The sequence below is a fragment of the Stieleria bergensis genome (assembly GCA_007745635.1).
Classification (GTDB): domain Bacteria; phylum Planctomycetota; class Planctomycetia; order Pirellulales; family Pirellulaceae; genus Stieleria; species Stieleria bergensis.
Genome location: CP036272.1, coordinates 3,460,187 through 3,517,857, shown reverse-complemented (window position 1 = coordinate 3,517,857; position 57,671 = coordinate 3,460,187). Strand labels below are relative to the sequence as shown.

Below are 57,671 nucleotides of genomic sequence, written 5' to 3'. Positions count from 1 at the left end.
CCAGATGTTGATAGCTCGTGCGGACGATGCTGCGGGGCAACAACGTCCCAATGTGATTGTGATTCTGGTGGATGATCAAGGCTATTATGATCTGGGGTGTTACGGCGCCAGCGAGGTGAAGACTCCAAACATTGATGCGTTGGCCGAACAGGGCACTCGCTTTACGGATTATTACGCTGCCGCACCGATCTGTAGCCCATCGCGGGCCGGGCTGTTGACGGGGTGCTATCCAAGGCGTGTTGGCAATCACATTTGGGTGCATCGGGCCGACTCGCAGTACGGTCTGCATCCCGACGAAGTCACGGTGGCAGAGCTATTCCAGTCGGCAGGGTATGCGACGGCATGCATTGGGAAGTGGCATTTGGGGTTCGAGAAACCGCTGCTGCCGAAGTACCAGGGCTTTGACCATTACTTTGGGTTGCTGCATAATTTGGATCCAGTCGAAGTGGTTTACTTCGAGGAACAGGGCGGTGTCCCATTAATGCGGAACGAGGAAGTGGTTAAGCGGCCCGCTGACCCGGCCGAGTTGACCAAGGCGTACACAGACGAAGCGATCAAGTTTATCGATCAGCATCAAGAGTCTCCTTTTTTTCTGTATTTGCCGCACACAATGCTTCACCATCCACTGGGCGTCGGGGAAGACTTCGTCGGGTCGTCCGAGTGGGGCGAATACGGTGACGCAATACAAGAGATGGACCACCACGTTGGTCGATTGATGGACGCAGTTCGGGAGCGCCAGCTTGATGAGCGGACTGTGGTGCTCTACCTGTCTGATAATGGTCGTGGTCCGGGCAGGAATTCCGAACAGCCAATCCGCGGTCGCAAGTTGTCTACATTTGAAGGTGGCATTCGAGTGCCAGCGATCGCCTGGGGGCCGGGCGTTGGGCTGCAAACGCAGGCGACGTCGAAGGCCGTGGTCCGCGCGATGGACTGGTACCCGACCCTGGCCAGCCTGGCGGGCATTCGCGTTCCGGAGGAGGTCGTGATCGATGGTCGGGATCTCAGTCCCCTGTTACAAGGAAAGACATCCGGCGTGCCTGGGCCCGCGCAGAAACTCTCCCTCAACGCGGATGTTCCTCTCAGAAGACGCTGGCAACCGGACGGCGAATGGTCCCAGCGAATCCGTCGAAACGAGTACAGCGAGGCGTTCTTCTACCATGGCAGCCAAGGTGCTCTGGCTGCGGTGCGTTGGCGTCAATGGAAACTGTACTTGAATCCTTCGTTGACGTTGTACGATTTGGTCAGCGATCCGGGGGAAAGTCAGCCGGTGCGGGACGGCGAGATTCTGCAGAAATTGCGCGGTATGTCGATCTTGTTCCAGGAAGAGATGCGTCGAGACGCGCGTCCAGCAGGCCAGGCGGACGCCAGCGCTGATTCCCCAACGCGGATTTCCGAAGACCAGCTCCGTCAGCTCAATGCGGACAAGGATGTGACCTACGCAACGTACGGCGATCGGACGTTGCAGATGGATGTTTATCGGCCCAAAAATGCTTGGGGACAACTGCCAGCGATCGTCTGTATCCATGGCGGAGGCTGGCAGAAGGGCAGTCGCGTCCACCATGAGAAAGTGGCCCAGGGATTGGCTTCGCGAGGCTACGTCGCCGCAACAATTTCTTATCGTCTAAGCGACGAAGCCGCGTTTCCGGCAGCGATCCAGGACTGTAAGGCGGCGGTACGTTTTCTGCGTGCCAATGCCAGTCGCTATGGCATCGACTCTGAGAAGATCGGAGCGATCGGGTTGTCTGCCGGTGGTCACTTGACGGCGCTGTTGGCGTCGTCGGGCGGTGTGGCGGAGTTGGAAGGCGACGGCGGTCATCAGGGCCACAGCAGCAGGATCCAGGCCGCTGTTCCGATGGGAGCTCAAACCGATTTTCTGTCCGCTCGCACGCGGGAGATCAGTGCACATCCGCAGCGTGGTTTGATCTGGAGAAAATTCATGGGTGGTTCCTTGGATGAGCGAAGCGCCGCCTATGGACTGGCTTCGCCTCTGCAACATCTGGACAAAGACGATCCACCGTGTTGGTTCATCGCCGGCCAGCAGGACGATGCGAGCACGCACGCGGTTGCGTTTCGACAGCGGCTTGACGAGTTGGGGATTCCAAGTGGGTTGACGGTCATTCAGGACGCTCCGCATGGTTTTGTATCACGGCAAGGCTGGTTTGATCAGATGGTTCGCCAAGCGGATCAGTTCTTCAAGAAGTCATTTGAGGCACAGGATTGAGCCTCCAACTGATCTGATCGCTACCAGAGTTCTTGATGTCGGTGATCCGCTCGACGGACTGCGGACATTCTTGCAGCCCGATGCATGGTGCTCTGGTACTGTTTCACATCGTCTCGCGCCGTGATTCTCACGCGCCCGTGAGGTGTACCGGCGTTGCGACAACGACTGGTCGATGCAGAAGTTCAGTTGCTGACGGGGGCAGGAACGTTGTTTAGACGTTTGATACATTTTTTCCGCGAGATCATTGATCATCCCAGCCCGAAACATCGGGCGTTCCCGGCAATGTTGCGGTCCTGTTTCTGGGGGCTGCGGCGTGTGCTGACCGAGCAACCACGCGACCTTCGCTATCACGGGATGAAGCTGCGCTGTTATCCGTGGAGCTCGGTTGCGCGGCGGATTGCGACTTTTGGAACGCTTCCCGATTACCGGGAGATGAGTTTTCTGAAAGACTACCTGCGCCGCGACGATTGCGCCATCGATGTGGGCGCCAATATCGGCGCATACAGTCTGCTGGCGAGGAGCTTGGTTGGTGATGCAGGAAGAATCGACGCGTTCGAAGTCGATCAACGGGCTCGTCTGTCCTTGGTGGAAAGCACCCTGATGAACCGCCTGACGAATCTGCATGTGCACCCGCGTGCCGTGGGAGCCACATCGCGAGTTCTCGAGGGAGATTCGTCCAGGCAGGATGAACTGATTCATGTGCGAATGGATCGATTGCACTGGGGAAAACTGAACGGCATGAACGTGGTTCGGTTGGACGAAGCATTGGACGAACGCGACTACGCTTTGCTGCGTGTGTCGCTGAACGGTTACGAACCGCTGGCACTTCGTGGTGCCACGCGTTGGTTAAGAAAAGGTAATCCGCCGGTCTTGATGATCGACATGCAGACCAGCAGCAAACGTTACGGAGTCAGTCTGGGGCAGTTCCTTGATGAATTGAAGGCATTGGACTACCAGACGGCGGTGTATGCGCCGGAGCATCGGGCGCTGTGCTTTACGGCCAAGCCCTGGTTAAGCAGCGGATGCACGCTGATTGCGATTCACCAACAGGCAATCCCGATGGTTCGCAATCGTCTGCTGGGCGTCGACGAGGGGATCGACGTCAGTCCAAGTGCAGAGAGCAAGCCGATCCACAGCGGCGTTGCGCCGCTGTGATGCTGTTGGTTGCCGTTTGCTGGCCGGTCGCGTCGTTTGCACCGTGCGTGCCGACGCTTGTTCAGTCTCGCTGGAAGTCTTCCTTGACTGGGATGACTTCCATGAAACCGATCATCATCTCTTCGAAGCTTTGATCTCCCCATTCGACTTCGACCGTAGGATCGGGATTGCTAAGGTTTGCATCGCTATTGTCAAACACGGCGGTGCACTTAATTTTAGTCCCGGCCGGAAGGTGGACGGGTTCACTGGGTTCGTATTTCAGCTGCCAATTGAAGTCATATCGCGGCACGTCAAGCAATGGCTGCCACGGCTCATCGGGGCGCTTCATTTCATAGCGAAATGACTTGCCACGCAAGTGCATGTGTGGAGTCATGCTGATCAGGTATTCGTCCTGCGCTGACTTATATCCCGCTTCGACCACTTTACTGGGATCTCCCGCAGGAATCTTAAGTCGCCTGTCCACCGCTACAGCACCACGCAACAATCGGGTGACTTTTTCTTTGGGCATGAAACGCACGCCAACGTAGCTCAGGTCTGTTTGTGCTGAACCGTTGGGGGTGTAGTGCATTTCGAAGAGCAGTTTGCTGCCGGCCTTGACTTCGATCGCGACTCCTTCAGGCAGTCTCGTTGGTGCGCTGCCCGGTGCATAGCCTGCGACGATGGCGTTGATGTCCGTGCGCCGTGCACCTGGTGGAACCACATAGACTAGAATGTGATGGACGACCTCGCGGCAATCGGGTCTTGCTTCGGCGGCGGTGATGTATTTGTCTTCGGTCCAACCGGGGTCGACAACAAATCGTTGGTAATCGAGGACACCCTGCGCCGCAACTTCAAAGGGTTGCTCCTCTTCATTCATGAACAGGATTTGATCCGGTTGTTCGATTCGCCAGCCTTCGACAAATTGGGGCGGTTCAGGGAGGTCTGCAGGGTCGCCTTCTGGCATGCCGTTATCGACCCAAGTCTTCAGTAATTCGATTTCTTGCTTGGTCAGACTGGGATCGTTGGCAAAGTGGCCCACTTCAGGATCGGCGTTCCAGGGTGGCATGCGTTTGTCTGCGATGACCTCCAGGATGGTGTCCTCCCAGCCCAGCACATCGTCGTAGCTGGTCAAGGTAAACGGAGCGATTTCGCCTTTGCGATGACAGCTTACGCAGCGGGCATTCAAGATCGCTGCAATGTGCTTGTTGTACGTGATCTCACCCACGGCTTCCTGTTCGGAGACTTTGCCGATGTAGCAACCAACTGGCTCGGTCGCCGGGGTGCTGATCGGTTTGCCAGCAAGTAGTTCGTCGATCGCCTGCCCCAGGTAGGAAATCGTGCCACGCTCACGCGAGTAGCCAACTCCGTACTGGTTGTCGATGCGTCCGTGGTAGACGACTTGGCGTTCTTTGTTGATGAGAAAGACTTCCGGGGTGCGTTCAGCGCCCATCGCGTCGGCAACACGATTCCCGGGATCCTTCAGCATTGGGAATGCAATGTCATGCCGGTGGACATAGGCCTGCAATTCGCGGACGCCGTCCTGGGTATTCGAATTGATGCCAATGACCTGCACGCCTTTGTCTGCATACTTTTGTTGCAGTTCAGTGAGCCGGTTGCCGTAAAGTTTGGCAAGTGGACATTCGGTGCCAAGGTAAACGATGGCGACGGCGTTGGAGTCGGCGTAATCACTAAGCGAGACTTCGTTGCCGTAACAGCTCCGTAAACGAAAGTCATCCACGGTGTTGCCCAGCGGACTGCGCGCTTCGTCAGCGGACGAAGCAGCGATCCAACACAGGATGAGTGCGAACGAGTGAACGAGCGCGCAGGCGCGACGCAGTGAATGGATCAACATAAGCCCCTCGAAATAGAAAATGATCAATGAGTGCACTAGATGATATAAAAATGTGCAACCCTTGGCACTATCGTTCTTGTTGGTTCAGACTGCAAATCGCCCAATCGGAGGCTTTTAAGCGAAAACTTAACGCGACTCGTAGTATTCCGCCGGAAAACTCGCCTGTGGAGCGTGCTTGCGATCTCGCCATGGGAACACAGGGCCGCGGTCTTCCAGCAATGGCACTTCGTCGCCCTTGGTTTCTTGCAGCAATGACCACAGATCGTGGTTCATTTGCTTAATTCTTTCTTGGTGCTCAGCGGAATCAATCAAATTGTTCAGTTCCCCGGGGTCAGCTTCCAGATCATAGAGTTCGTCACGATCCCACAGTCCGTGACAGCGAATGTATTTCCATCGACCACCAATCACAGCGTGCAAGGTCGGCGTGTGCGGGTAGTTGCGTTCCCAGTAATATTCGTACAGCAGCTGGGTGCGTACGGGGCTGCGTTGATCCTCGCTGCACAGCGACTTCCACATGCTGATGCCGTCTTCGCTGGGCAGTTTCGCGGCACCGGCAGCTTCCAGCAATGTTGGGGCAATGTCGATGTTGCCAAAGACGCCTTGAAACTCCTGGCCAGCTGGAATGCTGCCCGGGGCTTTGATCAGCAACGGAACCTTGGCGCTGGCTTCATAGGCAACACGTTTGTCAATCAAGCCGTGGTCACCAAACTGGAACCCATTGTCGCCCATGTAGACAAAGATTGTGTTGTCGGCGAGTCCCGCATCGCTCAAGTACTGGTTCAGTTGACCGACGCTATCGTCGACCGAAAGAATTGATTCACAGTAGCGGCGATAGTAGACCGATGGAGAAAAGTCCGGCATGTTGTAACCAAAATCAACACCATGCCGACTGTTGCGTTGATTGCGAACCCACATGGGCAGTTTGCCGTCACTCATCTCTTTAACAGTTGGGATCTTGATCGGCAGCGGTTGACTGTCATAGCGACCGCGATGCCGATCGGCAGGAACGAAGTCGGCGTGAACACCCTTGTGGCTGACGTACAGAAAGAATGGCTTGTCCTCCTGGCGCTGATTGAGCCACTGCAAGGCATAGTCCGTCAACTCGTCGGTGATGTACCCTTTTTGCGGGACGCGCTTGCCGTTGACATTGAAGCCGTCATAGGTTGTTTGCGGGACTTCGCGTGTTGTCCCATGCCCATCGGGCCAATAGGTTCCCTGTCCCTTAAATGCCACCCAGTGATCGAATCCACGTTGTGGATCATCAATGTGGCCTCCCATGTGCCACTTCCCGATGAACGCAGTCTGATAGCCCGCAGCCTGAAGATGTTGCGGAAAGAAAATCAGGTTGGGATCGACGGGATGGTAGTTGTCGACAACGCGGTGGTTGTGAGCATACTGGCCAGTCAGAATCGAAGCCCGGCTGGGTGAGCACAACGAGGTGGTGACATAGGCATTCTTGATCCAGACGCCTTGCTTGCCAATGGCGTCAATATGAGGCGTTTCAATGAACGGGTGATCGGCGATGCTGAGACAATCGTAGCGATGGTCATCGCAAAGCACGAACACGATGTTGGGCTGCTTGGCGGTCAGAACCTTGCCAGCCCCTGGCACCGCAGCGAGCGCCGAAAAAAGCAGGGCGAGGATCGAAGTCAAAAGAGGGAAATCAGCTCGTTTCACGTTCATGCTGTCAGTGGGGAGTGCACAGGGAGTGGGGTTCGAATTCACTATCATAATGCCTCGTGTCGAAAAGACCAGATTATCCGTGCGGGAAGCGCCCACGGCGCGGCTTCCCGTCGTGGTGTTCCTGCCATTGGGATGGTTTCGACGTGGCCATGGCTTCGTTTCTCGTCCGCTGCTTTGAACCTGTCTGTATTCTGGTGACAACGGCCTTTTTCCTTGCACCGGGATTGATTTCGCAGTGTGCGTGCTTGCACGCGCCAATGAACTCAGCACACCGGTGGGCGTCGCTTTCGTGTATTCTGTGGCATTAACGCGCGCTTGCACGCTACGTTGTACACACGCGAACTCGTTGGCTCGTTGACATGAACCTTTTCTTAATTCGTCGTGGGACTGTTTCTGTCCTTGCGTGCTTGTTGTTCTTTGCTGCCTTTGCTCGCTCGGAGGAGCCCCGTCGTGATCAAGTCTTGCAGGCGGCACTGAAGGCGACACAATTTTTGACCCAACAGGTCAGCACCGAAGGCGGGTATCTGTGGGCTTACAGCGAGGATCTTCAGCTTCGTGAAGGTGAGGGTGTTGTTAAGACAAACACGATCTGGGTGCAGCCTCCCGGCACTCCGACGCTAGGTCAGTGTTTCGTGTCCCTGTACCGGGCCACGGGGGAGCAGCGTTTTGCAGAGGCTGCGGTGGAAACGTCAACGGCGCTGATCAGTGGTCAAATGCGCAGCGGCGGCTGGCAAGCAATGGTCGAGTTTGATCCCCAGCGACGCCGTAAGTGGGCCTATCGAGCTGATGAGCCAGCCCGCAAGAAGAAAGATCAATCCTCCTTGGACGACGACAAAACTCAATCGGCGCTACGCTTTCTGATCGACTTGGATCACGCACTGGAGTTTCGCAACGCCAAAGTCCATGAAGCGGCACTGTACGGACTAAAGGGGCTTCTGGAACGGGGACAGTTCTCCGGTGGAGGCTTTCCGCAGGTTTGGACGGATCAACGCTTGCCGGAGGACGAAACGCCGTCCAGAGTCGCCAGTGTTCCCGATCAGTGGCCGCGGACCTACCCAGGGCATCAGCAATACTGGTCCCGCTATACGCTAAATGATCACCTGGCGCCTGATGTCATGCAGTTGCTTCTGCTGGCGGATTGTGTCTATGACGATCCACGCTATTTGACTGCGGCACGTCGTTTGGCGGATTCTCTGTTGGAAAGTCAATTACCAGATCCTCAGCCCGCTTGGGCTCAGCAATACAACCAGCAAATGCAGCCGATCTGGGCAAGGAAGTTCGAGATGCCGGCGATCGCTTCCAGCGAATCGTTTGGCGTCATGCGATCACTGATGATGATTGCCAGGCACACCGGCGAACAGCGATACTTGCGACCGATGCCCAAGGCGTTGGATTACTTTGAACGCAGTCGCTTGCCGAATGGTCAATTGGCCAGGTTTTACGAATTGAAATCCAACCGGCCGATCTATTTCACGAAGGATTACCAATTGACCTACTCGGATGCCGATCTGCCCACCCACTATGGCTTCAAAATCAGCGATCAGTGCCCGCGTCTGCGTCAAAGTCACTTGAAACTGGCCAGGGAGCTAACGAGGGAACGTCAGGGTGCGTCGGTGACCCCGCTGGAGTATCTGCCGTCAAGTTCACCTGTTTCCGAGCAACGCGTCAAGACAGTGATTGACGCGATGGATTCTCGCGGTGCCTGGCTAAGCGACCTGCCCATGCGTTACCATAAGCGTTCGGGACCAACGATTTTCATGAAGGAGACGGCCAAGAACCTGCAACTCTTGGCGAGTTTTCTGGCTGCGAACCCCAGCGATCGTTAGCGGATCGCAATGATGCTGGTTTGTTTGCTCCATTCGGTTAGGATTGACGGTCGATCATCAAGATTCATTCGCTTCGGCGCCGCGTTCGCAACGTGTTTGGTGTAAAGGTTTCAGCAAAGCCCACTGAGCGATTCAATGTCACACTTTCTGTCCAATGTTACTTTCGGAGATTTACCGATGCCCAAAATGATTCGCGCTTCCTTGACGCGATGGTTGCTCACTTCGACCGCCTGTGTACTTGCGACTGGCTGTTTGCTAGGAACGGCATCCAGTGACGCGGACGACTGGAGCGGATGGATGGGAGACAATCGCGACGGCGTTTATCGCGAGACTGGCATTGTGCAGGAAATTCCCTCTGATGGCTTGCCGGTGAAATGGCGAGTGCCTGTTGGCGCCGGCTACGCCGGTCCTGCGGTTGCTGATGGCAAGGTCTATTTGTTCGACTATCAAATGGAAGGCGGCAAGATCGTCAACAGTCCGAATTTGCGAGGTGAGCTAAAGGGCAAAGAACGCTTGCTCGTGCTCGATGCCCAGTCCGGCAAGGAACTGTGGAGCTACTCCTACGAGCGTCCCTATTCGATCAGTTACCCAGCTGGTCCACGGGCAACTCCGACCGTTGACGGTGATCGAGTTTACTTGCTTGGCGCCGAAGGTGACCTGACCTGTTTAAACACATCAAAAGGGGACGTGATCTGGCAGCGGAATCTACCCAAGAGTTTCGGCGCCGAGGTTCCGATCTGGGGTTACTCGGCCCATCCACTGGTCGACGGCGACTTGCTGTACACCATGGTTGGTGGAGCAGGGCAGGGGGTGGTAGCCTTTGACAAACGCACTGGAAAAACGGCATGGAAAGCGCTGGACGTGCCGGCCGGATATTGTCCCCCACAGATCATTGAAGCCGGTGGGACGCGTCAGTTGGTCGTTTTCCACCCGCAAGGCGTCCAGAGTTTGGATCCCGCGACGGGCGACTCACATTGGCTGATTCCGATGAAGCCCTCGTATGAGATGTCGATTGCTCAGCCAATGGTTTCTGGCGGCCGAATGTATGCGAGTTCGATTCATTCCGAAGCGATGATGGCCGATTTGGGGACGGATCAGCCAACCGCCAAGGCGATTTGGCACGGCGAGACCAAGAATGCCGTTCACTGCAGCAATGCACCGCCAATGTTTGTCGATGGTGTGGTCTATGGGACAGATTGTTTGACTGGCAAGCTGATTGCCGTCGATGGCGACAACGGCGATCGCTTGTGGGAAACCTTTGAAGCCACCAAGCCTGATGAAAAACGCATGATCAAACACGGCACCGCGTTTCTGACTCGGATCGGTGACAGCAAGCGGTACCTTTTGTTTAGCGAGACGGGAGAGCTGATCATAGCCGATCTGACTGCCGATGGAATGAAGCAACTGGGGCGGATGCAAGTGGTTGAGCCAACAAATGAAGCCTTCGGCCGTCCCGTTGTCTGGAGCCATCCGGCGTACGCAGAACACACGGCCTTCATTCGCAACGACAAAGAGATCGTCGCCGTCGACCTGCAACAGAAGTAACCAACAGGTTGCGTTTTGCGGCCTGTTCCTGTCAGCCAGGAAAACAACACGAAAGTACATAGACGCTGAAAAAGACAGCGTGAAACGTTTTCTGTTGAACCCTGGTCCCAATTTGACTTAATCGCTTTCAATAAATTCGTGTCTGAGATCACGGGCGGTCTTCTCTAACCATTTCGCTTGGTTGCTGTTGAATCGCTGCCCACTGTGGTCAGTACGACGCTCTCCTCTGACGAAAGTTTCGTCGGCACATCCTTCGGAACGACGTCAGGCCATCGCAGACTAAGTATTCGTCGACGTCATTGCCGTCGCGAATGTCCTGCAAGGTAAACGACAATTCCAGCAGTGCAGACAACGGGCCCGCAACAAAGTCATGCTGATGCACGTTCCAAGCAAAGCAATCGACCGCTGCGATCCGTAGATGGATGCATCGCATCGCATTGCTTTGAAAGCATTGACAGCGGCAGCAAGTCGGGACCGCATGAACGTCTTAGGGCTTGCTGATTTAATCAACACTGCTGGCTCGGATGGTAGAGCCACCTCTGGCTAACTCCAATGCAGCAGGTGGCACTTGCTCTCCCGACGCAACGCCCAATAGCAAGTGTAGAACACCTACGGCGAGCGGGCCTCGAGGCTGAGTTTTCTTCGGCCAACAGAATCTGGGAAACACACCACGGTTGCCAGCGAGATTCCATCGAGCGGATTGTCATCGCGCATCATTTCCGAACGCCGAAGGTGTTCTATTCCATAGCCCAGGGTCGCGCAGCACACCCTGGGGACAGGCTGGCAATCGTCGCAAAACCGGGAATAAACCACGAAGGACGCGAAGAGCACGAAGGAGGGAATCACAATCATCCTCCGGGGACTGTCCCCAGTCTTGAATGCCTGAACGCCGAAGGTGTTCTATTCCATAGCCCAGGGTCGCGCAGCGCACCCTGGGGACAGGCTGGCAATCGTCGCAAAACCGGGAAAAAACCACGAAGGACGCGAAGAGCACGAAAGAGGGGATCACAATCATCCTCCGGGGACTGTTTCCAGTCTTGAATGCCTGAACGCCGAAGGTGTTCTACCCCATAGCCCAGGGTCGCGCAGCGCACCCTGGGGACAGGCCCCACACACATTGTCTCCGAACGCCGTAGGTGTTCTACAACTGGTTCGGGATAGTCGCTTGGAACGCAATCACGTGCAAGGCTTTTCGCCCAAAGTCGCCAAAAGCCTTGCACTCGAAACAGCAAGCAAGGCGCCAAGCCAAGCAAAAACCAAGGTATTCGACTCAATCAGCAAGCCCGTCTTAGTGTTTGTCGTCGTTCGCTCGTTCATCTTTGCTAACTGAAAGTCGTGAGACCGCAGTTCACCTTTGTAAGCAATCTTATCGAATCCCAGCATGATCACGCCCCAGGAAGTTTCCGGGACGGCCCATCTCGCCAAGATCGGATGCACTGTCCAACAGTTCCGTCAGTAGCTCGATTTGTGTTGCGTCTGGCTTGAATGCTGCGACACTAGCGGCCAGATTGAATAACTCGGGTTCGGTCCAGTTCTGGCATGGCCCGTGGATCGTACGCAGTGCCGTGAAGAGCTTGAGGCACGTGGATCGCTGAAACCGATCAGTTCCACCCAGATCCGCGCGTCTGTCCCTGCTCTTTCCCATTCATCAATCAATCTTTCTTAGGAAATAAATCATGGCATTAAGCACCGCCAACACGCCTAGCGTCCTCTAATCCTCGCTCGACCAAGCTTTCTCGCGGCCATTGCAGCGATATCGGTTGCTGAATGATGTCATGGGTGTTCCCGAATTATCACGACGCCAGCGTGTACCTGGAGACGTGGCCTATTGGTCGGCCGAACCGACTATCGATGCGGTCAGCGAAGAGGGCCAGGCAACAGCCTCTGATACGACGTTCGCGCAAGCGAGTGTGGGTTACGTCAAGTATGGTGCCAGGAGAATTACATCTAACGAACTCGTCCAAGACTGGCTTGCTGGCGTCAACGATGCACCCGACAGTTTCGAAACAGTGATGGCCAGTCATGCACGCGGATTGATCTCAAGTGTTAACGGGTTCATCATCAGCGAGCTAGACTCGGCCAGCGGCATTACCGACAATGTTGCCGCACCGGATTACTCCGAGATTCTGGAATCCTCCGTTTCTGCCCAGGCGAGGACGAATCAATCTCGATGATTTGCAGTGCCGCAGCAAAGGGTTCCATGGCTGCTGGTCAAGCAGCTCTGGGTGCCACTGGATTCTTCGCTGGCTTCCCCGTCACTTCTGTTGTCGGCTTCCCTGCAGCAACATCGGCAATGTCTATTGGTTCTCTGGCGACCTGGAATCATCGGCCCGATGCTCGGTCGAGATCCGCCACAAGCTGACGGATCAGTCAACCGCTGGACTCGCGATTGAAGATAAGTGCGAGATTATCAGTTGGGCGCGATGTTGGTTTGCCATCGCCGACGTCACTTGCATTCTGAAATCGAGCTACGCGGCATAGTTTGATGTTGATCAAGATTAAACATACATCCGCTGGATTCGTCTGGCGGACGTTGTCGTTGATGGCACCGAGAACGATACCGTGAAAGACTGGTGCCACGCCTTAAGCAGGTGAAAACATTGCTGCGTTTTCAGTTTCGTTTTCATTCTCCCTTATACTTTCGAATATTCTCTTCAATAGACAGTTGCGTGCGAACGAAGTCAGCCAGGGCCAACCGCACAACGGCGAACCAGCAGTTGATGATGTACAGGAAAATCAACCCAAGCATTTGAGCACCGAACTGTGCGATGGAAAGCGAATCCCCCTGATTCAGGGCTAAGATCATTGCAACAAACAAAGCAATCCCCAGGGCGCAGATGGCAAACGTAAAGAAAAAGAAGATCGAAAGGGTTGCGCTCGAACCAGCCCGCACCAAGAGCGACAGAGCAGGGAACCGCTTGTTGTGATATCTCCATGCGTTGCTTTCTCTGTATAACTCGACTGGGTTGAGGAAGTACCCGATGTCGCTTCTATTTCTAGCGTCGCCAGCCGAGGCTTTTGGCTTGGGATTTGGGTCAGGTAGCCGCTCGGGCCTAAGTTTCTCCAAACGGGCGGTAGTAGTTGCCCTCTCCGCCTCTTTCTTTTCAGCCTTCTCTTTCCGCTTCCGCTCCTTCTCGGCAGCTAACTCCTGTTGTTGCCTGTCAACTTCAGCCTTCTCTGGCAGTCCTGGGACGTGATAGGTCTCGCCGCACTCAGGGCAGGTGTCGATGGCTCCTGAATCATCTAGTTTGTTGCTAAGTGCTATCTTGCATCCTGGACAGTTATAACGGACACGGTATGTTCCGAGCTGTCTGGTCACTTTATAGTCTGTGATCTTCTTCATTCTGATCTTCTGGTTCTTGCCGGCCGAAGCCCGCTTGGTTGTTGTTGATTGTTAAAGTCGATTCCACATCGAGGCTTCCATCTGCTTGCGCACATCAAGCACGCGACCGATGTCACCGACATGGTCCCAGTCGATTGGTGGATCATCGTCGCCAGGGGATGGCATGCCTTGCAGACCCTTCAAGAACTTCAACGGCCTGTGCGTGCTTTTCGATATAAGCATCTTCGGCAGTGTATTTTGTCATCATAATCTCCTAGGGGGGATTGAAATCATTAAGGTCAATTGTTGGCGGCTCCCGTGACACGTTTGGTCAAGACAGTCATGCGGTACACAGGAGGGAGTGGACCCGTTTTTAGAAGCCCAGAGCAAGCGGAGGCCGCGAAAACAGTACCGCGAATTGAAACTGAATCGGATTCCAGGGTTTTCCTCCTACGCACGTCGAACGTGCACGATCACGACAGCCAGTGTTGACGCACGTACAAGCAAGCAGCATCGAAACGCGATTGCTCGATGCTGGCGTAGTGGCGATCTGCCATCGACTCTGGGCCATGTCCCAGAAAGTAATCCACCAGCGAACTGAACTCAGAATTCCGCAGAACAGTTGCTGAAGCCTTGCGAAGCATCTTGTGGGGCATGTAATCAATTCCTGCTGACTTACAGTCTGCCCGCAGTTTCTTTGTGACTGCCGACTCGTAGGACAAGTTAACACCGGCCAGCAGTCGCAACGCATCGTCAGTCTCCGACCAGACCGCGTATTTGACCGTCGGGTCTCGCTTGTGCTTAGCTGTTTCGGTCGTCGATGTTCCAGGTAGCCATCGACAGGCGGTTGCATTTTCGCGATATCACGCTGGGTGAACCCAAAGTTCAGCCCGCAAAGAACATAGTGCGACTGACGCCCGCCAGGGCAACCATCTCCCGAACAACGTCCTCATCGACAACGTTCGGTGTCGTGTAACCGGTCGATGCAATGAACTCGCCGAGTTCGACGAGCTTAGGCAACTTGTGGATGTGATCGAACTTGTGTAGCCATCCAATGAACGTACCGACGTCAGCAACTGCCGCCTTCGCTGTCGTTGTCGCGTATTCTCCGCTGTTCGCAATGTTGTTGAGATACAGTTGCAAGTTCGCCGACGCTACCGACTGATCCAGCGTCATCCCCTCGCACGCTGTCGTGAACTGGGTCAGGGAGCGCTTTAGATTCTTGTGCGTCTGGGCGTTACGCTATTCTGCTTGCTCGTTAGAAACGACGCTACGGCCTCTGCTAGCCTGTCATCATGGGTGTGATTGACTGTCGGCATTGTACTTTTAAAGTTCCGCCATTTCTTTTTGCCCTCTCTGTCGTAGCCATGCGGAATCATGCACAGTGCGTCCCGCAGTTGCATCGCCACTTTTAGAGCCAGTGCAATGCCATCAGGAACTTTCTTTGCACGATTGATCGCGGAGACGGCCCACTGGTCGACTGTCCGTCGCTGTGAGCCGTCAGGGTAGTTTTTTGCAAGTCGTCCAAGAATTCGACCAATGGCAAAGCCAGGCTTGCTTGCTGCCGCTGCTGGTGTCCTTCGTGTTCATGGTCGATTGACTTCATCCATCTTTGGCACGCAGACCAGCATCGCTGGTAGCTGTCGATCTTCCCGGTTTCACTCGGTAGTGTTGGAAAGTATGCTTGCTTCCCTTGTGACGTTTCCGCCATCGTCTAAAGGAGGCAATCCATGACATACGATATCTTGAACCCGACATACGGTCCTTTCCGTTCAGCGTGGGTGGATGGAAAGGTTCAGACTGCAGCGAAAACGTAGGGGTTTAGGTACTGTGGATTCTTCCGGTCAGGCAGGCCGTTGTGTTCGAAGCAGCTTGGATTCAGAAGCTGTCGTGATTAAGGCCGAGACCAACTTCCGATGCTTTGAGGTGTCCCTCCTATGTGGTTCCACCACAGACACGTTGGCCCGTTGTCAAACAGGCCAGCAGAGCATTGTGTTGTCGAGTTGGTTCGGAAATGGCAGATTCCAACAATTCCATCACTGATTCTAACGCCAACCAAACGCTTCAACGCGTGGTGGATGGCCCGCATGCGCCCCATGACCTCGCTCCGCCACACGGCAGCCAGCAGACAGTTGCGACAAGACGCTCCAGCGCTGGCGCGAATCAACAGCTCGCCACCGGCGAACGCGCGGTCGGTGGCGGAAACAGCGAACAGCTGGTGTTTCACGAAGCGGGCACTCACGTTGCTCGCAAAGCTGGCACCGTCACTGAGCAACAGCAGCTCGCTGAAATCGGTAAACAATTGCTGGAAATCCAAGCGGTATGTGATCTGGTCAAGCAGCAAGGTGTTGCCCCACAGGCGATGGAGGCGTACTTCGCCGGTGGGCTGCTGTCTGTGGCAGAGGCTGTCAGGCGGGAGTCCGATCAACGAGACGACTGGCTCGACTCATTGAGCATCGATAGCCAGGTGTTGCTGCGCTATCGCAAGGCGCCAGACGATCCTCACGCACCGGCCAGGCGTAAAATACCGGCCAGTCGTGAAATACCGGCCAATCGCACTTCGCCAGCCAGTCCCGCTTCGCAAGTTTCTGGCATCGGGCAATCCGCCGCCGCGACATCGGACCCCGAGACTGCATCGCTGAGTTGGAGTCAGCGTCTGGAACGCCTCGCTGCCGATGAGACGTCCAGCGGAACTGCACCGCAGAACGAGAAGCCAGTTGCCAATGATGTGCAGCCTTCTGCCAGTCGTTTGCCGGAAGATGTTGTCGATGAAGAGCAGTTGTTGGCGACTGAATCGCGACGCAGTGACATCGCCGCTCTGTTTTGCAACGCGATTGAGGATCGGTTTGCGGATCAGATTGAGCCAAGCCAATCGTCGGATCAAAGCAAACCGCATCGAGGTGTCTTCTTTCGCCTCGCCAGCCAGGCCTGGTTGAAATATGGAATCGTTCTGCCCAAAGTGCGGCCGCAAGATTGGATCGTGATCGGTGCGATCGTGACCCTGATCCTTGCGGGGATCATCGCCGTTGGACCCATCCGTTGGCTGCGCGGAGCTTCGAGTGTTTCGACACCGCAGCCCAGGAGCATCGATCGGCAGCAACCACCATTGGAAAAGACGGCCTCCATCAGATCGGAAGCACCGCCGCCGGCCACTCAAGAATCTCCAGCCCATGTCACAGCGTCGGTAACTAGGAACGAGTCGCAGCCATCGGAGTCAAAGACACAGGTCCGCATCGATCAAGTCACCAAGCTGATCGATGAAATGGAATTGCAACTCAAAGGCGTCTCGCAGCGCATGGCTTCTAAGGACGCCGGTGCCGAAAGCATCCAGCAACCAGCAGGGCAACACTCGCGACTTGCCATCATGGACACGACGCTTCGCCACGAATCGCCAATCGATTTGCACGGATTGTTGGCCGCAGAACAGCCCGAGCAGTCAGCAGTGACATCTACCACGCTGCAGTCTGAGTCCCGGTCGAAGCTGTTGCGCTGTTCATCGGTACCCGTTGGATACAGCAGTCCAATTCAGTTCACTGTATCTGGCCTGATCCACCGGGCCAATGAACCGCTGTCGATCGAGTTCCCCAGCGGCGAACGAAGCGTTTTGAATCGCTTTGCGGAGGGACAGTTCGTGCTGCGTGAGGGCCAGCGGGACTTGCTGAGGCTGAAGACGCGGGCGGATCAGTCACTGGTTCAATTAACGGACGCCGGACGGCAGGCAGAGTTCGTTCAACAATTGGTTCAGACGCGTGTTACCTCATCGGGTGACGCTGTCTATTTGCGTCCACGACAAACGGCAGCACCTCTGACGCTAAGCTTGGCAAGCACGCAAAGCGAAAAGAGCTGGCCCCTTCGCTGGCCCATCGATCGGCGGCGGGGCAGGTTATCATTGCAGCTAGCCGGTGCGGAGCGGTCGCCAGCGGACCCTCTGCAGGTCTCGTGGCTTCATCCGTTCAACAGCGCCCGTTGCGAGGGAACGGCGATCGCCGTGGTGCATGCGTTGCAACCCGACGCTCCGGCCCTGGCGTTGAAGTTTGAAATCGCCACCGAGCAACAGTTGACTTGCCGAGTCAGTTACTTGGCGCGTTTTGCTCCCAATGAACCTTGGTGGAGCTTTTCGCAACCGACGTTTGCGAAGAGCCGGCAGGATTTTGAACAGATCAAGCAGCAAATGGTCAAGCAGTTAGCGGCCGCGACGCAAGCGCGCGGTGAATCCGCACAACTGGTCAGCTATGCAAAACGACAGCAACTCGCACAGCGGGTGGTCCAAGCGAAGGCCAGAGAGCAACAGATTCGCGACCTGGAGAAATTGGCCTCGCGGGTGCACCATCAGCTGCGTGTGGAAATGGAACTGTGCGTGCGATGGGACGATGATGTCCAGCCCATTCTGACGACAAAGCGTTAGGCGATCTTCAACTGCAGACGCAACATTTCCAGTGCAGCTTCGGCCGCTTCATGGCCTTTGTTGCCCACGTTGCCTCCGCTACGTTGGAGAGCTTGTTCCAAGGTGTTGCAGGTTAAGAGTCCAAAGCCAATGGGTTTGACGCACTGCAGGCTTAACTGCATCAGTGAATCACTGACCGCACGGTTGATATGCTGGTCATGAGTCGTCTCACCGCGGATCACGCAACCTAGCGTGATCACGGCGGCCACGTCCTCGCGTGGCAGAAGCTGAGCCGCGACCAGGGACAATTCCCAAGCGCCGGGCACGCGAACCACACGGACGCGATCACCGTCGATCCCTGCTTCAGCCAGCGTCTCTAAGCTTCCTTTGACAAGTGAATCGCAGATCGAGGCGTTGTAGCGACTGGCGACGATCACGACGTCTCCGGCGGGAAAGGGGCCATCCAAACCGCTGATTTCAGGGACGGCGGCGTCTGCTGGGGCTTGATTAGTCGACATCCTTCACACTCATCAAAAATTCGGCGTTGTTCTGAGTCTTTCTCAGTTTCTTAGTCAGTTCATTCATCGCGTCAGCGGGGGAAAGCTCCGCCAAGACGCGACGCAGTGTAGAAATGCGATGGAACTCTTCTTTGTCCAGAAGGATTTCTTCGCGGCGTGTTCCGCTGCTGCTGATGTCGATCGCGGGCCAGATACGACGATCCACCAAACCGCGATCGAGCACGATCTCCAAGTTGCCCGTCCCCTTAAATTCCTCAAAGATCACATCGTCCATTCGGCTGCCAGTATCGACCAAGGCGGTCGCGAGAATGGTCAGCGAGCCTCCTTCTTCGGTCTTGCGAGCGGAGCCAAAAATGGACTTTGGTTTTTGCATTGCGCCAGCATCCAGGCCACCGCTGAGCAGTTTGCCAGTCGATTCTCCCTCGCTGTTATGAGCACGGGCCAAGCGAGTGATGGAGTCCAGGAACACGACGACGTCGACACCTGCTTCGACCATCCGCTTGGCTTTCTCGATGACCATTTGAGCGACTTGAATGTGACGCTGTGCGGGTTCATCAAAGGTACTGCTGATCACTTCGCACTGAGGTCCTTGAACCTCGCGTTCCATGTCCGTGACCTCTTCGGGCCGTTCGTCGATCAACAAGACGAAAACGTAAGCATTGGGATAGTTGTGCAGGACCGCGCGAGCCATGCTCTGCATCAGGACGGTCTTGCCGGCGCGCGGTGGACTGACGATCAAGCCTCGTTGGCCGAAACCAATGGGCGTTAGCATGTCCACGACGCGCGTGGAAAGTTCACCGCCATCGTGCTCCAACAACATCCGATGGTCGGGGTGTAGGGGCGTCAGTTCGTCGAACGGAATCGCGGACGAGCGAGATGATGGATCACGCTGGTTAATGCGTTCGATCCGCAGCAAGGCAAAGTACCGCTCGTTTTCTTTGGGGGGACGAATTTGACCGGCAACGTGACTGCCAGTTTGCAGCCCGAATCGACGGATTTGACTCGGCGAGACGTAAATATCGTCTGGGCATGAAATGTAATGGTGCTTGCTGCTACGTAAGAAGCCAAACCCATCGGGCAGGATCTCAAGGGTGCCTTCGCCATACATGAGTCCCCCGACTTTCATGCCTTGTTTCAGAATGGCAAAGATCAATTCCTGCTTTTCCAAGCGGTCGGCGTCCTTGATGCCTTCGGCAATCGCCATCTGGATCAGTTCTTCGTCACTCTTCTCTTGCAAGAGGTCCAGGGTGATCTGGGGGCCGTCAGTTTCGGTAGGCACACCGACGCTTTTGCCAACTCGTGTTGCCTCGCTGACGATTTCCTCTGGCAGTGACAACGGATCTCGTTCCGCGTCCAGCTCGCGAATGCGCCGGTCGACGCGCTCGTCAGGGTGCCGTGGGCGTCGCCCATTGCCATTCCCTCGCGCTCCGCCATAGCGTTTGGCGCCGCGATGGCTGGACCGTGACTCATCACCTAAGGGACGGTTTGGTTGCATGATATCGAACGTCAATCGACGTTTTGGTAGGAAAAGAGATGGGGTTGGTCCGCAGTGGTGCGAATCTGGAGGGATGAGTGAAAAGGCAGCGCACATTCCACGTTTGTTTCATGCGCTCTGTAAAGGGCTTGGCAATGTCCGAGTTCCGACAATGCCGCCAGAGGGGAGTGAAAAGAATACAATGAGGTAGTGTTTTGGGGATCACGGCTAAACCGGTGACCAAATCGTGTGCGGGCGTCTTCTGTCGCGCGTCAGTACTGATTCTATGTGCTGAGGGGGATTGCCTGTTGCCAGCACTCAGAATCGTTGGGCAAACTGGTCCGACAATCGTGAACGGCGTGTTCGATGGGAGTCCATCCTAAGATTCCGGACATGCAATTCCTACAGCAGGAGCCGTCAGGAATCAATCTCAGCTGCGATTTGGCCCTGTTTCGGAACGACAGTGACGATCATTCGTGTTTGGCACGCGGTCAATCATTGCCGCTACCTGTGACCACTGTCTAGCGAGAATTTCGTGAAATTCAGCTAAGGTGGCGTCATTGCACATAACGACTTGACTGAGCCGTTTTTTGGTCTCTATCGGCGTTTGCATGGCTTCTCGCTTGGCCAGCTGATCGGGGCTCCAGCCTCGCTTGAGCGTCCTCTGCAAGCGGGTCTCGCGGCTCGCATCGACACACCAGATTTGGTCGCAGCAGACGTCCCAATCGGATTCGAATAGCAACGGCACATCAAGCAATGCCACCGGTGTTTTCCGCTCCGCAGCGGTCTCCAGCTGCCGATAGATCTCCTGTTTCGTTGGAGGATGCAGCAACGATTCTAAAAACTGAAGATTTTCTTGATGTTCCTTGGACACTCCAAAGACATGTTTTGCCAGCTGCGTCCGATCCAGCTGGCCGTCTGAGTGGACCACGTCGTCGCCAAGTCGCTGACGCACGCCATCGACCACCGCCGGCAGTGTGAGGAAACTGCGAGCGATCAAGTCAGCGTTGATCCAAAACGCACCTTGGTCGGCAAGGAACTGTGCGGCTGTCGATTTTCCGGCCGCTGGCGTTCCGACCAAACCCAGAATGATCATGTTTCCAAACTATCAGCAGGATTGTAGCGTTCGAGTTGGCTGGCAGCCTAAATGCTGTACAGCCATGCCGAGCAATTGGGACAGGTAGCCAAGTACTTCAATCGGATGCGATCGACGATCTGTGTGGTCAGCATCTGGTTGCAGACTCCGCAGCAACCGTCTTCAATCGGTGCCAATGCTTCTTCGCCGCGAGCGCCGGTTGATCGCAGGTAGTCGTCCATCATCACCGGCGGCAGTTTCGCTTCGGCATTGGTGAGTTGCTGTCGAACGTGTTCTAGATCGGAGGTGACAACGTTCATTCGCTGCTGCACTTTCTCGGTGCGTTCGATCAACTCGCTTTGCTTTTCGGTGAGCTCTTGTTCAGCCTGGCCGACGAGGTTGGTCAGTTCATCGATGCGTTCCCAGGCTTCCATGATCTCGTCACTTTGAACGCTGTTGGCTTGCGTGTCGGCGGCGATTTGGTCCTTGAGAAGGCTGAACTCTTTGTTGCTTGCGGCGGTGTTTAGTTTGGCTTTTAATTCCTCAATCCGCGCTTCACGTGAGCTGAGTTGCAACTGCTTTTCATCGCAGGCCAGTTTGACGTCCTTCACCTTTTGCTGGGCGTCGGCCAATGCCTGCTGGGCTTGCTGCACAATCGCCTCACTGGCGGCAATCTGCCTTGGACCGCGAGCCAATTGCCCCTCCAAGTCCGCCACTTGAGCGTGCAAGGATTGCAGGCGATGCAGTAGGCCTTCATCAACTTGTGACTTGTAATCAACGGACATGGCAACTGGTGGTAGATTAGGATTCGGCTGATCGTCAAGATTGCGGGTCGCAATCGGAACCGATTACCATCATACCGTAGTTTCCTAGGCTGTAGGAAGGTGCTAAAACCAGCGGGTCAAGAATTGAGCGTTTACCTCGTCGCTGGTGTTGTGACGCGATTCCCTGCGAGACGCTCGGTCTAGCCAGATGACTGTTGTTCCGCTTGGGGGCGATGGGTGATCATCCAGCGGGTTAACCAGAACAGGAGCATTGTCGTGGCAACGAGTGATGAATTGATTCAACAACTGGGGGAGCCGTATCCGTCCGGCCTGATCTGGATGTTTGCTTGCACAGCGGACAGAGCCGAAGCGGCTTCCCATTTCGCTTCCCACCTGCCCTCGGGTTTTGAGACGCAAGTTCATGACAAGGCCGCCGTTCAGCAGGGGAGCTATCTTGTCGTTGCCAAACACGCCGATTTAGCCACCCCCCAAGACGTTCGTGTTGCCGATGCGGCGTTCAAACAACTGGCATTGCAGTCGGGTCTAAGCTATTTGGGAGTGGACGTCGTCGAAGCGATCGATCTGCAGGATCTGGATGAAGTGATGGGCTGGATCGAATTCGAATCCGCTCCCGATCGGCTGACTGAATTCGCAGCATTGGAGTTTGAACCCGGTGAGGACGTCCCCTGGGCGTTCCTGATCGGCGCTGAAACGATCCATGACTTGCACGCCACGGCTAAACGGTTGCATTCCGTTGGTTATTCGGATTTGGAACTCTTTGAAGATGTCGATGAAGACGGGCAAGTCGGCCTGTGCATCTATGTGCAAGGAAATGGGAGCGCGGGTGACTTGCGAGCGGAGTGCCAGAAAATCGAACGCGTTGTCACGGCCACCGATGCGTTTCCTGTTGGTGTGCAGTTCTATGATCGCGACGATGTCGGTGATGTGTTTGGCGACGATCCGGACGAAGGCGACGAACGATCGTAGCGGATCAAACCATGTTGGTTGATTCTTTCTTTAACTTCGCAAGCTCCGTTCGCTCGGGCATCTGCTTGTAAAACGGGTCCAAGGGGTAGCAACCGCTGATCATGCCTTTTCGTGGCGCCGTGGTGCAGTCGCTAAACGTTCGGCAGATGCGTTTGCGCTGGACCTGTGTGCCCGCAATGATGTCCGCTGGCAAATCGGGATACGAGAGCACCATCCGGCCCAAGCCAATCGAGTCCGCCATGCCAGCGTCAACCACCGCTTGACCTACATGACCGATCCAGTCTTGCAGGTAGGTGTAGCCGGAACCAACGATGAACGCGTCGGGGCATTGCTGTTTAAGCGCCGCGGTGGCCAGAATCTGGCGATCAACGCCCACCAACGGATCTTCTGGCGGTTGATATCCATCACTGGGCGGAAAGAATGCCGGTCGCTGTAGGTGTGGCGTGCTGTAAGGGCTGCCCGCTGTGGTGCAGATCAGGCGAATGCCCAGTGAATCGAGCAGCTGAACAAACCGCACGGGGGTTTCAAGGTCGATCCCCAGACCGTCATGCGTGCAACCAAAGTGCAGTCGAGAGTCGCCACGCTGGTCTGGCGTGCCCACTGAATCGTCGCCAGTCACAAACGGTACGAAATCAAACAAGCTGAATCGAACGCCGATTTCCAGCCCCGGAGCTTCTGCACGGATGCCCGCGACGATCTCACGCAGGAATCGCGTTCGGTTTTCGAAGCTGCCGCCAAAAGGGCCCGGACGATCCATGCCGCTTAACAACTCATGCCCGAGGTAACCGTGACAATGTTTGACATCGACGAAACGGAATCCGATCTTCTGTGCCTCGACGGCGGATCGAACAAAGTCTTCGATCAGGGATTTGAGCTCATCGTCACTGATCAATCCAGATGAATCGACGACGCCAACACGATCATCAAGGGCGGGGTTGCGTTGCACCGCCCGAGGTTCAGCAACGGCTTTTTGGTTCGGGCGTGCATAGCGGCCACTATGCGTCAATTGCAGCCCAACCAGCAGATCTTCCGTGTCCCCAAAACGTTCTTGGTGGGCGTGAATCAATAAGTCATGCAGTTCTGCGATCTCGTTGGCGTTATCCCCTTGCATGCACAGTTGATTGGGATTGGCACGTCCATCGTGACGCACCGCCACTGCCTCGCCACCCCAGATCAGTTTAGCGCCGCTGATCCCAAAGTTTTGCCAGCGCCGTCGGGTCAGGTCAGTGGGCCGACCGTCGGTCGTTCCGTCCCAGCCTTCCATGGGCAGAATGCAGAAGCGATTGCCGATCGAGACACCGTTGACGGTCGCAGGCTGAGCGAGCACCGAATCCGGCCCGGGCTCAACCCTGTCCTGCACTGGCATGCGAAGGTCCAGGTCATTTAATCGACCACGAAAGTCATCGACGGTTTTCAGACTGGCAACGCGAGGGTACTTGGCCATGGGGAAGACTTGGGAAGAGTGTCAGAAGAGCAGGGAAGTGCAGCGCTGGTCGGTTGGCAAAACGAATGCGAGTTGGCAACGACTGTCCTAGAGGAATGTCGCCAGTTGGTCCGCAATGGCAGCCAGCACTTCGCGATCCGACGCCGGGCGTTGGTCGGCCCCGGGATAAGTGGCATCACAGACGATCTTACCGCGCAACTTTAGAAACATGGCTGCGTTATGTTTGTAAGCTGGAACGGTCGGGCGAAACGCGAACGCACCCAGGTACTGCAGAAGGTCATTGAGTTCGTAAAAGTGATGATCCCCTTCGAGCCACATTCTGTCGCGTCGCGCGAAGGCTTCTGGCGAAAACGTGCTCAGGCCCAGCAAGTAATCGCTACCGTACATCACCATGTCAATGGCCAAATCATTGCCGGTTAATACCAGGAAGTCAGGCCGTTGCTGATTGCGAAGTTCAAGACGCTGCCACTCCAGTTCGCGCGAGAGCGAGGAATGTTTGGCGCCAAGACAGTTCGGGATCTGCATCAATGCGTTGTAGGCCGTCAAGGAATAGACACTGCCAAAGGGAGCAAACATTGTTCCCAACTCAAACGCATAAAAGCTCTCACAAGCTTGGCTGATCGCGTGATAACGCTCGATGATCTCAGTGGTCGTCCCTTGCGTTAGTCCATAGGATTGAAAGATGATCGGAGTGCCATCATGCGACGCGATCTCGTCCATTGCCGACCGATAGGCTGGCAAGTTGAATGCGTCGTTGGCTCGGTCACCAACAAAGGCTCCACTGAGAAAGGTTCGCCCATCTGCGATTTCCTGGGTCAGTTGCAGTGCCTGCTGACGAGTGGCTTCGTCAATCAGATTTGCATAGCCAGTGTCCATGTTGATCGCGGGGATTAAGCCGCAGTCAAACGTGTTCTGAACGTGTTCCTGAAAGCCTGACCAGTCAATGCGTGTTTCGTCCTGCATCGGCAAAAGGATCGCTGACATCCCCGTGATGGCGCGCTTGGGACGACGGAGTGAATGGGGATCGAGACGCATCGAGGCGGTTTCGTGATTCGGGTGATCTTGTGTGGTCATGACAACAATTTAGCCAACGGTCCGGTGTTCGTCTTGGCAATTGAAGCTAAAATGGAATTTGCAAATCGGGCGAGGCGGCGTTCGGTTTGCTGTCGCTGCCAGCGATCGGGAACATCGTGGCGGTCTGGATCCCTGATCAGACTGGATTGGAGCGAACGGATTCGCCCCGCTGAGACCAACGGCGACAGGCGTTTTTCGCCACCCAGACGCCTGTTCGAGCTGACTTCCTTGGCCACTGGATTCTCCATGAATGACAAAGCGTTGACCGATCGAGCGCTGCCGGAACATTTGCCAGCTTGGGGCGTCACTGTTTTGGAAAGCCATCATTCGCCGAACTTCAGCATGGACTGGCGTGAGCATCGGTTTTTCAAGCTGCTGTATGTGCTTCACGGACGAGGCGTGCTTGAATTTCGGCATCGCATCGACCGCTTCGAACATGGCGATGTGTTGGTCGTGCCGCCGGGCTGCGAAAATCGCATTGTTGATGCGCCGGACGCCGCCAGCAGCTTGTACGTTTGTTGCATCGCAACGGATGTCTATTCCATGGCTTCGGACCCTGTGCAGCAGCTTCAGCCAGGCTTGATCTCCGCGAGTCCTCACTTTGCCAATCGCATCGCCACGCAGTTGCGGCGGATGCGGCACCAGCAGGTCAAACCAGACCCTTGGCAAGCGGTCGCAATGGTGGCCTCGGCACTGCGTGTGGTGAAGTGGTTGCTGCAGCTGCGTAGCGACCTAGACGGTCGTCGCAGCCAACAACCACAACGACCCTATCTTGACGATCGGGGTTTAGTCCAAGAGTACGTTGATCGATTGTCCACTGAGTTCTATGAAGCGACCACGATTGAGCAAGCCGCCCAATCCATCGGTGTTTCGCGGCGAGTGTTCACGGATCGGTTTCAAGAGCTCACCGGGACCACTTGGCTGACCTACGTCCGTCGACTGGCGATCAATCACGCCAAACATCAACTGGTGCAGACTGACTTGCCGATCGCATCGATTGCGTTCGAATGCGGGTTCAATGATCTGTCGACGTTCTATCGTCAGTTCAAGTCACAAGTCAAATTATCACCCAAGCGATATCGTGGCGAGAACCAACTCTAGCGCAAGGCTGGCTGCTGGAACCGGAAAAGGGGACGGAGAATGGGTGGTTGCTTAGTCAACCGGTGTGAATCGGACTTTGCGTGTGTCTTCTTCGATGCCTGTGGGCTGTGTCAATGGCTGGTAAAGATCCGGGCGGCGGGACTTCAGCCAGCGGCGTCCGGTCGAACCGGGCTGTAGCGATGGATCGAGGTCAGCGACGACGACAGCATCCTCTGCTTTCCAGGTTTCCGCCAGTGCTCCGCCGTAGGGGTCCAGGATCATCGAATTGCCAGTCCGGACTTCATTATCGTCCACACCGACCCCGTTTGAGAAAACGTAGAACAGTCCGTTATCGTGAGCTCGGGCCGGCAACCAGCGTTGCAGCCATTGGCGGCCTTTGGGTCCTCTGAATTCCGCTTCGATGGCTTCGGGATCATTTTCACGATTCCGCCAGAGTTCAGGATCAATGGTTCCCATGCAGTGCGGGCTCGGCGAATTGCAGCCGCCGGTCTGGTGAGGGGCCAACAGGATCTCTGCGCCCATCAGCGCGTTGATGCGAACGTTTTCACCGATGTTGTTGTCGTAACAGATCAAGACGCCAACGCGAGCGCCTTGGGGGATGTCGAAGACGGTGTAACTGTCACCGCTGGACATGTGTTCGTTAATGAAGCAATGCAGTTTTCGATGCACGGCGATGTTGCCATCGGGCATGGCGACGACATAGCTGTTATAGAACGCGTCGTCGTCGCCCTTTTCAATCAAGCCCGCGCCGATGGTCATCGAGTGCTCTTCGGCGAGATGACGCAGTTGATCGGCGCTCCAGCCGCCCTCGATGGGTTCGGCCAATCGTGCGATTTGATCGCGATCAAAGTCCCGCAGATGCCAATATCCCGTCAGGCACATCTCGGGAAACACGGCCAGATCGACCTGCATCCGGCTGGCGAGTTCGGACAGTTTGCGAACGCGGCCCAGATTGAAGTGCTTATCACCAGGTTGGTGATTGAACTGAACCGCGGCGGCTTTGATTGGCTGCATGGGTCAAGGCCCCAGAAGAGCGTGGCGAGGGTTTCGAACGTCGGCGTGCCACAGACACGCCTGTTTGCATGTTGTACGCGAAACGACGCAGCCAGCAAGTAGGCGACTCAGTGCGTTCTACTTGCCGTAGCCCTCAGCGGCACTACCGTCGGCACTGATGTTGTCCGTTGTCCACAGCAACCCTCGGCAGACCAGTTCCAGATAGCGATCGTCGGCAACGGTTTCGTTGAAGTGTCCCAGGGTGGTGCTAAAGATCCGGGTCTTGTTGGGACCGTACAGATTGGTCCACGCGACGACGGCTTCGCTGACACGTGGCTTGGCTTCGGGATTCTTTTCCAGATCCTTTTTGCGCGGTGGAACCGCTTGCTTGCCACTGGCGATTACTTCGGCGCCGCTGAAGACTCGAATGTTGTTGTAGAGTTCTTCGTTGACCGTGGTCCAATCTTGCATGTCATGGGCGATGGGATTTTTGGAATCGGCGTAGCTGACATCGATTGGGAACTTGGGGCCGTGTCCGGTGGATTGCAGTCCCAGCATCTCATACCAGCCTGCATTGTCCGCGCCATCTTCGACAGCGGCGCGAAAATTGCCCCAGCGATAGCTGTGCATGGCGCAGTGCAAGTTGACTGCTGGCACACCGTCAGCGTGCGCTTTCAGGATGCGGGTGACATAGGGTTGATCGGTCACTGACGCGCTGCACTCGTCATGCAGAACGACATCGTATTTCTTTGCCCAGTCGTCTGATTCATAGATCTCGAAACGCGTTCCGGTGGAAGTGCTGGGGCTGAGCACGACGGTGACTTCGGCGTTGATTCTCGCCTCAATGCCTTCCTTCAGGATTTTGGTTTGTGCCTTGTAGTCGTGGCAGCATCCACCGGCGACCAGCAGGACTTGCAGTGGTTTCGGGTCAGCGGCAAAGGCCGATTTGGCAGGCAGGGCGGTCAAGGCGACTGCGGCAACAGCGAACAAGTGAACCAAGCGGCGAGGGAATCGGTTTGGCATAGGAGGGGCCTGTGAAGCGGTGGATCGGAGGAAGTGAGGCAATAGCGGCACGCAACAACAACGCGACGTCTGCGTTTAGTTTAGATCGTGATCAGAATTGGTGTCCCTTTTTTGGGCCGTCGACGGTCTGTGTTAGGATTTCTGGGCCATCCTCGGTCATCAATACGGAATGCTCGAATTGTGCCGAGGCTTGGCCATCTTTCGTACGAACCGTCCAGCCGTCGTTTTTATCCAAACGTGTGTAACGACTGCCAACGTTGATCATGGGCTCGATGGTAAAGCACATGCCGGGCATCAAGCGGTCGATACGGCTTTGACGATTGGGGAAGTGTGGAATGGTCGGATCGAGGTGAAATTGACGCCCCAGTCCGTGGCCGACGTATTCGCGAACCACCGAAAAGCCACGCTCTTCGGCTTCTGGAACAATGGCCTGGCCGATGGTGGCCACGTTGCAACCGGGGGTGATCGCCTCGATGGCCAAATGCATGCAATCAAAGGCGGCTTGCGTCACTCGGCGCTTGTCTTCGGTCACTTCGCCAATCAGAAAGGTTTCGCTCTGGTCGCCATGCCAGCCGTCAACGACGGTGGTGATGTCGACGTTGACGATGTCGCCATCAACCAACACACGCTCGTCCGGAATCCCGTGGCAGATCACTTCATTGATGCTGATGCAGCAGTTCTTGGGATAGCCCTGGTAACCCAGCGTCGCCGGGCGATGGCCATTCTCTTTGGTCCATTGCTGCACCAGGTTGTCGATTTCGATCGTGGCGACGCCGGCTTTGATGTGGGGGCGAATGTGGTCCATCAAGGCCGCATTGGCTTGGCCAGCCTTTCGCATCGCATCTCGGCCGCGGGTATCAAGCATCAAGTCACGTTGCTGTTTCAGCATTCTGGACATCTTGTTTGTGTCATGAAGAGGGAGGCGAACGGTCAGCAGGGCGTTCGCTGGAGCACTAACCGCCGCTTATGGTAGCAGTGTTTGCCGGTCAAACGTAGCTGCACCACCCGCCTGCCCACTGAAAACCGCCGCAAAATTGGCATTCACTGACAGTCGCAACGAATCCAGACCGCGACCGCCGCTGGGCCATGCGTGATCTGCGCTCTGCGGCGGCAGCGATTGGTCAGCATCCAAACCGCAGATTGCCGTTTGAAGGCCACAATGACTGCCATTTGCGGCATGAACGCAGCTGCTTGGTTGGCAGGGGAGGAACATTCCAAGGATACCGCTTTTGCAAAATTCTCCGCCAACCTGGGTGGCCCGACCTGCGACCGCACCCAATGGGGATTGCTTGGGAAGTCAGATGGATTGGATGGTTTCGGTAAAAATCCCTTCCGATCAGAAACTCGGGCAGAACTTGGGGGTTACATCCAAGGTGGGAATTGTTGCCAAACTGCCGCCAGTGGCAGGGAGAGCCGGGGAAATCGGCTTTCATCTGCGTTTTCTCTGGCAAGATTCGCTTTCCGAATAGAATAGTGGTTTGCGATCCCCGCTCATGCTCATCAACTTTTTGCACTCGCTTCGTTTCAGATTTTGAAATGCCAACCCAAATAATTCATGCGATCTCCCGTCAGTGCGGGCTTGCCCCGCTCTATTTGGGGGCGATTTTGTTCTGCTTTGGTGTCCAGTTGTCCGGTGGCCGGGCTGCTGAGGCTCAGGAGCGAGATGCCATTGCCTCTCCAGCGCCAGCGGCGAATGATGACGCAGCGGCGAATGATGAGGAGGTCGGATCTCCGTCGGACGTGGTGGCTCCCGCGACGCCTGAGAGTACGCAGCCTGTGGAGAACAATCCGATGCCGGTGCAAATTGGAGCACCACCGGAAACAACGACTCCACCAGCGACCAGTGCACGCGGCGCCGATGTCACTCCTGACGAAGCTGCTCGCATTCTGTTGCAGCAACTTGATCGACCCACTGAACCGGAGCTGAGGTTCAATTTTTCGGGTGCCTCCTGGCAAGATGTGCTGACCTGGCTGGCTGACGAAGCCAAATTGTCATTGCAGATCGATCGGTTCCCAGCCGGTTCGGTTTCGTTCAGTGACCCCACGCGGACCTACACCGTTTCTGAATCATTGGATCTGCTGAACCGTTTGCTGCTCGATCGCGGATACGCGTTGATCCGTCGCGGACGCATGCTGGTCTTGATTGACTTGGAAGCAGAAAACAGCGAGGACTTGATGAGCGAGTTGGCTGATTTCGTGCGGCCAGACGACCTAGCCAAACGCGGTAAAAGTGATATCGTCACCAGCGTCTTTCCCTTGGGAAGCATGACGCCTGACGAAGCCAAACAACAGATTCCACAGCTGATCGCACCGTTTGGAAAGGTGATTGTTTTAGACAGTGCACGTCAAGTAAAAGTGACAGAGCGAGCTGAGCGACTGCTGGAAATTCGCGACGTGATTTCGCAGTCCGCAGAACAGGTTCACGAAATTCGTTTGGAGCACCGAAGTGCCGAAGAGTTGCTGCAGACCGCGCGCCCATTGCTTGGATTAGAGGCTGGCGTCAATAGTAACGATGACATTCGTATCAGCGTCGGTCTGTACGGTGACAGGATCTATGCGACGGGGACGCCCTCCAAAGTTGCGATTCTTGAAAGCCTGATCACCAAGGCAGACCAACCGCTTGATGTTGCCGGCGATGGAAACGCCGCTGAAGTCGAGCGTCCTGAGTTGAAAACGTATCCCGTGCGAGACGCTGATGTCGCATCCGTCTACGAAGTCCTGCAAACCCTGTTACAAGACGAACCCGGCGTGCGATTGGCCGTCGATCCAGTCACTCAAAACTTGATTGCCTTGGGCGGGGCTTCGGTGCATGCCAAGGTTTCCGAAGTCATCGCTGAGATGGCCGGTTCCGGTGAAGAGTTCAAGGTCTTTCAGCTCAACCGGATCGATCCTTCACAAGCTTTGTTAACGATCAATAAGTACTTTGGCATCACGGAGGAGTCCACCGAAGGGCCAATCGTCGACGGAGACCCGACCACCGGGCGGATGTGGGTTCGTGGCAGCAAGGAAGAGGTTTCACAAATCGAAACTTTGCTGGAACAACTCGATGGAGCCACAAATACCGGACTGCTAGGTGGACGCGTTAGAACCCTGTCGCTCGCTCCGGGACAAAGCGAGCAGGTGCTGCAGCAATTGCAGCTTTACTGGAAAATGACCGGACGCCCGAACTCCATTCGCGTCGTGTCGCCCGCTGGCAGTGCGACCGTCAACGGGATTCAGGAACGACGGCTTCAACGTCCCGGGAAATCGCAACCGCCAACTCCTGAAGCCGAACAAACCGATCAGCCCGGCCAGCAACCGTCTGCCAGCCCCGTCCCCGGATTGGATGTTCGCAACCTGCGTTCGCTCGATCGCGTTCGATACATCTCTGGCAAGACTCCAGCGATGGAGCTTACGTATGTCTCAGAACCGTTTCAAGAACCCGCGGTTTCAAATCCATCGGCTACGGTCCCTGAAGTCCCCGCGCCTGCTGCTGCCAATGGCCCCTCAGCAGAGATCGTGCTGGAGATCACGCCCGATGGAATTCGCATCGCCTCCGATGACATCGAAGCGTTGGATGAACTGGAGGCCTTGTTGAGCCAGTTGATCGGACCGACTGGCGTGCAGAACGACTTACCCACCATTTTTTGGCTCAAGTACATTCAGGCCGACATTGCCGCAGAAATGGTCGCAGAGATCATGGGCGGCGCTGATAGCTCGGGCGGATTAGTGGATACCATCGCCGGTGGACTCGGTGGCGGGATGCTGGGCGGTATCATGGGACTGGCGACCGGTGGTGGCGGCGGTGGAGGAAGTACATCGCAAAGCATTTTGACCACCACGGGATCGGTCAGCATCGTGCCAGACCTGCGTCTCAACGCGCTGTTCATTCAAGCCAATGACTTGGACATGCAAACGATTGAGATGATCCTGCAAACGATCGATCGCGAAGAGAGCCCCGAAGACATCGAATTGACGTCCAAGCCACGTCTGATCCCCGTCATTCATCAAGACGCCACACAGATGGCAAACATCATTAAAGAAATGTACGCCAGCAAGATCGGCGGTCAGCAACAAGGGGGCGGTGGAGGTCGGTCGCAAGGTCAGCCTTCACCTCAGGATTTTATTAATGCACTTCGTGGTGGCGGGCGTGGCGGACGTGGTGGCCAAGAAAGTGCAAAGTCAGAACCGACGAAGATCGCTGTTGCCGTGGATGAACGCAGCAACTCCTTGATCATCACCAGCACCACCCAGGACTTCGAAGAGATTCGTGCTCTGGTCAGCATGCTGGATGAAATGGGACAGGCCAATGAAGAGCAGACGGTGTTCTACAACCCCAAGGGCACGCTCTCCGGACAAGCTGTCTATGATGCTTTGAACGTTGTCCTGGGGCAGCAACAAGATGATAAGCCGTCTCAATCGAACACCAACAGCCAGAACGGCCGCACCAACAGTAGCTCCTCACCGAGCAGCTCCGATGCGGAGGCCGCCCGTGCTCGTTTTGAAGCCTTTCGAGCTCGGTTCGGTAGCGGAGGAAGCCCGTTTGGTGGCGGTCGCCCCGGTGGCGGTGGCGCTCCAGGTGGAGGACGTCCAGGTGGCGGTGGTGGTCCCGGCGCTGGTGGCCCTGGTGGCGGCGGCCGAGGTGGACGCTAGCCTTTGCCTCTCGCCTGATAGTGGAAGCCGCTGAAGAGTCCACTCTGCGGCCAATCTGCTGCGTTGCCCTCCGTTCTGCCCTGCTTGCCCCCTTCTTCAAAATCCTTTCGTTCGGACTCTCTAAACATGATCATGCACGCTGGTGATATCCTGCGACGACGCGGATTGATTGACGATGCCCAGTTGGAAGCGAGTCGTGGGGATGATCCGACGAATTTGATTCAGAACGCCGTTAGCAAAGGCTTCATCGAAGAACGGGTTGCCTTACAAGCGATTGCAGAAGAAGTCGGGCTGGAGTTTGTCGATCTCCGCGAGGTGGAAATTGACCTCAGTGCGCTCGATGGCTTTCCTCAGAAACTGATTTATCGCCAAGCACTCTTTCCGATTCGTTATCAGAACGGGTCGATCGTCGTTGCCACCGCGGACCCATTGGATCTGTATCCTCTGGATGAAGCCAGTGCAGCGACGGGTAAAAATATCGTGCCCGTGGTCGCGCAGCGAGCCGAGATCGCTCGGCTGATGAAGCGGCATTTGGGCGTCGGTAGCGAAACCGTTGAAGGCCTGATGGCTGCCGCGGCCGATGATGATGAGCTTGAATTGCTGGAGGAGCTTGAAACCGACGGCAGCGAACTGAGCGAGATGGCTCAGGAAGCGTCCGTGGTTCGCTTGGTGAACGAAATTCTATTGGAGGCGATCGAAACAAAGGCCAGCGATATTCACATCGAGACACAGTCCGATGGCCTGATCGTTCGCTACCGCATCGATGGTATTCTGCATCGCCAGCCAACTCCGCCAGAGATCAATCGCTTTCAAGCTGCAATCATTAGCCGTCTGAAGATCATGGCGCGGCTGAATATCGCTGAAAAGCGTCTGCCACAGGACGGCCGAATCAAGCTGCGAGTACACGGCCGCGAGGTTGACATTCGTTTGAGCGTGATTCCCATGATTCACGGCGAAGGCCTGGTCATGCGGGTATTGGATAAGTCCTCAATGGTCTTCAATCTTGCTGAGTTGGGGATGTCCGCTGAGAACTATGAGACGTTCAGTAAGTTGATCGAACTGCCGCACGGCATTGTTTTGGTGACGGGGCCAACGGGTAGTGGTAAAACGACCACGCTGTACAGCAGTCTGCTACAGATCCGTAGCGACGCAACCAAGATCATCACGACCGAAGATCCCGTCGAATATCAGCTTGATGGCATCAACCAAATTCAGGTCCATTCTAAGATTGGTTTTACCTTTGCCGCCTCGCTACGTAGTATCCTGCGTCATGACCCCGATATCGTGCTTGTCGGGGAGATTCGTGACTTGGAAACCGCTGAGAATGCGATTCAGGCTTCGTTAACCGGTCACTTGGTGTTCAGTACCTTGCACACCAACGACGCTTCAGGGGCCTTTACTCGTCTTGGTGACATGGGCGTCGAACCCTTCCTGGTCGCCGGGACTGTCGAAGGCGTGCTGGCACAGCGTCTGCTGCGGCGTCTTTGCCCGCACTGTAAAGAGGCATACGAGCCCAAGAAAGACGAACTGCCCCGCGATTTCCCCTGGGAGCGCGGCGGTGATTTCACATGGTATCGCCCAGTGGGTTGCCGGGAGTGTCGGGGACTGGGCTATTCCGGTCGACTGGGGATCTATGAACTGTTGGTTGCCAACGATACGATCAGAGATTTGGCACAGAACCGAGCCAGCACCTGGGACATTCGCAATGCGGCGATCAAAACCGGAATGCGAACCCTGCGCATGGACGCATGGGATAAAGTCATTGCCGGTGTCTCCAGCGTGGATGAAGTGCTTCGTGTGACCAAGGGAGACGTGCTGTAACGCCATGCCTCAATACGCCTATACCGCCCGGGACATGAAGGGCAACACGGTGACCGGTTCGCTGGAAGCTGGCAATGAACGCGAAGTCGCCGTTCTGTTAAGCGAAAAGTCGCTGTTTCCTTCGAAAGTTTCACTGGCCAGCAAATCGGCCAGTGTGTCATTGCTTGGTAAAAAGAAACGCGTCAAAGGTCAAGTTCTGGCGACGTTCTATGGCCAGCTTGCGTCTTTGCTGCGCAGTGGCGTGCCGATGATTCGTGCGTTGACGATCCTGAGTGATCAGGCCACCGACGCGACCTTGCAGGAGACGCTTAAAGAGGTCAAGGGCCGAGTCGAGGACGGTGAACCGCTGGGGATCGCGATGAGCCGACACTCGAATGTGTTCTCTAACATGGCCATTAACATGGTCCACGCAGGAACCGAAGGCGGTTTCCTTGAAGATGGCCTGGTGCGTGTGGGGAACTTCACCGAGCTTCAGGAGGATTTAAAGGGACGGACTATCGGGGCAATGGCCTATCCGGTTTTCTTGTTCAGCGTCGGCGTACTCGTCATCTCCGGACTGCTGGTGTTTGTCGTGCCCAAGTTTGACGATCTGTTTGATCGCTTGCGCCGAAAGGGTGAGATGCCTTTTTATACCGAGTGGCTGCTCTTTACCGGTTCGGTGCTACGAGATTACGGCCTGTACATTGTTGCTGGTTTGATCGCGCTTGGATTCGGGCTGAAGTTCTATTTTGCAAGCGACAAGGGCCGCGAAACCTTGGACCGAATCAAGCTCCGTATTCCGGTGCTTGGCGAGATTCTGATGAATCTGTCCGTTGCCAGATTCTGTCGAGTGCTGGGAACGCTGCTTGGCAACGGCGTGCCGATCCTGAAGTCGCTGGAGATCAGTCGCTCGGCGGCGTCGAATCAGCTCTTGAGCCAGTCGATCGCTCATGCTACTGAAAACATTCGTGGCGGTGAATCGCTTGCTCAACCGCTGCGTACTTCGGGCTATTTTCCACGCACCGTGGTCGAGATGATCAGTGTGGCCGAGGAAAGCAATGCGCTTGACACCGTCTTGCCGGAGATCTCCGACTCGCTTGAGAAGCGGACTTTCCGCCGACTGGATCTCTTTGTGCGAATGCTTGAGCCGATCATGTTGCTGATCATGGCAGCGTTGGTTTTGGCGATTGTGATGGCTTTGCTGGTTCCTGTGATTAAAGCCAACTCTACTTTGTAGGCCAGTCGTTTTTTTCGGACTCTGGCCGTGGATTGGCCGATAGAATTTTTCCGGTGGTGTGTTTCGGGGTGGCCCGTTCTGGCTGGGTCCCGTACTGCAGCTTGCGCTGATTTTCCACCGGTTGTGTATTGTCTTTCGTCTCTCTCAATCCACCGTCATAGGCTTCGGTCCTGTTATGACCGCGCTATTGATTTGGCTATCCGTCTCGCTAATTTCCTCGGCTGGGGTGATTTACTTCATCGCCAGGGCGCCGAAAATCGAGGACGACGAGGACCGATTTGAGGCGGCTCCAATCCGCCCACCTCATTTCGATTCCAAGTCGGGTCCAAGACCGGACGACAGTGGATCGTCTTCAAAACTGATGCGTCAACGCGCTCGTTAGGGTTACTGGAACCGATGGCGGCTGATGACCCGACTGCTGATGACTCGGGTGCCCTCGCGGCAGTGTCTGCGTTATAGTCTTGGCCAACGTCTTTTTTGCTTCTAGAACGACTGGCGCTGTGACATGGAAATTTGGCCTGCGATTGATTTGCGATTTGGAAAACCCGTGCGTTTGCGGCAGGGTGATTATGAACAGAAAACCGTCTTCGGTGACGATCCGGTTGAGTTCGCGATCCGCTGGCAGCAAGCTGGTGCCAAGCAGCTTCATCTGGTGGACTTAGATGCCGCCCGCGGAGACGATCCGACACCGAACCGCGAAGCAGTGAAACGAATCGTTGCTGAGACGGGCATGCGTTGTCAGCTAGGGGGCGGCGTGCGTGACGATGCCGCGATTGAATTGTTACTTGGTGTGGGTGTCTCGCGGTTGGTCGTCGGTTCAGCGGCGCTCAAACAGCCGGATTGGTTTGCTGATGCCTGTGACCGCTTTCCAGGGCAGTTGGCAGCCGGCATTGACGCGCGTGACGGGATGGTTGCCACTGACGGTTGGCTGGAGACGAGTTCCACACCGGCGATCGAGTTAGCTCAGGACTTGCGTTCACGAACGGAAAACATCGCTGCGATTATCTATACCGATATTGCCAAAGATGGAATGATGAGCGGTCCAAACTTCGCCGGCTTGGCCGAAATGGCGGCGGCCACAGACATCCCGTTGGTCGCCAGCGGTGGTGTGACAACCTACGAGGATGTGCAGAAGCTGGTGGAAATGCAAATGCCGGCGGCGATCGTCGGGCGATCCATTTATGACGGCGTGATGCAGCTAGACGAAGTGATTAAAATTGCAGGCGACGTTTAGTCCCTGCTGGGGCTGCCGCTGTGATTTTCCAACGGCTTGTCCGCCGGCAGTGCCACATCGCGCTGATGACGGTTCGTTCTCTTCTTTCCCATCGCCCACCTCCTTTGCTAGGAAAAGACATGTCGTTGCTCCGCTTGCCAACTCTGTTGTTCATTGTTCTTGCGTTATCACTGAACTTGCCGTTGGGGCTGGAAGTTCAAGGGCAGGGAACACTCAAGAAGTTGCCACCGGCAGGTGTCGACATTCCGGCGAATGAGCGAGAGGCCTTGGCGGCGCACGTCAAGTCGCTGCGCGGCAAACTGGCCGCTCAAGCAGAACAAAGCCCGGACTTTCCGCAATGGTCGCCGGATGTTGAAGTCTTGATTCGGGCTGTCGATCTGGCACTCACGCAGAACCTGTTCTTCAAGAAGTCACAGGCGAACGATGCAAAAAAGTTACTGGATCTGGCTGACCAGCGACTGAAGGCTGCGATCAGCGGCGAACGCGGCTTGAAGCTGATCGGCTATTCAGCAAGCAAGCGAGACCAACCGCAGATGCTTGTCGCTGGGTACGTTTCGAAAATCGATCATAGTGTGCAACCTTATGGCGTCGTCTTGCCACGTGACTTTACACTGGCGGATGCAAAGCAGGCTTCGCGACTGGACGTCTGGTTGCATGGTCGTGGCGATACCAAGACAGAGATTCCCTTCTTGATGGAGCGGCTCACAAAACCGGGCCAATACACTCCGGACGAGACGATTGTTTTGCACCCCTTCGGACGTCACTGTAATGCGTTCAAATTTGCCGGCGAGGTCGATGTTTTCGAAGCCATGGATGACCTGAAACGTCGTGTCGCGATCGATCGCCATCGCACGTCGATTCGCGGTTTCTCGATGGGAGGTGCTGGCGTGTGGCACTTGAGCGTGCATTACCCGGCAACGTGGTTTGCAAGCAATCCAGGCGCTGGGTTTGTTGACACTTTGGTGTACCAAGGGTGGCAAGACAAAACGCCGTTTCCACTAAACGCCACCAATCGCAAACTGTTGCACTTGTATGACGTACTGCCTTGGGCTGCGAACCTACGCAATACAAACTTGATTGCCTATAGCGGTGAAATTGACAAGCAACGCAAGGCGGCCGATCGCGTGGTCGCTAAGTGCAAGGAACTGAACGTTCCCTACGAATACGTGATCGGCAAAGGGATGGGGCATAAGATCGACCCGCCTTCTCAGAAGATCATTGACGCTCAGTTGGCTCAGTGGGCCGGGCAAGCCAGTCAAGCAGCGCGTGACATTGACTTCACGACCTATAGTTTGCGTTACGCCAATGCCGGTTGGCTGACCATCGAAGGGATGCAAGAGCACTGGACACCTGCCAATGTCAAAGCCAGCCTGGATACGAAGAACGGAGTCGTCAACGTCGCAACGACCGGTGTCACCGCGCTGTCGATTGATTTGAAAGAGATCAATGAGTTCGCGTCGCGCGGGGAAGTCAGGCTCGTGTTAAATGGTAAAGCCTGGATCGTTGAAGATGATGACGAAGCGCAGGGTTTTCAGTGCCTGGTTCGGCAGACGACACCTGGGCAATGGGCGCAGATCAACCCTAGCGATCTCGGGCTGGCAAAACGACCGGGGCTTCAGGGACCTATTGATGACGCGTTCTGTGACAAGTTTATCGTGGTCTTGCCCAGCAAACCGGCACAGCATGGCGACGTGCAGCGTTGGATCGAGCGAGAGTACAAGTACTTTCAATCACGCTGGCAGCGTCTAATGCGCGGCAAGTTCAACGTGGTCCGAGACGTTGACTTGACGCCCGCTCAGATCGAGCAATGCCACCTGATCTGCTTTGGCGATTTCACAAGCAATCTGTACCTTGCCAAAGTTGCCAGCCAGATTCCCGTCAGCTGGGACGACAAGTCCGTGAAGGTTGCTGGAACGCAATACGAGGCCAGCGAACATGCCCCCGCGTTCTGTTACCCTAACCCAGCAAATCCCAATCGCTACCTAGTGGTTAACAGTGGCATGACGTTCCGCGAGTTTTCGAACACCAGCAATTCAAGACAGATCGCGATGCTACCGGATTGGGCGGTGTTGGATGTGACGGAGACCAACGACGCGATCTATGCTGGCGGAATCGCTGAGCAAGGGTTCTTCGACGAAAACTGGAAGGTCAAGTGAGTCCAGTGGTCAAGCGAGTCGTGTGAATCACTCGCCAACGGTCCGGACTTATTCTTGTCGGCTTGCAGGCAATCCTGGCGGCAGAACGGCGGAGAACTGGCGGGCCAAACTGTCGAACGGTAATTCCCCCGGCTTGGCCTAATAAACCTCGCGTTTCCTCGTAAACCTGGCATATGGTTTTGCTCGCGTGGTTCGCGGCGCTATCCTGCAGGGAGTAGGTTCTGCGAATGATCTGTTTGCGGTAATACAGAGGGCGGGCATCCGCCGGTTCATTTTCACTTCGAGGATTCAGATGGTTAATCGTGCACTAGTTGGTCTTGTTTGCGTTTGCGTGTCGATGGTTGGCTCATCCACCGTCCAAGCCACCGAGGCAGCCGTAGTGATCTCTGCCGAGAAAGAGAAGCCACCCGCTCTGATCGGGCCCGAATGGTTGGTCGAAGACATCAACGGCCAGGGAGTGATCGACGGTTCTCGCGCGACCGTGCAAATAAGCGACGAGAGTCGCGTTTCGGGTTCCGCGACGGTCAATCGGTACTTTGGCAAGGCGACGGTCAAAGACGACAGCGTGACGTTCGGCATGCTGGCAACGACGCGAAAAATGGGGCCACCGGCGCAAATGAAACAGGAATCCAAGTTCCTGAAGGCCATGGCTGAGGTGCGCAGCTATGAAGTCAAAGACCAGGTGATCTTGCACCTGTTGAACGAAAAAGCTGAGACCGTCTTGAAGTGCAGCGTTGTTGCAAAGAAAAAGTAACGCACTGCCAGTTAGATGCCTGAATGCCCGTTAGACGCATCACTGCCAGATCGTAGCAGTGATGCGACCGAATTGGGCGGGGCGTTATGGGAGCAATGCGGAGTTTGAAACCGAGTTGCCCAGGACCTTGAAATCCTTCAGAGTCCAAACCACCTCTTTGTTCTTGGTCACTTCAATCAGTTGAGGATTGTCAGGACCAGCGTGGCAGTTACCAATCACATAGTTTCCGTTGTCCAGGACGGTCACCGTTGTCACCCAAGCCAAAGTGATTCCTGGCAAGTCGTTTTGGTGAAGCTGCCAGACAATTTCCTTTTCTGGCGTGACTTCTAAAACGCTGTGCCCATTGCCTCCTCCGATCAGCGTGTTACCGTTGGCCAATCGCTGTGCAGAGAAGAGCGAGTTTCCGAATGCTTCGGGGCCATGGCCACCCGCTGGTTTTTTACCAAACATGGGAACTTCGTAATCCCAAACCACGTTTCCTTTGCGATCGTATTCGCGAACCATTCCGTCGCCCTCGTGTGCAACGATGTAGTTCCATGAATCGCCTTTGGGAACCAAACGCACCAAGCGTGTGTCGCGGTGAGGATGTGGGTTGTTCAGTTTCATGGCAAAGGAAGACAGCACTTTCCCGTCGCGGTCGATCTCAAAGATCTTCCCTTCACCGCTGAGCGCGACCATTAGATTGCCGTTGGGAAGCGATGCAAACGAATGCAGTTCAACGCGTCCAGTGCTGGCTGACTTGAGCTGGCCGGCATTGTAGCTCCAAACCACATCGTGGCTTTTGGAGTCGATTTCAATGATCTCAGTGCGCTGGTGCGTCAGGACATTGCCATTTTCTAGAATGTGGATGTCGTGAGGAGCGCCCTTCAGATTCATTTGATGCGAGCAGTTACCATCAGTGTCAAACCAGGCCAAAGTTCCGCCCTGGTTTGCAACCAATGGGTGCCCAGCGACTAGGGAAGCCATCGACAGGAGTGGAAGGCAAGCTAACAAGAGAAAACGCATAAAAGTTCCTTTCGAGGGAGCAATGGGGAGAGTGAAAGTCAGTCTGTGGAGGCTGGGAATGGCGATTGCCAGGGCGTCTGGCCGCCACGTTGAATGTGCTTGATGAGGTCGCGTTTGAGTTCGTTAGCGATCTTCGGTGCTTTGTTGATCAGGTCGTTCTGTTCTTCAGGGTCTTTGGAAAGATCGTACAACTCTAAAGCAGAAAATGGAGTGTTCTGAACCAATTTCCAATTCCCTTTGATCAAGGCGTGATACGCCATGCCGCAATAACGTGGATTGCCTTCGCGGCGAACGAAATACAAAGGGCGCGTCTGTTCAGGCATCGCCTTGCCATCCAGAATTGGCGTCAAACTAACGGCGTCGCAATCCGATTCGCGTTTTGTGCCCGCAAGTTTCAGTGTCGTCGCATACAGATCGAACGTTAAACCCGCGTAGTCTGATGTGGTGCCGGCAAGATCCCGATTCAACGGCCGAATAATAAATGGGACGCGGAGTCCGCCGTCATAGTGACTTTGCTTTCCGTCGCGCCAAGGCAGATTGCGCTGTGCGTGCGGAATGGATCCGCCGTTATCAGAGGTGAAGGCAACCAACGTGTTCTCGCGCAGATCCAGTTGATCAATGGCGGCTAAAAGTTTTCCGACGTTCGCGTCCAAGTGTTCAACAAAGGCGATGTTTTTCTGCCGCGCAGGGCTTGCTTCGGGATGCGATTGTTTGGTGCGTTCCAGCCATTCTGTGGGCGGTTGGATTGGAAAGTGTGGTGCGTTGTAGGCGAGGTACAGGAAGAACGGATCGTCTTTCTGCTTGGAACGATCGGTCAGATAGTCAATCGACCACTCGGTGAACAGTTCGGTCGCGTGCCCATCGGGATCAATCTCCTGGTCATTGTGACGCATGAAATTGATGCCGCCTCGACGATGGTTGTAATAATCGTCCATCATGTCGCCAAGGAAGCCGTGGAAGAGATCGAATCCACGCTCGTTGGGCGTGTTTGGTGATTCTAACCCGAGGTGCCATTTGCCAACGATGGCGGTGTGGTACCCAACGTCCGAAAGGCGATTGGCGATCGTTCGCACGTCAAGTGACAGGAAACCAAAATTGCTTTGGGGGTTGGTGCGAATCACGCCAGGCACGCCGACGCGGTCAGCATAGCGACCGGTTAACAATGCGGCTCGCGTTGGGGAGCACACCGTACAGTTCGCACGCATATTGGTAAACGTGATCCCTTCTTTGGCTAGGCGATCAATGTTTGGCGTCGCGATGTCAGGGCATCCCTGATAGCCCACGTCCCCGTATCCCAAGTCGTCGGCCAGAATGACGATCACATTGGGACGAGCAGTGGCCTGCTGAGCCGTTGCTGAGCTGGTCTTGAGGCAGGCAAGGACCAGTATTGCAACAGGAAGCAAATTCCAAATGGATCGGTGAGCATTCGAGAAAGACGGCGTTAACATGGCAGTATCCTGGGAGACAAAACAACAATCAGGCCATGATAATTGAATTGCTCACTGGCTGGCAAAGCCCACAACCAAGGCCCCGCGAAATTCATCACAATTCCACGCTGCTTTTTTGCGGACCTCTCGGGACTTCTGGAGTCCTACGAATTCGAAGTCCAGATTTGAGGCGAGACTCCGATGGGCGGTGTGGCCATCGCGACTCGTCAAGAGGTGGCCGGGAAGGTCTAGTCCCAGAATCACCCCTTGCGTGTGGAGTCCCAGTAATCGGTCTGGCGGGGCGGCTTGGTGCCTCGATGTGGTCGCAGTTTCGCCACGTTTTTGAACAAACCTTTGCATTCCTAGCGTTTAGATTTCGTGGCAGTCCGACTATACTGAGGGTGCAGCAGATTCTCGAATTGAGATCGGCAAAACAACCGTGGTCGTTAGAATTGTCGTTGCGCGTGTTTGCGGCACCGGCAGTCGGGGGCCCTCGATTAGACCCCTCGCTGCATTTGATGATTGCTTGGCCCCATCTGCTCTCTTTTTCTTCCTGATTCTATGGACAACCTGACTCCAGAGGATTTCGCACGGCGCGTGACGGATCTTGGTTTGAGTGAACGCCGCCAAGTGGACGTCGCGCTGAGCGATTTGAAATCTGAACAGCGAACGCTGGAGGGGGTGATCGCACAGTTGCAGCGACGTGGCTTGGTCACCACTCTGCAAACGGAAAAGATTCTTCGCGGGGATCGCATTGGATACTTCTATGGCGAGTACAAAGTTTTGTACTTGATTGGTGCCGGTACTTTTGCACGCGTCTACCGAGCCAGTCACGACGAGAAGGTCGTGGCCGTTAAAGTTCTACGCAAGCGTTTTCGTGATGAGCCAGCGGAGCTAGAACAGTTCTTGCGTGAAGGCAGCATGGGATTGAAACTGCGTCACCCCAACATCGTTAGCATTAACGAGGTGGTGCCAGATCGCCGCAATCCATTCTTGGTGATGGAATTTGTTGAAGGCCAAACACTTCGGGAACTGGTGCGTATTCGCGGTGCGTTGCCGGTCGACCTTTCGTTGCGTCTGATCAATGAAATTGCTGCGGGATTGGCTCACGCGGCCAGCGTGGGCATCTCACACCGTGACTTGAAACTCTCAAACGTCTTGATCTCTTCTTCAGGACGTGCCAAGCTGGTTGACTTTGGTTTGGCCGCACTGAGTGATCGCAACAACCCAGACAAAATCGCGGACTGCCCAAACGCTCGGGCGATCGATTACGCAGCGTTGGAACGAGGCTCCGGCGTGCGAAAAGATGATCCGCGCAGCGACATCTACTTTGCTGGCAACATGCTTTATCACATGTTGACTGGTACGCCAGCGCTGACTGAAACACGTGACCGGCTTGCTCGATTGAATATCAGTCGATTCCAAGACATCGAGCCGGTGACAAAACATGTTGAAGTTCCCGGCTTGGTCAGCCAGTTGCTGAACAAGATGATGGAATTCAATCCCGAGAAACGCATTCAGTCTGCGTCCGCGCTGGTGGCAGAGAGCAAACGCGTGATCGATGCTTTGGCGCGTGGGCAAACCAAACGCGAAGGCGAAAATTTGCCCAAGGTGGGCGAAGAGTACCAAGATGATGACGTCGCCAGTGATGAAGGCGAAGGCTATGTCGTGATGTTGGTTGAAACCAAGGCCACGTTGCAGAACGCGATTCGCGAGCGTCTGAAGGCTCGTGGTTATCGTGTTCTAATTATTCAGGATCCCAATCGAGCCTTGGCCCGATTTCAGGCGGGCGATGATCCACCCGCAGACTGCGTGATCTTCAGTGCTTCGGAGCTGGGCAGCTTGGCACTGGAAGCCTACAACCGCTTCGCAACCGACGAGCACACCGCCGAGATGCCTGCGATCATGTTGGCCGACCGTCGCCAAGCGAGAATCATTGCCGAGGCCCGCGGCGGACCGAGGCGACAAATGCTTTCTCTGCCGCTGCGAGTGCGAGAGTTGCGAGCGACCCTGATGAAAGTGCTCGCTGGCACTGAACGCCGGCCCTTGGGCACGTACTGACCGTCGCGTCGGGCATACCGCCAAGCGATTTAAGGTGCCGCAGTAAGGACGTGATCCGCAGGGTTGTCATCGACAGGTTCTTTCGAGCCCAGCGTATCGGAGGTCAGCGAATCGGAGCCTTCGCTTGGTTTCTCTTTGGAAGCCTGACTCTGTGACTCTCTTGTGATTTGAATGGTCTCGCGGGCTTGTGCGTGCGTCATGCCTGCAACTCGCAGAGCATCGTATTGCATGGCCTCCGAATGAGTGACTGCAAAGCCTTTGCGAGCAGTCATATTGGGATGCATGAATCTGCATCCGATGATCATCGGCACCAACAGTAGCAGCAAAAGCCAAACTCTAACCTGTCTCAATCGCATCTCAACCTCCGTGGAATGTGCCGTGAGCATAGGAGAGTCGATGCGATGGGTTCAAGATGAATTTGTGCGGGGGAACGGAGCCCTGAAGTCCAGGTTCGAGCAGCCACTCACGAAACGAAACCGTGGCCACCGCCAGAACAGTAGGGTGCCGTGCTTGCACGCACCAATGAACTGCACTCTTCCGCAAGCGGGAGGGGTTTGTTGAAAGTTGACTGCACTCTCCCGCTGGCGGGAGAGTGTTGCTGATGGGGAGTCGCGAACGCCAGAATCGTAGGGTGCTGTGCTTGCATGCACCAATGAACTGCACTCTGCCGCGTTGCGGGCGCTAGCGTTCGGTCCACTCGGCTGCGGGCTCGATCTGATCCGCTACCGCGCCGCCTTGGTCTTTGCGTCCACTGCCTTCCAGGCGGCTGATCACGCGGACGGTCATGTCGGATTCGCACAAGACTTGGCAGCTAAGGCGCACACCGGGCTCGGTCACTTCGCGAACTCTTAGCGTTTCCTTTTCGGCCGCAGTGATTTTGTTAGGCTCACCCTCAAGAATCTGCACCCGGCAGGTGGTGCATTTACTGACACCACCACAGGCGTGCAGTTGATCGGTTCCCGCGTCCTGTGTCAGTGCTTGCACGAGGCGTTTTCCGTCTTCAACTTCAAAAGTTCCGACCCCTTCAACGGTCAATTGTGGCATGATCTTTTCCTTAAGGGCACAAGGTGAAATATTCATCAGGGAATGACCAAGCGGACGCGCTTGGCCTCGCATGATTCTGGTGAACAGCTAGAATAACGCGTTGGCAACTATCGTCGATGGGGCTGGCCATTTCTTGGTTTGTGGTTCACGATTTTTCTGAACGTACCAGCCGGAGCTACTCCATCGAGGTGGGGCGGTTGAGAACAGAAGTTTGATCGCTGCGGCGCGTCGGCATTGTTATCGCGTTAGCCGCTAGTTGTCGAATGGATTCAGTGTTCGCATGGAAATAGATTGGAATAGTTCGAGCTAATGGTAGGAATGCGTCAGATCACCAACAGTGAAGTTGTGGACTTCCGTGCGGAGTTAGATCAAACGATTAGTGAGTTGGTCGATGAACACGACGATGATCTTGATAAGCGAGCCGCATTGCTGAGCGTTGAGTCGGCCAGCTTGCGCGCGGAGGAAGACCTGATTGGTCTGGATTTCTTTGTCACAACACCCAACCGAGATCGTAGCCAAGTTGCGTTGCAGCTGGTTGATCTGTTGGATCCAATCTTTGGGAACGATGGCGGGGAGCATCCCGAGATCGAAGCTTTCTGTGAATGCGGTGCCGCTCTGATTCCGGAAGACGAACGCGACGAAGATTCGCTGTTTCGGTCGCGCTGTAGTTGCACGCTGGCTGCGGCTTGGTGGTTGCAAGAACAAGTTCGCAAGCAAAAGTCCTACGACGACTTGGTTGGCTTCTTCGCCACGCTTGCCGACGATCCGGTCGCAGATGGCAGCGATATCGCCAGCGAGTTGCTTGCGATTGCCCATCGTGTTGCTGCGACTGTTTCCGAGGAGCAGCTTGTCATCCAGTGGCGGTTTGAATGTCACTCTGCATTTCGCTTTGCAACGGTGGGATTGACCCCTTATGTGCAAAAGCTCAAGAAGAACGGCAAGGGGTACACGAAAGGGAAACGCACCAGCACCAACGAATTGCTGCGTCGCCCTTCCGTCTTGAGCGAACTCGATCGGCGGATTTGTCAAATCATCGAACGCGTGCACCATGGATCGGGAAACGATCAAGAGATGATGCTCTCTGCGGTGCATTTGTTGGCACGTCATGGCAATGTGGCCTGGGATGACAACGACGGTGAAGAGATCCAGGTTCTTGATGGACAACTGTCGTTACGCTTGGAACCCATTCACTCTGCCGTCAACGAATCCGGTGAAGAGTTCGGCGGTCTGGAGGAGTCCGATCCGACGACGGAGACAGCGCACTACTCGATCCGAATGTGCGTCCCAGGCATTGATGTCGACATCAGCCAGTGCAGCGTCTTTTACTTCACCGAACAAAATAGCCAGCCTTTGGTTTTGTTTATCGACCGCAATTCCAATCGCTTGATCTTGGCGCACGTCCATCCGGGACTGCCCCGTGAGGCATACAACTTCCTGGAGACAAGGGATTTTGGCAGCGTGGTGTTGGATCGCGAATCGGCTCATGAACTGACCAAGAGCATCACCACCCTGAATCGGTTGCTGCCGGTTCATTTGCCGGATGAACTCGCCGGTCCCGTCTTAGACTTAGAACCCGAGTTGCTTATCGAGCTGCGACCACGCGGCGGAGCGGGTTTGTTGGTGCGATTGTCAATTTTTGATCAGCGATTGATCGAGACGCTCACTCCCGGTTCCGGGGAATCCATTTACAACACCGTGCTCGATGATGGACCGGTTCGATTGCGTCGTGACTTGTCCGGTGAATGTGTCTTGGCGAACAAGACGGTCGAACAGTTCCAGCTTCATGAACTCAGCAGTGATGGTGCGTATCGTTGGATCGCGCTCACTGACCAACAGGCATTGGAGTTCCTGTCCCGGTTATACGAAGCGGGTGAAGACGCGCCGCGGATGATTTGGCCCGAAGGTGAATCGTTGCGGATTCGTGGCACCATTGCCCCATCGTCTCTGCGAGTGCAAATCGATGACTCGCAGGATTGGTTTGGTGTTTCGGGAACCGTGGATATCGGCGGCAAACAAATTGCGCTCAAGGACCTGTTGGATGCCGTCACTCAGCGGCGCAACTTGGTTCGCGTCGGGGATCGCGAGTTCGCTCAGATTAGCGACACCTTCCGCAACCGGTTGGAGCAACTGGGTGACACGCTGGTTTATGAGAACGGGGAAATGAAAGTCGCCGATGCAGCGGTCCCGGCTGTGGCCGATCTGCTGGGGGCGGATGTGCCACTGGAAGTCACTGCACGTTGGAATTCGGTGATCGATACCCTGGAAGCCCTGGGGGACTATCATCCAGACAAGCCGGAATCGCTTGACGTTGATTATCGTGATTATCAGATGGACGGATTCCATTGGCTGGCCCGCTTGAGTCACTGGGGCGTCGGCGGCATTCTAGCGGATGACATGGGGCTTGGCAAAACCGTGCAGGCGTTGGGCGTCTTAAGTCAGCGTGGAGCCGGTGGACCAGCCCTGGTGATCGCGCCGACAAGCGTTGGTGGGAACTGGCTTCGCGAAACCGAGCGATTTGCCAAAGCTCTCAACCCGATCCTGTATCGCGATGGCAACCGCCAGCAGATGATTGAATCGGCGGGGCCAAATGATGTATTGATTGCCAGCTATCAATTGGTTCAGCGTGACGCGCAAAAGTTTCAGTCTCGGCAGTGGAATACGCTGGTCCTGGATGAGGCGCAGTTCGTCAAGAATGCCCAGACCAAGACCGCACGCGCGATTCGTGATCTCGCCGCGAACTGGCGACTTGCCCTTTCCGGAACGCCGCTTGAGAATCACTTGGGCGAACTGTGGAGCTTGATGCGAACCATCAGTCCCGGACTGCTCGGATCATGGGATCGCTTCCGGACTCGTTTCGCTGATCCCATTGAACGTCACAAGGACGATCAACGTCGCGAATCCTTAGCACGCTTGGTGCGACCGTTCATTCTGCGACGGACCAAGAACAATGTGTTGAAGGAATTGCCACGACGCACAGACATCACCTTGCAAGCTCACTTGGGCGACGAGGAACGTGGTCGTTATGATGAAGCACGAGTTGCGGCCTTGTCGGAGCTAAGTGATCAAGTGGATGAAAAAGCGGGCGAGCATCGCATGCGGACGCTGGCTTGGTTGACGAAGCTGCGCCAGCTCTCTTGTCACCCGCGACTGGTTGATCGCACTTGGTCGGCGAGCAGTGCGAAGCTGAATCTTTTCGGCGATCTGGTGGATGAGTTGCGTGACGGAGACCATCGCGCCTTGGTGTTCAGCCAATTTGTCAAGCACTTGGGGCTTGTACGAGAATTGCTTGACGAGCGTGGGATCAGCTATCAGTACCTTGACGGGGCGACTCCCGCCAAGGAACGACAACGCCGGGTGGATGCGTTCCAAGAAGGCGAGGGCGAATTGTTCTTGATTTCGCTCAAGGCCGGTGGAACAGGGCTGAACCTGACCGCGGCGGATTATGTCATTCACATGGACCCCTGGTGGAATCCCGCTGTCGAGGATCAAGCCACCGACCGAGCTCACCGGATCGGACAAACTCGCCCCGTCACGGTTTACCGTTTGGTTGCGGCCGGCACGATCGAGGAGAAAATCCTTGAAATGCACGCTGACAAGCGAGAACTTGTCGCCGGTGTGTTAGATGGAACCGACCGAGCTGCTAAGATGGACACTGCGGACCTGATCCGACTGATCAAATCTGGCGACGCTTGATTTCGATCAAGCCAAGGCAATGGAACACCTGGTCCCTTTTCGCATCTCTTTTCAGGCTCTCATGCAATGATGCCGCAGTCTTGAGGCATCATTGAAGGGACCGCAGCAGTTTGCAGTGAGGCGTGCTATGTGGACATTAGTGGTTGAACATCCCTACATTGTTTCTAGTGCCCTGACCCTTTTGCTGGTCATGCTGTTGTATGTGTGGATGCAAATCGGTGAGAAGTCTTATCTGTATGCCGCCGGTGTCAATCTGGTTCTGATCATCGCGGTCATCGTTCTTGGTCATACCATCGAGACCGATCGCGAACAGTTGGAACGATTGGTGTATGAAACAGCGGAGCTGATTGAAACCAATCAGGTCGGCGCGGCGGTTGCTATCATTGCAGACCCAAAGGTTAGGCAGCGGGCCAGCGACACCTTGGCAAACGTCGAGTTTCATTCCGCCAGGGCCAGCAATGTGCGAGTGGCACCGGTGCAAGGCTCCGCGCCACCACAAGCCAAAGTTGATCTCACCGCATCGGTCCGGCTGAGTTTGGGCGCGGTGGTCAAGAACCAAGCCGCGCTCCGGCAGGTCACGTTGACTTTTGAAAAAAGCAGCAACGGCGACTGGTATGTAACCGAATACAGCCAGCGTCCGCTGGGCGGCGGCACTGACAATTTCTCGCCCAATCAAGTCATTGGTGCGGAGTAGTTGCGAGTTGTTCTTATCGCAACCGCCGAGTCACATTTCTGATAGGGTGAAGCCGAGCTATTTTGGCTTGCTCATCATCAGGCGATAGAATCCGCCGCCAAGCAGATCATCCAACCGGGTCCGCATCTCCGGTGTGACGTGGACTTTGAATTTGTCGGCTTTCAAGTGAACGGTTTCGCCTTCGTTGAGCGTCATGCTGAAGAGCAATTCTTGGTTGCCGGGATAACCGCGTAGAATTTCACGCAATCGGCAAATCGTTTCCTCATCATGATGTGCCTGATCCAGGCGAATTCGCATGCCGTGTGTGTAGCGGTTGTCGAGCTCATCTAAGGGAATCAACTCGTCGATAATCAGGTTCGCTTCATCGCCACCGCGGCGATCGACTTTGCCTTTTGCCAAGACCACTGCGTCTGGTTGAACCTTTTCACCATGTTCGGCAAAACCGCGAGGCCACATGATGCAGCGGATTCCGCTTTGCATGTCTTCCAGGTCAAAGTTCGCGTACTTTGAAGGCTGGCCGGGTTTGGGGTTCTTGGTGTGCGCGATCTTGATGGAGCTAATCATTCCGCCCAGAATCACTTCACCGCGATCTTGAACCTCGCCCAAGCCGTCGGTGGTGTGCGAGCGGAAGGTAGCCAGTTTCGGTTCAAATTCGGCCAGAGGGTGTGACTCCAGGTAGTAGCCCAGCACTTCCTTCTCGTTGGCCAATTTCTCTCTATCGGGCCATTCCTCCATTTCAGGCAAGCTGACACTGGGTGTTTCGCCTTCTGGAACGTCATCTTCAAGGTCACCGAAGAGACTGGCTTGACCACTTAGCTTATCGGCTTGGACGGCGGCTCCAGCTTGAACGGCTTTTTCAATGACGGCTGACAACTGGCTGCGATGAGCACCAAAGCAATCCATCGCACCGGCTTTGATTAAGGTTTCGATCGCCGATTTGTTGCACGCCTGTGGGTCAACACGTTCGCAGAAGGCGTAGATGTCAGAGAAGGGGCCGTTCTTGATGCGTTCCTCTTCGATGGCGATCGAAGTGTTACCGCCACAACCCTTAATGGCCGAAAGTGCGAAGTGAATTCTGCCATCGGCGACGGTGAAGTCAGCGCCGGAATGGTTCACACATGGCGCGACCACTTCGATGCCCATCCGGTCGCAGTCTTCCATGTGCTCAACGAGAGCATCTTTGCGTTTAAAGTTTCGTCCATCGATGTCACTGGACAACAGCGATGCCATGAATTCAACGGGGTAGTGCGCTTTAAGGTAGGCCGTTTGAAACGCAACCAAAGCGTAGGCGGTACTGTGTGATTTGTTAAAACCATAGCCTGCAAACTTAACGATCAGGCTCCAGATATCTTCGGCATCGGCCTCCGCCATACCACTCTCGACGGCACCCTTGACGAAGATTTCATGGTTTTGGTTGATCAGGTATTCTTTCTTTTTACTGATCGCCTTAATACAGGTGTATGCATTGGCCAGAGGGACACCGCCCAGGCGGTTCAGGATCCGCATCACCTGTTCCTGATAGACCATGACGCTGTTGGTCTCTTCAAGAATCTCCTTTAGAACCGGGTGTTTGTATTCGGGTGTTTGACGACCATGCTTAATATTCACATAGTCATCGACCATGCCGCCTTCCAGCGGTCCAGGCCGATACAACGCCGCGGTCGCGATGATATCGTGGAAACTGTCCGGCTTCATTCGGGTTAACAGATCGCGAATCCCGCCCGACTCAAGCTGAAACACGCCCTTCGTCTCACCGCGTTGCAGCAGCGCATACGTCGCTTTGTCATCCAGTGGAAACTTAAGCGGATCAACGTCCTTGCCGGTCGTTTGCTTGATCAACTGGACCGATCGGCTGAGCATCGTTAAGTTGCGCAGCCCCAGGAAGTCCATCTTCAGCAAGCCACTGGCTTCGACGTCATTCATCGACCACTGGGTGATCACGTCTTGTTTGCCGGGGACGCGCGTTAGCGGCACGTACTCTGAAAGTGGCTTGTCGGCGATCACAACCGCCGCGGCGTGAGTGCCAACGTTTCGGGCGAGCCCTTCGATCTTCATCGCCAGGTCAAGCAGCTCACGAATCTCCGGATCCCCATCATAGGTTTGTTTCATGTCGGCGCTTTTTTCAAGCGACTTCTTGATGGTGATCTTTAGCTCATCGGGCACCATCTCGGTGATCTGATTCACGCGTCCCAGCGGAATGCCGAGTGCGCGACCAACGTCCTTGATCGCAGCCCGTGCAGCCAATGTTCCAAACGTTCCGATTTGGCAAACGTTTTCGCTTCCGTAGCGTTCCTTGACGTAGTCAATCACTTCGACTCGACGTTCTTTCTCGAAGTCGATATCGATATCAGGTGGCTCGGTGCGGCTTTCGTCCAAGAACCGTTCGAAGAGCAAGTCATATCGCAACGGACAAACGTGGGACATGTACAAGGCGTAACAAACCAACGCCCCAACACCACTCCCCCGCGCGGTTGCGGAGATGCCTTTGTCACGGGCATGAATGACGAAGTCCCAAACGATAAGAAAGTACGTTGGATAATTCAGCTTTTCGATCACGCCAAGCTCGCGATCCAAGCGAGCCATGACTTCCTCTGTCAGCTTGCCGTCGACGATTCGCGTGTCATCGCCTTCGTAACGCTCCATCAATCCTTGGATGCAAAGATCGCGCAGGTATTCGATGGGAGTCTTTTTGTCAGGGCATTCGAAGTTGGGGAAGTAGTACTTGTTCAGTTCGAGCTGAATGTCAACCGTATTGGCGATGTCTTGGCTACGAGCGACAATGTCTTCCATCCCTGGGAAGTTCTCGTACATCTGCTCCGGGCTACGAAGAAAGAACTGATCATTCTCCATCTTCATCCGCGAGGTGTCGGTGCGGAAACGCCTGGTGTTGATGCACAGCATGATGTCTTGCGCTTCGGCATCATCCTGGTTCACATAGTGGCAGTCGCTTGTCGCAACCACTGGCAGTCCCATTTTTTTGGCGATGTGCATCGCCCCTTCCAGTTGCATTCGCTGGATGTCCAAGCCGTTATTCATCACTTCGATGAAGTAGCGATCACCAAAGACCTTGTGGAACCAGCCCGCGATCTCCATGCCTTGCTGTTCGATTTCTTCGGTCTTTGCCGATTGCATCACCGCCCGGCTAAACTCGCTACTGACGCAACCAGAGAGACAAATGATGCCTTCGCTGTAGGTCTCTAGAATCTCCTTGTCGATTCGCGGCTTGAAGTAGAAGCCCTCCAGAGACGCAGCGCAGGCCAACTTGATCAGGTTCTTAAATCCGGTCCGGTTCTTGGCCAGCAACGTCAGGTGGTAACTGGCGTCTTTGCTGCTGCTGGCACTGCCTTTCTCGAAACGACTGCCCGGCGCGATGTACGCTTCATAGCCAATGATCGGATTGACATTCGCGTCGCGCGCAGTCCGATAGAACTCCAAAGCACCGTGCAGGTTGCCGTGGTCGGTTAAAGCCAGAGAATTCATCCCATGGTCGACCGCGCGGTTCACCAAGCGCTTGATGTCACTGGCACCATCAAGCAGGCTGTAGTGACTGTGGCAATGTAGGTGAACAAAGGGGCGATTGGTCGCAGGATCGATGATGGGACTGGATGGATCCGACATGCTCGAGCATTCCTTTGTGGAAGCGTGTGGGAGAGACGATCAGGACGAGTTGCAGAGCAACGGGCCGGCCGACAGCGAGTGAGGAATTAAGGCGACTGCCCGGTCACTAGTTTAACGCCGCTCACGGGATTTGCGGACCGGTTCGGCCAAGAATGATGCGCTTCGCAGGGGATCGCGTCGCGGCCTGTGTCAGGGGCACAATGCATGGCGGCCCGGCGAAAACGCGTTGCCAGTTGGGGAGTCCATTGCGGGCCCAGTGGATGAAGACAGTGGGGGGAAACAGCGGGGCAAACCAGTGCGCTCGCCCCGCGAGGGCACTTAGCGGCGTTTCTCGTAGCGAATGCGGTACACGGGAATCTGGTTCTGCCGACTTCGACGCTCAAAATGCGTGCGGTAATCCAGATCGTGTGTCGAGTCTTGCTTTTCTTCAGGAATCGGTACGCCGAATTCGGGTGCCACCTGCGCGATCAGCTCGATGGTTGCTTCGAAATAGTCCAGAACATCGGTCCAGAAATGAAAGCGTCCGCCAATTCGCAGTGCTTCGCGAAAACTGCGAATGCTTGTTTCATTGACCACACGACGTTTCCGGTGCCGCTTTTTCCACCAGGGGTCGGGGAAGTAGACGTGGACCGCTTCCAGTGACCCGTTGGGCACACGGGATCGAAACAGCGGTTCGGCATTGCCGGAGATCATTCTGGCGTTCTCGGCCCCGGTCTTTGCGATTCGTGCCGCCGCGTGTTTGGCGTACTTGTGCATGATCTCGATGCCCAGAAAATTCGTCTCTGGGCAGCGCTGACATTCGTTGGAGAGAAACAGTCCCTTGCCGCTGCCAACTTCGATCTCCAAGGGGCGATCGTCGCCGAAGAGCGTCTGACTGCTCAGTGTCTGGGGCACATCGGGAAACGTCTCCTGACTCAAGACGTCTTCTTCGCTGCCGGGCTGGAATCGCCGTGGTTGTGCTGAATCAGGGTCCTCGGTTTCGACAAATTCACCCCGAGATCGATCGGTCACCAAGAGGTATCGGTTGAGATCCAAGGGCTGTTTAGGCGTACGAACTTGACGGCGAGGCATGGTAGCAATCCGAACCAAATGATGAACACGAACAAGCCCCTACAAAATACCGGCTGGCGAGGAAAGCTAACACCGCTGGGGGCCAACATTCTTTTGCCGGCAAGACACCGAGGCATTGTCGAATCTGCAATCGTCAGAAGCCAAAAACTGTCTACAATTTCGCCTTACCGCCAGTGCCAGAGTGTCTCGCTGCCGGACTGCCAACGAACCCGATCACCGGACCATCCGATTCATGCCCAAAAACGCTGATTTTGCAGGCTTAAAAATCGCTGCCCTGGAAAGCCGCCGAGCCCAGGACATGGAACGCTTGATCACACGTCACGGGGGGGACGCTTTCGTAAGTCCATCGATGCGCGAAGTGCCCATCGAGCCGAACCGGCCAGCAATTGATTTTGCCTATCGCGTCATCACAGGTGAAATCAGCGTCGTTCTATTGATGACCGGCGTCGGTTTTCGGTTTCTGATGAAATCGATCGAACGGCATGTCGACACTCAGCGGTTCCTTGACGCCCTGTCGGACATTACCACCATCTGCCGAGGTCCGAAACCCGTCGCAGCGCTGCGTGAACTGGGGATCAAGGCAACCCATAAGGTTGGGGAACCGAACACCTGGCGCGAGATTTTGCAGTACATCGATGCCAATCAAGTCCCGATCAACAACCAAGTCATTGGATTGCAAGAATACGGGATCTCCAACGCCAGCCTCATCGCCGGACTGGAGGTTCGCGGCGCAAGCGTGGAACCGGTCAAAGTCTATGGCTGGGAATTCCCTGAAGACGTGCAGCCATTGCGGGATAATCTGCAAGCCATCGTTAATCAGGAACGCGACGTTCTATTGGTCACCAGTGCACACCAAATCGTCAACCTGTTGCGTTTGGCCGATGACATGGGAATCGAGTCCGAGCTGCGCAAGGGATTATCGAACACCGTCATCGCGTCCATTGGCCCCACAACCTCACAGATGCTGCGAGAATCAGATCTGCACGTGGACATGGAACCATCCCACCCCAAGATGGGACACTTAGTGGTCGAATCATCACAAAACGCAAATCGATTAGTTGATTCTAGAAAGCTGGCTCGCTTGTCGACTGATTTGATTAAGGAATCAACTGCTCTAGCAAAAGCAACCATTGAAATGAATGCAAACCATCCCGCAAACGATAGCCTGTTTATCAAAGCCTGCCGCGGTGAGGCTACCGAACGAACACCGATTTGGCTGATGCGTCAGGCTGGTCGTTACATGGCCGAATACCGTGAAGTACGCGCCAAGCAGTCTTTCCTGGAGCTTTGCTACAACCCGAAGTTGTGCAGTGAAGTCATGTGCACAGCGGTGGATCGTTTGGGCGTTGACGCAGCAATCATTTTCTCTGACCTGTTGCCACTGCTTGAGCCACTCGGTTTTAATCTGGAATTCGTCGCCGGAGATGGCCCCGTGATTCACAATCCGGTGCGATCTCCGGAAGACCTGGATCGCGTCAAGCGGTTGGATGATCCCGGTAAACTGGGCTTCGTTTACGAAACCGTCGCCCAGACACGCAAAGACATGCCCGATCATATTCCCGTGATCGGATTCTCAGGATCGCCGTTCACGTTGGCTAGTTACTGCATCGAAGGCGGTGGTAGCCGAGTCTACATGAACACCAAAAAACTCATGTTCCAGTCGGCGGGACTGCCTGATGGTGGCCCTTGGGGCGCACTGATGAACGTGCTGTCGGAAGCCATCACGGTTTACCTGAATCAGCAGATTGCTGCCGGTGCTCAGTGTGTTCAACTGTTTGATAGTTGGGCGGGCTGTTTGTCTCCCGAGGAGTACACCGAGTTTGTCTTGCCATGGATGAATCAAATCATTGCCGGCATTACTCCCGGTGTCCCCGTTATTAATTTTGCCACCGGCAACCCCGAGTTATTGCCGCTCCTGCGTGGCGACATTCGAACGGTTGTTGGCATCGACTGGCGAATTGCGCTCAAAGACGGCTGGGATCGAGTCGGGGCAGGAAAGAGCGTGCAAGGTAACATGGACCCGGCCATTCTTTTGACTGACCCCGATCAAATCCGTCGTCGTGCCCATGCAATCATGGACACCGTCACTGGACGCAAAGGGCATATCTTTAATCTTGGACACGGCGTTCTTAAAGAAACGCCGGTCGAGAATGCCATCGCATTGGTGGAAGCCGTCCAGCAATACGATGGTGGTGCCTCGTCCACCACGCGTTAAGCATTGGCAGGTTGTTCCAGCAGACGTGCCAGAACCTCTTTTGGCATGCTGCCGCCAGTCTGTCGGGTGACTTCACCGTTTTCAAAAACAGCAAAGTGTGGGATCGATCGAACGCCATACTCGGTGGCGAGTTCGGGTGACTCGTCGATGTTGACTTTGACGACTTTCGCACGTCCAGCGAATTCGTCAGCCAGTTGATCGACGGCCGGTCCCATTTGACGGCAAGGGCCGCACCAAGATGCCCAAAAGTCCACCAACACAGGTTGGTCAGCGGACAGCACGTCGTTGCTAAAGTTGGCGGTATTGCTATTGATCGCAGACATCGTTTTCTCCGAGTGAGATAGTGAAACGTATCGGGTACGTTTGTGTGACGATGCCTGAGCGAGATGTCTTACCGAAGAATGTGAAAAAACATTCCGGAGCGGACAGGCCCATCCGCAACACTCTTCCGCCAGCGGGAGAGTGCAGTCAACGGTTGCTCTCAACAAAATCCTCCCGCTTGCGGGCGGGTCGGCCGGTTTGCGGTGGTGGCGCGTTGGTGAGTGTGCAGATTGGCAAGGCGGCGGCATTGGTTATTTCGATGGCCGGCCGGGGAGGGTTTCGTTGTCAT

General features: G+C 55.4%; 41 protein-coding genes. 18 read left to right on the top strand and 23 right to left on the bottom strand.

Annotated features, from left to right (window positions below; translation table 11 throughout):
* The first annotated feature begins 4 nt into the window (after positions 1-4).
* Positions 5-2,221: a sulfatase-like hydrolase/transferase gene (locus tag SV7mr_RS12170; protein WP_145272347.1), complete on the top strand. Its 2,217-nt coding sequence runs from the start codon at positions 5-7 to the stop codon at positions 2,219-2,221.
* Between the two features lie 153 nt (positions 2,222-2,374).
* Entirely contained in the window at positions 2,375-3,376 is a 1,002-nt protein-coding gene (locus SV7mr_RS12165; protein ID WP_145272345.1) for a class I SAM-dependent methyltransferase, read from the top strand.
* A 61-nt stretch (positions 3,377-3,437) separates the two neighbouring features.
* On the opposite strand, the gene SV7mr_RS12160 is transcribed toward SV7mr_RS12165, so the two are convergent.
* Complete coding sequence (locus SV7mr_RS12160) at positions 3,438-5,207, bottom strand: thioredoxin family protein (RefSeq protein ID WP_145272343.1); 1,770 nt, start codon at positions 5,205-5,207, stop codon at positions 3,438-3,440.
* A 126-nt stretch (positions 5,208-5,333) separates the two neighbouring features.
* Positions 5,334-6,890 carry a sulfatase family protein gene (locus SV7mr_RS12155; RefSeq protein WP_145272341.1) on the bottom strand — a complete coding sequence of 519 codons (1,557 nt, stop codon included), beginning with the start codon at positions 6,888-6,890 and terminating at the stop codon, positions 5,334-5,336.
* A gap of 359 nt (positions 6,891-7,249) precedes the next feature.
* On the opposite strand from SV7mr_RS12155, the gene SV7mr_RS12150 reads away from it, so the two are divergent.
* Entirely contained in the window at positions 7,250-8,716 is a 1,467-nt protein-coding gene (locus SV7mr_RS12150) for a pectate lyase (protein WP_145272339.1), read from the top strand.
* A gap of 177 nt (positions 8,717-8,893) precedes the next feature.
* Positions 8,894-10,261, top strand: coding sequence for a PQQ-binding-like beta-propeller repeat protein (locus SV7mr_RS12145; protein ID WP_419188431.1), 1,368 nt, complete (start codon positions 8,894-8,896; stop codon positions 10,259-10,261).
* A 208-nt stretch (positions 10,262-10,469) separates the two neighbouring features.
* Here SV7mr_RS12145 and SV7mr_RS12140 read toward each other — a convergent pair whose 3' ends face one another.
* Positions 10,470-10,694: a hypothetical protein gene (locus SV7mr_RS12140; RefSeq protein WP_145272337.1), complete on the bottom strand. Its 225-nt coding sequence runs from the start codon at positions 10,692-10,694 to the stop codon at positions 10,470-10,472.
* A 1,342-nt stretch (positions 10,695-12,036) separates the two neighbouring features.
* Between SV7mr_RS12140 and SV7mr_RS12135 the strand changes: the two genes are divergently transcribed.
* A complete protein-coding gene (locus SV7mr_RS12135; protein WP_145272335.1) occupies positions 12,037-12,435 on the top strand; it encodes a hypothetical protein in 399 nt (132 codons plus the stop codon).
* 449 nt (positions 12,436-12,884) lie between these two features.
* On the opposite strand, the gene SV7mr_RS12130 is transcribed toward SV7mr_RS12135, so the two are convergent.
* The 4 genes from SV7mr_RS12130 to SV7mr_RS12120 all read right to left on the bottom strand — a co-directional run bounded on the left by SV7mr_RS12130 (position 12,885) and on the right by SV7mr_RS12120 (position 14,759).
* A complete protein-coding gene (locus SV7mr_RS12130) occupies positions 12,885-13,604 on the bottom strand; it encodes a hypothetical protein (RefSeq protein ID WP_145272333.1) in 720 nt (239 codons plus the stop codon).
* Positions 13,605-13,655: 51 nt separating this feature from the next.
* The gene (locus tag SV7mr_RS25325; protein WP_419188430.1) at positions 13,656-13,826 is read right to left on the bottom strand and encodes a hypothetical protein; all 171 of its coding nucleotides are present in this window, start codon (positions 13,824-13,826) and stop codon (positions 13,656-13,658) included.
* Between the two features lie 230 nt (positions 13,827-14,056).
* Positions 14,057-14,239 (bottom strand): hypothetical protein, encoded by a 183-nt coding sequence (locus SV7mr_RS12125; RefSeq protein WP_145272331.1) that lies wholly within the window; start codon positions 14,237-14,239, stop codon positions 14,057-14,059.
* A gap of 229 nt (positions 14,240-14,468) precedes the next feature.
* Complete coding sequence (locus SV7mr_RS12120; RefSeq protein WP_145272329.1) at positions 14,469-14,759, bottom strand: hypothetical protein; 291 nt, start codon at positions 14,757-14,759, stop codon at positions 14,469-14,471.
* An 838-nt stretch (positions 14,760-15,597) separates the two neighbouring features.
* Between SV7mr_RS12120 and SV7mr_RS12115 the strand changes: the two genes are divergently transcribed.
* Complete coding sequence (locus SV7mr_RS12115; RefSeq protein WP_145272327.1) at positions 15,598-17,988, top strand: hypothetical protein; 2,391 nt, start codon at positions 15,598-15,600, stop codon at positions 17,986-17,988.
* Here the strand turns inward: SV7mr_RS12115 and ribH are convergent.
* The 4 genes from ribH to SV7mr_RS12095 all read right to left on the bottom strand — a co-directional run bounded on the left by ribH (position 17,985) and on the right by SV7mr_RS12095 (position 21,819).
* On the bottom strand, positions 17,985-18,485 hold the full coding sequence (ribH, locus tag SV7mr_RS12110) for a 6,7-dimethyl-8-ribityllumazine synthase (RefSeq protein ID WP_145272324.1): 501 nt from the start codon (positions 18,483-18,485) through the stop codon (positions 17,985-17,987). The genes SV7mr_RS12115 and ribH overlap by 4 nt on opposite strands.
* Entirely contained in the window at positions 18,475-19,980 is a 1,506-nt protein-coding gene (rho, locus tag SV7mr_RS12105; protein ID WP_145272322.1) for a transcription termination factor Rho, read from the bottom strand. Before rho ends, ribH begins: the two co-directional genes overlap by 11 nt.
* 409 nt (positions 19,981-20,389) lie before the next feature.
* Positions 20,390-21,055 (bottom strand): dephospho-CoA kinase, encoded by a 666-nt coding sequence (gene coaE, locus SV7mr_RS12100; protein WP_145272320.1) that lies wholly within the window; start codon positions 21,053-21,055, stop codon positions 20,390-20,392.
* 47 nt (positions 21,056-21,102) lie between these two features.
* Positions 21,103-21,819: a zinc ribbon domain-containing protein gene (locus tag SV7mr_RS12095; RefSeq protein ID WP_145272318.1), complete on the bottom strand. Its 717-nt coding sequence runs from the start codon at positions 21,817-21,819 to the stop codon at positions 21,103-21,105.
* A gap of 255 nt (positions 21,820-22,074) precedes the next feature.
* Here SV7mr_RS12095 and SV7mr_RS12090 point away from each other — a divergent pair, with 255 nt between their 5' ends.
* Complete coding sequence (locus SV7mr_RS12090) at positions 22,075-22,785, top strand: hypothetical protein (RefSeq protein WP_145272316.1); 711 nt, start codon at positions 22,075-22,077, stop codon at positions 22,783-22,785.
* Positions 22,786-22,789: 4 nt separating this feature from the next.
* Here the strand turns inward: SV7mr_RS12090 and SV7mr_RS12085 are convergent, their stop codons facing one another.
* Both SV7mr_RS12085 and SV7mr_RS12080 read right to left on the bottom strand, forming a co-directional pair.
* The gene (locus tag SV7mr_RS12085; protein WP_145272314.1) at positions 22,790-24,229 is read right to left on the bottom strand and encodes an oxidoreductase; all 1,440 of its coding nucleotides are present in this window, start codon (positions 24,227-24,229) and stop codon (positions 22,790-22,792) included.
* An 87-nt stretch (positions 24,230-24,316) separates the two neighbouring features.
* The gene (locus SV7mr_RS12080) at positions 24,317-25,303 is read right to left on the bottom strand and encodes a dihydrodipicolinate synthase family protein (protein WP_473163689.1); all 987 of its coding nucleotides are present in this window, start codon (positions 25,301-25,303) and stop codon (positions 24,317-24,319) included.
* Between the two features lie 246 nt (positions 25,304-25,549).
* Between SV7mr_RS12080 and SV7mr_RS12075 the strand changes: the two genes are divergently transcribed.
* Positions 25,550-26,404, top strand: coding sequence for a helix-turn-helix domain-containing protein (locus tag SV7mr_RS12075; RefSeq protein ID WP_419188429.1), 855 nt, complete (start codon positions 25,550-25,552; stop codon positions 26,402-26,404).
* A 51-nt stretch (positions 26,405-26,455) separates the two neighbouring features.
* Here the strand turns inward: SV7mr_RS12075 and SV7mr_RS12070 are convergent, their stop codons facing one another.
* From SV7mr_RS12070 to map, 3 genes are all read right to left on the bottom strand, one after another.
* Entirely contained in the window at positions 26,456-27,418 is a 963-nt protein-coding gene (locus SV7mr_RS12070) for a nitrilase family protein (protein WP_145272308.1), read from the bottom strand.
* A gap of 117 nt (positions 27,419-27,535) precedes the next feature.
* Positions 27,536-28,420: a ThuA domain-containing protein gene (locus SV7mr_RS12065; RefSeq protein WP_145272306.1), complete on the bottom strand. Its 885-nt coding sequence runs from the start codon at positions 28,418-28,420 to the stop codon at positions 27,536-27,538.
* Positions 28,421-28,511: 91 nt separating this feature from the next.
* On the bottom strand, positions 28,512-29,309 hold the full coding sequence (map, locus tag SV7mr_RS12060; protein WP_145272304.1) for a type I methionyl aminopeptidase: 798 nt from the start codon (positions 29,307-29,309) through the stop codon (positions 28,512-28,514).
* A 647-nt stretch (positions 29,310-29,956) separates the two neighbouring features.
* Here map and SV7mr_RS12055 point away from each other — a divergent pair.
* From SV7mr_RS12055 to SV7mr_RS12030, 6 genes are all read left to right on the top strand, one after another.
* Positions 29,957-33,052: a secretin N-terminal domain-containing protein gene (locus SV7mr_RS12055; RefSeq protein ID WP_145272302.1), complete on the top strand. Its 3,096-nt coding sequence runs from the start codon at positions 29,957-29,959 to the stop codon at positions 33,050-33,052.
* A 126-nt stretch (positions 33,053-33,178) separates the two neighbouring features.
* On the top strand, positions 33,179-34,873 hold the full coding sequence (locus SV7mr_RS12050; RefSeq protein WP_145272300.1) for a GspE/PulE family protein: 1,695 nt from the start codon (positions 33,179-33,181) through the stop codon (positions 34,871-34,873).
* 4 nt (positions 34,874-34,877) lie between these two features.
* On the top strand, positions 34,878-36,089 hold the full coding sequence (locus tag SV7mr_RS12045) for a type II secretion system F family protein (RefSeq protein ID WP_145272298.1): 1,212 nt from the start codon (positions 34,878-34,880) through the stop codon (positions 36,087-36,089).
* Positions 36,090-36,594: 505 nt separating this feature from the next.
* Positions 36,595-37,323, top strand: a complete 729-nt coding sequence (gene hisA, locus SV7mr_RS12040; protein WP_145272296.1) for a 1-(5-phosphoribosyl)-5-[(5-phosphoribosylamino)methylideneamino]imidazole-4-carboxamide isomerase — start codon at positions 36,595-36,597, stop codon at positions 37,321-37,323.
* Positions 37,324-37,442: 119 nt separating this feature from the next.
* Positions 37,443-39,479, top strand: coding sequence for a prolyl oligopeptidase family serine peptidase (locus tag SV7mr_RS12035; RefSeq protein ID WP_419188428.1), 2,037 nt, complete (start codon positions 37,443-37,445; stop codon positions 39,477-39,479).
* A 292-nt stretch (positions 39,480-39,771) separates the two neighbouring features.
* A complete protein-coding gene (locus SV7mr_RS12030) occupies positions 39,772-40,233 on the top strand; it encodes an META domain-containing protein (protein ID WP_145272292.1) in 462 nt (153 codons plus the stop codon).
* 84 nt (positions 40,234-40,317) lie between these two features.
* Here the strand turns inward: SV7mr_RS12030 and SV7mr_RS12025 are convergent, their stop codons facing one another.
* Together SV7mr_RS12025 and SV7mr_RS12020 are read right to left on the bottom strand one after the other, a co-directional pair.
* Complete coding sequence (locus SV7mr_RS12025; RefSeq protein WP_419188469.1) at positions 40,318-41,199, bottom strand: outer membrane protein assembly factor BamB family protein; 882 nt, start codon at positions 41,197-41,199, stop codon at positions 40,318-40,320.
* Positions 41,200-41,276: 77 nt separating this feature from the next.
* On the bottom strand, positions 41,277-42,686 hold the full coding sequence (locus SV7mr_RS12020; protein WP_145272287.1) for a sulfatase-like hydrolase/transferase: 1,410 nt from the start codon (positions 42,684-42,686) through the stop codon (positions 41,277-41,279).
* A 540-nt stretch (positions 42,687-43,226) separates the two neighbouring features.
* On the opposite strand from SV7mr_RS12020, the gene SV7mr_RS12015 reads away from it, so the two are divergent.
* Positions 43,227-44,726, top strand: a complete 1,500-nt coding sequence (locus SV7mr_RS12015) for a serine/threonine-protein kinase (protein WP_145272285.1) — start codon at positions 43,227-43,229, stop codon at positions 44,724-44,726.
* 29 nt (positions 44,727-44,755) lie between these two features.
* Here SV7mr_RS12015 and SV7mr_RS12010 read toward each other — a convergent pair whose 3' ends face one another.
* Positions 44,756-45,010, bottom strand: coding sequence for a hypothetical protein (locus SV7mr_RS12010; protein WP_419188427.1), 255 nt, complete (start codon positions 45,008-45,010; stop codon positions 44,756-44,758).
* A gap of 397 nt (positions 45,011-45,407) precedes the next feature.
* On the bottom strand, positions 45,408-45,770 hold the full coding sequence (locus SV7mr_RS12005; protein ID WP_145278359.1) for a 2Fe-2S iron-sulfur cluster-binding protein: 363 nt from the start codon (positions 45,768-45,770) through the stop codon (positions 45,408-45,410).
* Positions 45,771-46,088: 318 nt separating this feature from the next.
* Here SV7mr_RS12005 and SV7mr_RS12000 point away from each other — a divergent pair, with 318 nt between their 5' ends.
* Both SV7mr_RS12000 and SV7mr_RS11995 read left to right on the top strand, forming a co-directional pair.
* Positions 46,089-49,463: a DEAD/DEAH box helicase gene (locus SV7mr_RS12000; protein ID WP_419188426.1), complete on the top strand. Its 3,375-nt coding sequence runs from the start codon at positions 46,089-46,091 to the stop codon at positions 49,461-49,463.
* A gap of 127 nt (positions 49,464-49,590) precedes the next feature.
* Complete coding sequence (locus SV7mr_RS11995) at positions 49,591-50,157, top strand: hypothetical protein (RefSeq protein WP_145272279.1); 567 nt, start codon at positions 49,591-49,593, stop codon at positions 50,155-50,157.
* Between the two features lie 57 nt (positions 50,158-50,214).
* Here the strand turns inward: SV7mr_RS11995 and dnaE are convergent, their stop codons facing one another.
* Both dnaE and trmB read right to left on the bottom strand, forming a co-directional pair.
* Positions 50,215-53,775, bottom strand: coding sequence for a DNA polymerase III subunit alpha (gene dnaE / locus SV7mr_RS11990; protein ID WP_145272277.1), 3,561 nt, complete (start codon positions 53,773-53,775; stop codon positions 50,215-50,217).
* A gap of 318 nt (positions 53,776-54,093) precedes the next feature.
* Entirely contained in the window at positions 54,094-54,846 is a 753-nt protein-coding gene (gene trmB, locus SV7mr_RS11985) for a tRNA (guanosine(46)-N7)-methyltransferase TrmB (protein ID WP_145272275.1), read from the bottom strand.
* 232 nt (positions 54,847-55,078) lie between these two features.
* Here trmB and hemE point away from each other — a divergent pair, with 232 nt between their 5' ends.
* Positions 55,079-57,061 carry a uroporphyrinogen decarboxylase gene (gene hemE / locus SV7mr_RS11980; RefSeq protein ID WP_145272273.1) on the top strand — a complete coding sequence of 661 codons (1,983 nt, stop codon included), beginning with the start codon at positions 55,079-55,081 and terminating at the stop codon, positions 57,059-57,061.
* Here hemE and trxA read toward each other — a convergent pair.
* The gene (trxA, locus tag SV7mr_RS11975; RefSeq protein WP_145272271.1) at positions 57,058-57,384 is read right to left on the bottom strand and encodes a thioredoxin; all 327 of its coding nucleotides are present in this window, start codon (positions 57,382-57,384) and stop codon (positions 57,058-57,060) included. The two genes, hemE and trxA, sit on opposite strands and share 4 nt — an antisense overlap.
* Between the last annotated feature and the right edge of the window lie 287 nt (positions 57,385-57,671).

Bases quoted from the DNA above. Each gene is read 5' to 3' on its own strand.
- SV7mr_RS12170 (WP_145272347.1), top strand. From the start codon at position 5: ATGTTGATAGCTCGTGCGGACGATGCTGCGGGGCAACAACGTCCCAAT.
- SV7mr_RS12160 (WP_145272343.1), bottom strand. From the start codon at position 5,207: ATGTTGATCCATTCACTGCGTCGCGCCTGCGCGCTCGTTCACTCGTTC.
- SV7mr_RS12155 (WP_145272341.1), bottom strand. From the start codon at position 6,890: ATGAACGTGAAACGAGCTGATTTCCCTCTTTTGACTTCGATCCTCGCC.
- SV7mr_RS12150 (WP_145272339.1), top strand. From the start codon at position 7,250: ATGAACCTTTTCTTAATTCGTCGTGGGACTGTTTCTGTCCTTGCGTGC.
- SV7mr_RS12145 (WP_419188431.1), top strand. From the start codon at position 8,894: ATGCCCAAAATGATTCGCGCTTCCTTGACGCGATGGTTGCTCACTTCG.
- SV7mr_RS12140 (WP_145272337.1), bottom strand. From the start codon at position 10,694: ATGCGATGCATCCATCTACGGATCGCAGCGGTCGATTGCTTTGCTTGG.
- SV7mr_RS12135 (WP_145272335.1), top strand. From the start codon at position 12,037: ATGGGTGTTCCCGAATTATCACGACGCCAGCGTGTACCTGGAGACGTG.
- SV7mr_RS12130 (WP_145272333.1), bottom strand. From the start codon at position 13,604: ATGAAGAAGATCACAGACTATAAAGTGACCAGACAGCTCGGAACATAC.
- SV7mr_RS25325 (WP_419188430.1), bottom strand. From the start codon at position 13,826: ATGCTTATATCGAAAAGCACGCACAGGCCGTTGAAGTTCTTGAAGGGT.
- SV7mr_RS12125 (WP_145272331.1), bottom strand. From the start codon at position 14,239: ATGCCCCACAAGATGCTTCGCAAGGCTTCAGCAACTGTTCTGCGGAAT.
- SV7mr_RS12120 (WP_145272329.1), bottom strand. From the start codon at position 14,759: ATGACGCTGGATCAGTCGGTAGCGTCGGCGAACTTGCAACTGTATCTC.
- SV7mr_RS12115 (WP_145272327.1), top strand. From the start codon at position 15,598: ATGGCAGATTCCAACAATTCCATCACTGATTCTAACGCCAACCAAACG.
- ribH (WP_145272324.1), bottom strand. From the start codon at position 18,485: ATGTCGACTAATCAAGCCCCAGCAGACGCCGCCGTCCCTGAAATCAGC.
- rho (WP_145272322.1), bottom strand. From the start codon at position 19,980: ATGCAACCAAACCGTCCCTTAGGTGATGAGTCACGGTCCAGCCATCGC.
- coaE (WP_145272320.1), bottom strand. From the start codon at position 21,055: ATGATCATTCTGGGTTTGGTCGGAACGCCAGCGGCCGGAAAATCGACA.
- SV7mr_RS12095 (WP_145272318.1), bottom strand. From the start codon at position 21,819: ATGTCCGTTGATTACAAGTCACAAGTTGATGAAGGCCTACTGCATCGC.
- SV7mr_RS12085 (WP_145272314.1), bottom strand. From the start codon at position 24,229: ATGGCCAAGTACCCTCGCGTTGCCAGTCTGAAAACCGTCGATGACTTT.
- SV7mr_RS12080 (WP_473163689.1), bottom strand. From the start codon at position 25,303: ATGACCACACAAGATCACCCGAATCACGAAACCGCCTCGATGCGTCTC.
- SV7mr_RS12075 (WP_419188429.1), top strand. From the start codon at position 25,550: ATGAATGACAAAGCGTTGACCGATCGAGCGCTGCCGGAACATTTGCCA.
- SV7mr_RS12070 (WP_145272308.1), bottom strand. From the start codon at position 27,418: ATGCAGCCAATCAAAGCCGCCGCGGTTCAGTTCAATCACCAACCTGGT.
- SV7mr_RS12065 (WP_145272306.1), bottom strand. From the start codon at position 28,420: ATGCCAAACCGATTCCCTCGCCGCTTGGTTCACTTGTTCGCTGTTGCC.
- map (WP_145272304.1), bottom strand. From the start codon at position 29,309: ATGCTGAAACAGCAACGTGACTTGATGCTTGATACCCGCGGCCGAGAT.
- SV7mr_RS12055 (WP_145272302.1), top strand. From the start codon at position 29,957: ATGCCAACCCAAATAATTCATGCGATCTCCCGTCAGTGCGGGCTTGCC.
- SV7mr_RS12050 (WP_145272300.1), top strand. From the start codon at position 33,179: ATGATCATGCACGCTGGTGATATCCTGCGACGACGCGGATTGATTGAC.
- SV7mr_RS12045 (WP_145272298.1), top strand. From the start codon at position 34,878: ATGCCTCAATACGCCTATACCGCCCGGGACATGAAGGGCAACACGGTG.
- hisA (WP_145272296.1), top strand. From the start codon at position 36,595: ATGGAAATTTGGCCTGCGATTGATTTGCGATTTGGAAAACCCGTGCGT.
- SV7mr_RS12035 (WP_419188428.1), top strand. From the start codon at position 37,443: ATGTCGTTGCTCCGCTTGCCAACTCTGTTGTTCATTGTTCTTGCGTTA.
- SV7mr_RS12030 (WP_145272292.1), top strand. From the start codon at position 39,772: ATGGTTAATCGTGCACTAGTTGGTCTTGTTTGCGTTTGCGTGTCGATG.
- SV7mr_RS12025 (WP_419188469.1), bottom strand. From the start codon at position 41,199: ATGGCTTCCCTAGTCGCTGGGCACCCATTGGTTGCAAACCAGGGCGGA.
- SV7mr_RS12020 (WP_145272287.1), bottom strand. From the start codon at position 42,686: ATGTTAACGCCGTCTTTCTCGAATGCTCACCGATCCATTTGGAATTTG.
- SV7mr_RS12015 (WP_145272285.1), top strand. From the start codon at position 43,227: ATGGACAACCTGACTCCAGAGGATTTCGCACGGCGCGTGACGGATCTT.
- SV7mr_RS12010 (WP_419188427.1), bottom strand. From the start codon at position 45,010: ATGCATCCCAATATGACTGCTCGCAAAGGCTTTGCAGTCACTCATTCG.
- SV7mr_RS12005 (WP_145278359.1), bottom strand. From the start codon at position 45,770: ATGCCACAATTGACCGTTGAAGGGGTCGGAACTTTTGAAGTTGAAGAC.
- SV7mr_RS12000 (WP_419188426.1), top strand. From the start codon at position 46,089: ATGCGTCAGATCACCAACAGTGAAGTTGTGGACTTCCGTGCGGAGTTA.
- SV7mr_RS11995 (WP_145272279.1), top strand. From the start codon at position 49,591: ATGTGGACATTAGTGGTTGAACATCCCTACATTGTTTCTAGTGCCCTG.
- dnaE (WP_145272277.1), bottom strand. From the start codon at position 53,775: ATGTCGGATCCATCCAGTCCCATCATCGATCCTGCGACCAATCGCCCC.
- trmB (WP_145272275.1), bottom strand. From the start codon at position 54,846: ATGCCTCGCCGTCAAGTTCGTACGCCTAAACAGCCCTTGGATCTCAAC.
- hemE (WP_145272273.1), top strand. From the start codon at position 55,079: ATGCCCAAAAACGCTGATTTTGCAGGCTTAAAAATCGCTGCCCTGGAA.
- trxA (WP_145272271.1), bottom strand. From the start codon at position 57,384: ATGTCTGCGATCAATAGCAATACCGCCAACTTTAGCAACGACGTGCTG.